This is a genomic window from Streptococcus sp. 20925_1_44, from assembly GCF_041432435.1.
Classification (GTDB): domain Bacteria; phylum Bacillota; class Bacilli; order Lactobacillales; family Streptococcaceae; genus Streptococcus; species Streptococcus infantis.
In genome coordinates, this window is the sequence record NZ_JAPVZQ010000001.1 from 173,014 (window position 1) to 230,684 (window position 57,671).

Annotated in this window: 50 protein-coding genes and 1 other annotated feature (2 of these 51 only partly in view); of the genes, 37 read left to right on the plus strand and 13 right to left on the minus strand. The window is 38.9% G+C overall.

Annotated features, from left to right (window positions below):
* The 6 genes from csm5 to O3643_RS00855 all read left to right on the plus strand — a co-directional run.
* Positions 1 to 315, plus strand: partial view of a type III-A CRISPR-associated RAMP protein Csm5 gene (csm5, locus tag O3643_RS00830; protein ID WP_371499153.1) — the end only. The gene continues 765 nt to the left of window position 1, outside the view; the window shows 315 of its 1,080 coding nt (coding positions 766-1,080); the start codon falls outside the window, past its left edge; it ends in the stop codon at positions 313 to 315.
* The gene (locus O3643_RS00835; protein ID WP_371499155.1) at positions 312 to 1,472 is read left to right on the plus strand and encodes a type III-A CRISPR-associated protein Csm6; all 1,161 of its coding nucleotides are present in this window, start codon (positions 312 to 314) and stop codon (positions 1,470 to 1,472) included. Before csm5 ends, O3643_RS00835 begins: the two co-directional genes overlap by 4 nt.
* 16 nt (positions 1,473 to 1,488) lie before the next feature.
* The gene (gene csm6, locus O3643_RS00840; protein WP_371499157.1) at positions 1,489 to 2,778 is read left to right on the plus strand and encodes a type III-A CRISPR-associated CARF protein Csm6; all 1,290 of its coding nucleotides are present in this window, start codon (positions 1,489 to 1,491) and stop codon (positions 2,776 to 2,778) included.
* Between the two features lie 297 nt (positions 2,779 to 3,075).
* The gene (locus tag O3643_RS00845; protein ID WP_371499159.1) at positions 3,076 to 3,561 is read left to right on the plus strand and encodes an LURP-one-related/scramblase family protein; all 486 of its coding nucleotides are present in this window, start codon (positions 3,076 to 3,078) and stop codon (positions 3,559 to 3,561) included.
* A 16-nt stretch (positions 3,562 to 3,577) separates the two neighbouring features.
* On the plus strand, positions 3,578 to 6,196 hold the full coding sequence (alaS, locus tag O3643_RS00850; protein WP_371499161.1) for an alanine--tRNA ligase: 2,619 nt from the start codon (positions 3,578 to 3,580) through the stop codon (positions 6,194 to 6,196).
* Positions 6,197 to 6,482: 286 nt separating this feature from the next.
* On the plus strand, positions 6,483 to 11,816 hold the full coding sequence (locus O3643_RS00855; RefSeq protein WP_371499163.1) for a Cna B-type domain-containing protein: 5,334 nt from the start codon (positions 6,483 to 6,485) through the stop codon (positions 11,814 to 11,816).
* A gap of 139 nt (positions 11,817 to 11,955) precedes the next feature.
* Here O3643_RS00855 and gdhA read toward each other — a convergent pair whose 3' ends face one another.
* Positions 11,956 to 13,302 (minus strand): NADP-specific glutamate dehydrogenase, encoded by a 1,347-nt coding sequence (gene gdhA, locus O3643_RS00860; protein WP_004252585.1) that lies wholly within the window; start codon positions 13,300 to 13,302, stop codon positions 11,956 to 11,958.
* Between the two features lie 228 nt (positions 13,303 to 13,530).
* Between gdhA and O3643_RS00865 the strand changes: the two genes are divergently transcribed.
* From O3643_RS00865 to O3643_RS00890, 6 genes are all read left to right on the plus strand, one after another.
* The gene (locus O3643_RS00865) at positions 13,531 to 14,466 is read left to right on the plus strand and encodes a dihydroorotate oxidase (RefSeq protein WP_371499165.1); all 936 of its coding nucleotides are present in this window, start codon (positions 13,531 to 13,533) and stop codon (positions 14,464 to 14,466) included.
* 32 nt (positions 14,467 to 14,498) lie between these two features.
* Entirely contained in the window at positions 14,499 to 15,536 is a 1,038-nt protein-coding gene (gene holA, locus O3643_RS00870) for a DNA polymerase III subunit delta (RefSeq protein ID WP_371499167.1), read from the plus strand.
* A 69-nt stretch (positions 15,537 to 15,605) separates the two neighbouring features.
* The gene (gene sodA / locus O3643_RS00875; protein ID WP_000974725.1) at positions 15,606 to 16,211 is read left to right on the plus strand and encodes a superoxide dismutase SodA; all 606 of its coding nucleotides are present in this window, start codon (positions 15,606 to 15,608) and stop codon (positions 16,209 to 16,211) included.
* Positions 16,212 to 16,367: 156 nt separating this feature from the next.
* A complete protein-coding gene (locus O3643_RS00880; RefSeq protein WP_247912149.1) occupies positions 16,368 to 17,276 on the plus strand; it encodes a LysR family transcriptional regulator in 909 nt (302 codons plus the stop codon).
* Positions 17,273 to 17,734 (plus strand): signal peptidase II, encoded by a 462-nt coding sequence (gene lspA, locus O3643_RS00885; RefSeq protein ID WP_247912151.1) that lies wholly within the window; start codon positions 17,273 to 17,275, stop codon positions 17,732 to 17,734. The genes O3643_RS00880 and lspA overlap by 4 nt, the downstream gene beginning before the upstream one ends.
* Complete coding sequence (locus O3643_RS00890) at positions 17,724 to 18,617, plus strand: RluA family pseudouridine synthase (RefSeq protein ID WP_371499170.1); 894 nt, start codon at positions 17,724 to 17,726, stop codon at positions 18,615 to 18,617. Before lspA ends, O3643_RS00890 begins: the two co-directional genes overlap by 11 nt.
* Positions 18,618 to 18,640: 23 nt before the next feature.
* Here the strand turns inward: O3643_RS00890 and ffh are convergent, their stop codons facing one another.
* Together ffh and O3643_RS00900 are read right to left on the minus strand one after the other, a co-directional pair.
* Positions 18,641 to 20,206, minus strand: coding sequence for a signal recognition particle protein (gene ffh, locus O3643_RS00895; RefSeq protein ID WP_371499172.1), 1,566 nt, complete (start codon positions 20,204 to 20,206; stop codon positions 18,641 to 18,643).
* Between the two features lie 11 nt (positions 20,207 to 20,217).
* A complete protein-coding gene (locus tag O3643_RS00900) occupies positions 20,218 to 20,550 on the minus strand; it encodes a putative DNA-binding protein (RefSeq protein ID WP_004252600.1) in 333 nt (110 codons plus the stop codon).
* 153 nt (positions 20,551 to 20,703) lie between these two features.
* Here O3643_RS00900 and rnc point away from each other — a divergent pair, with 153 nt between their 5' ends.
* The 6 genes from rnc (at position 20,704) to ftsY (ending at position 28,803) form a co-directional block, all read left to right on the plus strand.
* On the plus strand, positions 20,704 to 21,402 hold the full coding sequence (gene rnc / locus O3643_RS00905) for a ribonuclease III (protein WP_371499174.1): 699 nt from the start codon (positions 20,704 to 20,706) through the stop codon (positions 21,400 to 21,402).
* A complete protein-coding gene (gene smc / locus O3643_RS00910; RefSeq protein ID WP_371499176.1) occupies positions 21,393 to 24,932 on the plus strand; it encodes a chromosome segregation protein SMC in 3,540 nt (1,179 codons plus the stop codon). Before rnc ends, smc begins: the two co-directional genes overlap by 10 nt.
* Positions 24,933 to 25,021: 89 nt before the next feature.
* The gene (locus tag O3643_RS00915; protein WP_371499178.1) at positions 25,022 to 25,681 is read left to right on the plus strand and encodes a trimeric intracellular cation channel family protein; all 660 of its coding nucleotides are present in this window, start codon (positions 25,022 to 25,024) and stop codon (positions 25,679 to 25,681) included.
* Positions 25,682 to 25,831: 150 nt separating this feature from the next.
* Positions 25,832 to 26,623 carry a Cof-type HAD-IIB family hydrolase gene (locus tag O3643_RS00920; protein WP_004252609.1) on the plus strand — a complete coding sequence of 264 codons (792 nt, stop codon included), beginning with the start codon at positions 25,832 to 25,834 and terminating at the stop codon, positions 26,621 to 26,623.
* Positions 26,623 to 27,441 carry a Cof-type HAD-IIB family hydrolase gene (locus O3643_RS00925; RefSeq protein WP_371499180.1) on the plus strand — a complete coding sequence of 273 codons (819 nt, stop codon included), beginning with the start codon at positions 26,623 to 26,625 and terminating at the stop codon, positions 27,439 to 27,441. Before O3643_RS00920 ends, O3643_RS00925 begins: the two co-directional genes overlap by 1 nt.
* Positions 27,442 to 27,444: 3 nt before the next feature.
* Positions 27,445 to 28,803, plus strand: coding sequence for a signal recognition particle-docking protein FtsY (gene ftsY / locus O3643_RS00930; protein ID WP_371499182.1), 1,359 nt, complete (start codon positions 27,445 to 27,447; stop codon positions 28,801 to 28,803).
* 38 nt (positions 28,804 to 28,841) lie between these two features.
* On the opposite strand, the gene zwf is transcribed toward ftsY, so the two are convergent.
* From zwf to O3643_RS00945, 3 genes are all read right to left on the minus strand, one after another.
* A complete protein-coding gene (gene zwf / locus O3643_RS00935; RefSeq protein WP_371499184.1) occupies positions 28,842 to 30,329 on the minus strand; it encodes a glucose-6-phosphate dehydrogenase in 1,488 nt (495 codons plus the stop codon).
* A gap of 149 nt (positions 30,330 to 30,478) precedes the next feature.
* The gene (locus O3643_RS00940) at positions 30,479 to 31,219 is read right to left on the minus strand and encodes an amino acid ABC transporter ATP-binding protein (protein ID WP_049494477.1); all 741 of its coding nucleotides are present in this window, start codon (positions 31,217 to 31,219) and stop codon (positions 30,479 to 30,481) included.
* Positions 31,219 to 32,664: an amino acid ABC transporter substrate-binding protein/permease gene (locus O3643_RS00945; RefSeq protein ID WP_371499186.1), complete on the minus strand. Its 1,446-nt coding sequence runs from the start codon at positions 32,662 to 32,664 to the stop codon at positions 31,219 to 31,221. The genes O3643_RS00940 and O3643_RS00945 overlap by 1 nt, the downstream gene beginning before the upstream one ends.
* 179 nt (positions 32,665 to 32,843) lie before the next feature.
* Here O3643_RS00945 and uvrB point away from each other — a divergent pair, with 179 nt between their 5' ends.
* The 5 genes from uvrB to O3643_RS00970 are packed head-to-tail and all read left to right on the plus strand — an operon-like array spanning position 32,844 to position 38,135.
* Complete coding sequence (gene uvrB / locus O3643_RS00950) at positions 32,844 to 34,832, plus strand: excinuclease ABC subunit UvrB (protein ID WP_371499188.1); 1,989 nt, start codon at positions 32,844 to 32,846, stop codon at positions 34,830 to 34,832.
* 18 nt (positions 34,833 to 34,850) lie between these two features.
* Positions 34,851 to 36,662, plus strand: coding sequence for a DUF2971 domain-containing protein (locus O3643_RS00955; protein ID WP_371499190.1), 1,812 nt, complete (start codon positions 34,851 to 34,853; stop codon positions 36,660 to 36,662).
* Between the two features lie 48 nt (positions 36,663 to 36,710).
* Positions 36,711 to 37,211 carry a hypothetical protein gene (locus O3643_RS00960; RefSeq protein ID WP_371499192.1) on the plus strand — a complete coding sequence of 167 codons (501 nt, stop codon included), beginning with the start codon at positions 36,711 to 36,713 and terminating at the stop codon, positions 37,209 to 37,211.
* A gap of 2 nt (positions 37,212 to 37,213) precedes the next feature.
* The gene (locus tag O3643_RS00965) at positions 37,214 to 37,648 is read left to right on the plus strand and encodes a hypothetical protein (RefSeq protein WP_371499194.1); all 435 of its coding nucleotides are present in this window, start codon (positions 37,214 to 37,216) and stop codon (positions 37,646 to 37,648) included.
* A gap of 19 nt (positions 37,649 to 37,667) precedes the next feature.
* Positions 37,668 to 38,135, plus strand: a complete 468-nt coding sequence (locus O3643_RS00970) for an 8-oxo-dGTP diphosphatase (protein ID WP_371499196.1) — start codon at positions 37,668 to 37,670, stop codon at positions 38,133 to 38,135.
* Here O3643_RS00970 and O3643_RS00975 read toward each other — a convergent pair.
* Positions 38,132 to 38,647 carry a transcription repressor NadR gene (locus O3643_RS00975; protein WP_371499198.1) on the minus strand — a complete coding sequence of 172 codons (516 nt, stop codon included), beginning with the start codon at positions 38,645 to 38,647 and terminating at the stop codon, positions 38,132 to 38,134. The two genes, O3643_RS00970 and O3643_RS00975, sit on opposite strands and share 4 nt — an antisense overlap.
* Positions 38,648 to 38,665: 18 nt before the next feature.
* Positions 38,666 to 39,193, minus strand: coding sequence for an ECF transporter S component (locus O3643_RS00980; RefSeq protein WP_371499200.1), 528 nt, complete (start codon positions 39,191 to 39,193; stop codon positions 38,666 to 38,668).
* 645 nt (positions 39,194 to 39,838) lie between these two features.
* Positions 39,839 to 39,974 (plus strand) — a sequence feature (ribosomal protein L10 leader region).
* Positions 39,975 to 40,012: 38 nt separating this feature from the next.
* On the opposite strand from O3643_RS00980, the gene rplJ reads away from it, so the two are divergent.
* The 5 genes from rplJ (at position 40,013) to O3643_RS01005 (ending at position 44,999) form a co-directional block, all read left to right on the plus strand.
* A complete protein-coding gene (gene rplJ, locus O3643_RS00985) occupies positions 40,013 to 40,513 on the plus strand; it encodes a 50S ribosomal protein L10 (protein WP_006152070.1) in 501 nt (166 codons plus the stop codon).
* Positions 40,514 to 40,588: 75 nt separating this feature from the next.
* Positions 40,589 to 40,957, plus strand: coding sequence for a 50S ribosomal protein L7/L12 (gene rplL, locus O3643_RS00990; RefSeq protein ID WP_001196964.1), 369 nt, complete (start codon positions 40,589 to 40,591; stop codon positions 40,955 to 40,957).
* Positions 40,958 to 41,545: 588 nt separating this feature from the next.
* Positions 41,546 to 42,463: a glycine--tRNA ligase subunit alpha gene (gene glyQ / locus O3643_RS00995; RefSeq protein WP_371499202.1), complete on the plus strand. Its 918-nt coding sequence runs from the start codon at positions 41,546 to 41,548 to the stop codon at positions 42,461 to 42,463.
* 212 nt (positions 42,464 to 42,675) lie between these two features.
* Positions 42,676 to 44,712, plus strand: coding sequence for a glycine--tRNA ligase subunit beta (gene glyS / locus O3643_RS01000; RefSeq protein ID WP_371499204.1), 2,037 nt, complete (start codon positions 42,676 to 42,678; stop codon positions 44,710 to 44,712).
* Between the two features lie 29 nt (positions 44,713 to 44,741).
* Positions 44,742 to 44,999 carry a DUF896 family protein gene (locus tag O3643_RS01005; protein ID WP_000187071.1) on the plus strand — a complete coding sequence of 86 codons (258 nt, stop codon included), beginning with the start codon at positions 44,742 to 44,744 and terminating at the stop codon, positions 44,997 to 44,999.
* Positions 45,000 to 45,079: 80 nt separating this feature from the next.
* On the opposite strand, the gene O3643_RS01010 is transcribed toward O3643_RS01005, so the two are convergent.
* Genes O3643_RS01010 through O3643_RS01020 form a run of 3 tightly spaced genes read right to left on the minus strand, consistent with a single transcriptional unit; the run spans position 45,080 to position 47,905 of the window.
* A complete protein-coding gene (locus O3643_RS01010; RefSeq protein WP_004252639.1) occupies positions 45,080 to 46,327 on the minus strand; it encodes an NAD(P)H-dependent oxidoreductase in 1,248 nt (415 codons plus the stop codon).
* Between the two features lie 17 nt (positions 46,328 to 46,344).
* A complete protein-coding gene (locus tag O3643_RS01015) occupies positions 46,345 to 46,950 on the minus strand; it encodes an NADPH-dependent FMN reductase (RefSeq protein ID WP_004252640.1) in 606 nt (201 codons plus the stop codon).
* Between the two features lie 34 nt (positions 46,951 to 46,984).
* Positions 46,985 to 47,905 (minus strand): FAD:protein FMN transferase, encoded by a 921-nt coding sequence (locus O3643_RS01020; protein WP_371499207.1) that lies wholly within the window; start codon positions 47,903 to 47,905, stop codon positions 46,985 to 46,987.
* Positions 47,906 to 48,223: 318 nt separating this feature from the next.
* On the opposite strand from O3643_RS01020, the gene nox reads away from it, so the two are divergent.
* The gene (gene nox / locus O3643_RS01025; RefSeq protein ID WP_371499209.1) at positions 48,224 to 49,603 is read left to right on the plus strand and encodes a H2O-forming NADH oxidase; all 1,380 of its coding nucleotides are present in this window, start codon (positions 48,224 to 48,226) and stop codon (positions 49,601 to 49,603) included.
* 58 nt (positions 49,604 to 49,661) lie between these two features.
* On the opposite strand, the gene O3643_RS01030 is transcribed toward nox, so the two are convergent.
* On the minus strand, positions 49,662 to 50,522 hold the full coding sequence (locus O3643_RS01030) for a YitT family protein (RefSeq protein WP_371499211.1): 861 nt from the start codon (positions 50,520 to 50,522) through the stop codon (positions 49,662 to 49,664).
* Positions 50,523 to 50,584: 62 nt separating this feature from the next.
* A complete protein-coding gene (locus tag O3643_RS01035; protein WP_371499213.1) occupies positions 50,585 to 52,237 on the minus strand; it encodes an NFACT family protein in 1,653 nt (550 codons plus the stop codon).
* A gap of 104 nt (positions 52,238 to 52,341) precedes the next feature.
* Between O3643_RS01035 and ybeY the strand changes: the two genes are divergently transcribed.
* From ybeY to rnr, 8 genes are all read left to right on the plus strand, one after another.
* Positions 52,342 to 52,839, plus strand: coding sequence for an rRNA maturation RNase YbeY (gene ybeY, locus O3643_RS01040; protein WP_247912231.1), 498 nt, complete (start codon positions 52,342 to 52,344; stop codon positions 52,837 to 52,839).
* A complete protein-coding gene (locus O3643_RS01045; RefSeq protein ID WP_004252647.1) occupies positions 52,820 to 53,215 on the plus strand; it encodes a diacylglycerol kinase family protein in 396 nt (131 codons plus the stop codon). Before ybeY ends, O3643_RS01045 begins: the two co-directional genes overlap by 20 nt.
* A gap of 17 nt (positions 53,216 to 53,232) precedes the next feature.
* Complete coding sequence (gene era, locus O3643_RS01050; protein ID WP_371499216.1) at positions 53,233 to 54,132, plus strand: GTPase Era; 900 nt, start codon at positions 53,233 to 53,235, stop codon at positions 54,130 to 54,132.
* A gap of 48 nt (positions 54,133 to 54,180) precedes the next feature.
* A complete protein-coding gene (gene mutM / locus O3643_RS01055) occupies positions 54,181 to 55,005 on the plus strand; it encodes a DNA-formamidopyrimidine glycosylase (RefSeq protein ID WP_371499218.1) in 825 nt (274 codons plus the stop codon).
* Positions 55,005 to 55,598 carry a dephospho-CoA kinase gene (gene coaE, locus O3643_RS01060; protein WP_371499220.1) on the plus strand — a complete coding sequence of 198 codons (594 nt, stop codon included), beginning with the start codon at positions 55,005 to 55,007 and terminating at the stop codon, positions 55,596 to 55,598. Before mutM ends, coaE begins: the two co-directional genes overlap by 1 nt.
* 83 nt (positions 55,599 to 55,681) lie before the next feature.
* A complete protein-coding gene (gene rpmG, locus O3643_RS01065) occupies positions 55,682 to 55,831 on the plus strand; it encodes a 50S ribosomal protein L33 (protein WP_007519517.1) in 150 nt (49 codons plus the stop codon).
* A gap of 39 nt (positions 55,832 to 55,870) precedes the next feature.
* A complete protein-coding gene (secG, locus tag O3643_RS01070) occupies positions 55,871 to 56,104 on the plus strand; it encodes a preprotein translocase subunit SecG (protein ID WP_000282517.1) in 234 nt (77 codons plus the stop codon).
* A 94-nt stretch (positions 56,105 to 56,198) separates the two neighbouring features.
* Positions 56,199 to 57,671: the 5' portion of a ribonuclease R gene (rnr, locus tag O3643_RS01075; protein ID WP_371499223.1), read on the plus strand. Its footprint extends 870 nt past the window's final position; only the first 1,473 of its 2,343 coding nucleotides appear in the window; it begins with the start codon at positions 56,199 to 56,201; its stop codon lies off the right edge, out of view.

A 57,671-nucleotide genomic window follows, 5' to 3' on the forward strand; every position in this document is an offset into this window, starting at 1 on the left:
TACAAAGAATATAAAAACTTTTTCTTATCAGATTTTCCTGAAAATAAGATTCAGCCAAATCTTCAATATCCTATCTATTTGGGAGCTGGAAGTGGAGCCTGGACAAAGACCTTGTTTCAACAAGCGGATGGAATCTTACAAAAACGGTATAGTCGAATGAAGACAAAGATGGTTGGTAAGGGAGTGTTGAAATTAACAAAAGCACCAATGAAAAGTGTTAAAACAACACAAGCAACTCGAAAACTGATCATGAATGATGAGTCTTTCTATGAAATGGGCAAAGCTAATTTCATAATTAAGGAGATTACTAAATGAAGGTTTTGGTTTCAGCAGTGGGTGATACAGATCCAATCCGTAATTTTCACGATGGAGCTTTAGTTCATATTGCGAGAAAATACCGTCCAGAAAAGATTATTATTGTTTTTTCAGAGAGAACAATTAGTAAGAAAAATGATATTGAGAAAGTAATTCACTCTATCGATACTGAATACCTCCCAGAAATTGTATGTCATGAACCAATTATCTTGAATGAAGATGTATTTGTTTTTGATACCATGTATGAACAATTTGATGCTATTATACAAAAGTATTATACAAAAGACGACGAATTTATTCTCAATCTTTCAAGTGCAACTCCTCAAGTAAAATCGGCTTTGTTTGTGATTAATAGACTTAGTGAAATCAATGTCAAGGCAGTACAAGTTTCAAGTCCTGAAAATGATTCAAATGCAGGAGTTGGACATGATGATTCAGAAGATATTGACGCACTAATTGATACGAACTTAGATAACAAACAGGACTATATCGACCGAACCATTGAAGATACTTCAGAGAAGTTTAAACAAGGCTTAATGAAGAAAACTTTACGTGATTTTATTACGAAATATGATTACAAAGCAAGTTTAGAGGTTGCTAATCAGTTATCAGACTTTCCTGGTTTGAAAGAATGTCGCAAGAAGTTGCAAGATATTGTGGATTCATTAGATAGGCAAGCTGTACCTCAAGTCCTCCAAAAGAAAAAATGGAGCGAAGAACAGAAAAAAGTATTAAATGCTTATTTGACTATTGATTTGCAAAAAGAACGTGGTAATTTTAGTGAAGGTTTGATAAGAATTAAAAACCTTACAGAGTTTATCTTAGATGACTATATCGAAAATCGTTATCCAGGATTTCTGGATAATTACGCGAGTGAATCAGAGAAATATTATATCGGGATTTGGGATTATGGCAAGATCCTTAAAGAAAAAAGAGAGAAGATATTGTCTGATAAAATCAAACCGATTTTGAAAATGAACAAAACACGAAATACGATAGCTCATAAATTGGATTCACTAGATTCTGAGGAACTTAAACAGTTAGGTCCCGTTCTAAAAGCCTTAAAAGGGCTAATCAAGGAACAATATCAACTTACTGAAAAGGATTTTAATTTTTACAAGGATTTTAATAAAGAATTATTAGAATTACTGAAATAATGAGAGGTAGAATATCTTGGAAATTTTAATTTCAGCAGTTGGAACGACAGATCCGATAAGCAATAATCGAGATGCAGCTTTATTACATATTGCTCGAACATACAGACCTGAACAAATTGTTTTGGTTTATAGTGAAGAAATGTTAGTAAAAAAAGATCTTGTTGAGAAAGCACTATGTTCAATAGAGGGTTATCATCCTAAAGTGGTTATTGAATCAATCATATTGAAAAATGATGAAGTCTATCTGTTTGATAAAATGTATGAAGTGATGGGACAGATTATCGAAAAATATTCTGGAACAGATCATCAATTAATCTTAAATCTCTCCTCAGGGACACCTCAGATTATTTCTGCTTTATTTGCCTTGAATCGAATTAATGATTATAATACGCAGGCCATACAGGTTGCAACACCTAACAAATCAGCAAACAGAAAGTATGTGCCACTGTCAAGTGAAGGCGAACAGAAGCTTTTTGACGAGAACGAGGATAACCAAAAGAATTATGAAGATCGTACAATCAAAGATGAAGCTGAAAAATTTAATCAGTCTCTTATCAAGCGCCACTTAAGAAATTTAATCTCTTCTTATGATTATCTTGCTGCGGAAGAATTAGTTACTAGAAAAGAATACAATAAATTACTTTCTAAAAAGAAGTTATCGCGTCTAAGAGATCTATTAAATGATTTTGTAAAAGTATTTAAAACCCAAGCTATTTTAAAAGATATTCAGGGATATTCACTTACAGAGGTTGAGAAAAAAGCTCTTAATTACTTTTTAATGATTGAAGTTTTGAAAGAGAGAGGGCAGGTTGCTGATGTCTTAATCAAATCAAAGTCTTATGTTGAATTTATCATCGAGGAAAAGATAAAGAAAGATTATCCAGAATTGATCAAATATGACGGAACTTTTCCAAAGTTAAATGAAGAATACAAGGATTTTGAAGCTATTTTAGATTTCATTGATCTAGAATTTAAGAAAGCCAAGGGTATAAAAGATGAGAAGGAAAGAATCTATTCACCTCAGTCAACCTTAAATCTCTTGTCTTATGAAAATATTCTATCTTATTATCAAGTTTCTCCTGAATTACTTAAGTCCATAAAGCTAATAAATAGCTTAAATGGTGAGAGAAATAAGGTGGCACATGGCTTGTCAGAGATTGATAATAAACTAGTTAATTCTAGAAAATTGCAACAGACAATAGATACTTTGCGCTTTATTTTACAAGATACATTTGAGATTGATGATAGCTATTTATCTTGTTATCAAACACTTAATAATGAAATGCTTGATTTACTTCGTCAATAATATAGTTTATCAATAAATCTATTTTGCTTATGATACATATTATGAGATTGCAAGTGCTTGGTTTTTCCAGTTGACGCAAGCTTTAAAAAACGGTATAATACTAGAGTTGAGAATTGATTTTCAGTTGTCTTAGTTCAGAGAATTGGCGGTGCTGCGAGCCATCTAAGATAGAAAATCATGCTACTCGATTGTAACAATTGCATAAGAATCAAGAATGACAAGTTCATTGAATGAAGGTGGTACCGCGGTTTTTCGCCCTTCGTGATATGAATTTGTCTTTTATTTTTGGAGGTACTTATGAGAAGATTTCTTGTCAAACAAAAATTTCGCCTAGGTGGTGAACGCTTTGATATCAAAGATGAAATGGGAAATGTCGCCTATCAGGTTGAAGGTTCATTTTTTAAGATTCCTAAGACCTTTACCATTTTTGATAATTCTGGTGAACAGGTTAGTGAGATTAGTAAAGAAATATTGACCTTCATGCCACGCTTTGAGATTCAACTCAGTAATGGAGATAGTTTTTATATCCGAAAGAAGTTGACTTTCTTTAGAGATAAGTATGAATTTGACAACCTCGGTCTGCGCATTGAGGGAAATATCTGGGATTTAAACTTTAAACTTATGGATGACAGTGATCAAGTGATTGCGGAAATCACCAAGGAACTCTTCCATTTAACCTCTACCTATACCGTAACCGTCTACGACGAATCTTATGCAGACCTAGTCATTTCTCTCTGTGTCGCTATCGACTATGTGGAAATGCTAGAAAGAGACTCAAATTAGTAAAAAGGAGATACAAATGAAACAATTATCTAGTGCACAAGTCCGCCAAATGTGGCTTGATTTCTGGGCTACAAAAGGCCACTCAGTAGAACCATCAGTAAGTTTGGTTCCAGTAAACGACCCAACCCTTTTGTGGATTAACTCAGGGGTTGCCACTCTTAAAAAATACTTTGACGGGACTATCATCCCTGAAAATCCACGAATTACCAATGCGCAAAAGGCTATCCGTACCAACGATATCGAAAACGTAGGGAAGACGGCGCGTCACCATACCATGTTTGAAATGTTGGGAAACTTCTCAATTGGGGATTACTTCCGTGACGAAGCCATTACTTGGGCTTATGAACTTTTGACAAGTCCTGAATGGTTTGACTTCCCTAAAGACAAACTCTACATGACTTACTACCCAGCTGACACAGATTCATACAACCGCTGGATTGAAGTGGGCGTGGACCCAAGTCACTTGATTCCAATCGAAGACAACTTCTGGGAAATTGGTGCTGGACCTTCTGGACCTGATACAGAAATCTTCTTTGACCGTGGGGAAGCTTTTGACCCAGAAAATATCGGTATTCGCCTTCTCGCAGAAGATATTGAAAACGACCGTTACATCGAGATTTGGAACATCGTCTTGTCACAATTTAACGCTGACCCTGCTGTACCTCGTAGCGAGTACAAGGAATTGCCACACAAGAACATTGATACGGGTGCTGGTTTGGAGCGTTTGGTAGCTGTTATCCAAGGTGCTAAGACCAACTTTGAAACAGACCTATTTATGCCGATCATTCGCGAAGTGGAGAAATTGTCTGGTAAGGTTTATGACCAAGATGGCGACAACATGAGCTTCAAGGTTATTGCTGACCACATCCGTTCTCTTTCATTTGCTATTGGCGACGGTGCTCTCCCTGGAAATGAAGGTCGTGGTTATGTCCTTCGTCGTTTGCTCCGTCGTGCCTCTATGCATGGTCAAAAATTGGGTATCAACGAGCCTTTCCTTTACAAACTCGTTCCAACTGTTGGAAAAATCATGGAAAGCTACTACCCAGAAGTGCTCGAAAAACGTGACTTTATCGAAAAAATTGTCAAGAGCGAGGAAGAGTCATTTGCCCGCACTCTTCACTCAGGTCAACACTTTGCAGAAACTATCGTAGCAGACTTGAAAGAAAAAGGCCAAACGGTTATCGCTGGACGAGATGTTTTCAAACTCTACGATACATACGGATTCCCAGTAGAGTTGACAGAAGAGATTGCTGAAGAAGCAGGAATGACTGTAGATCGTGAAGGCTTTGAAGCAGCCATGAAGGAACAACAAGAACGTGCGCGTGCATCTGCTGTCAAAGGCGGATCAATGGGGATGCAAAATGAAACCCTTCAAAACATCACTGTGGAAAGTGTCTTCAACTACAATGCTAGCCAATTGCCTTCTAAATTGGTGGCTATCGTAGCGGATAATGCAGAAGTAGAAGCTGTAGCAGAAGGAACTGCATCACTGATCTTTGCAGAAACACCATTCTATGCTGAAATGGGTGGACAGGTAGCTGACCACGGTCAAATCTTGGATGCTGCGGGAAACCTTGTAGCGACTGTAACGGATGTTCAAAAAGCACCAAACGGACAACCACTCCATACTGTTGAAGTTATTGCACCGCTTGCTTTGAACCAAGAATACACTTTGGCCATCGATAGCAATCGTCGTCACCGTGTCATGAAGAACCATACAGCCACTCACTTGCTCCATGCAGCTCTTCACAATATCCTTGGCCACCATGCAACTCAAGCAGGTTCACTTAATGAAGTAGAATTCCTTCGCTTTGACTTCACCCATTTCCAAGCCGTAACTCCAGAAGAATTGCGTGCTATTGAACAGCAAGTCAATGAAAAAATCTGGGAAGCCATTGCAGTCAAGACTGTTGAGACAGACATTGACACAGCCAAAGAAATGGGAGCTATGGCTCTCTTTGGTGAGAAATACGGTAAGGAAGTCCGTGTTGTGACCATCTGTGACTACTCAGTTGAACTGTGTGGTGGTACTCACGTAGGTAACACTTCTGAAATCGGTCTCTTCAAGATTGTCAAGGAAGAAGGTATCGGATCAGGAACTCGTCGTATCTTGGCAGTGACTGGTAAGGAAGCCTTTGAAGCTTATCGTGATCAAGAAGATGCACTGAAAGCAGTCGCAGCAACCTTGAAAGCTCCTCAACTCAAAGAAGTACCTCACAAGGTTGAAGGACTTCAAGAGCAACTCCGTCAATTGCAAAAAGAAAATGCAGAATTGAAGGAAAAAGCGGCAGCAGCGGCAGCCGGCGATGTCTTCAAGAATGTTCAAGAAGCAAACGGCCACCGTTACATTGCTAGTCAAGTTTCTGTATCAGATGCAGGTGCTCTTCGTACCTTTGCAGATAACTGGAAGCAAAAAGACTACTCTGATGTGCTTGTTCTTGTCGCAGCCATCGGTGACAAGGTCAACCTTCTTGTAGCCAGCAAGACAAAAGACATCCACGCAGGTAACTTGGTTAAAGAATTAGCTCCAATCGTTGATGGACGTGGTGGTGGTAAACCAGACATGGCCATGGCAGGAGGAAGCAACCAAGCCAAGATCCAAGAATTATTGGATGCAGTAGCAGGTAAATTGTAATATAAAGAATCTACCAATTTTGGTAGATTCTTTTATTTGTTAGAGGTTATTAGAAATATTCTCTTCATAACTAGTTAGAAAATAACGGTCATTTCTTTAGTAGTAAATGAATCCAATCTATCCTATGGTGAAACAATTACTAAAAATATGATGATTTCAAAACACAGAAATATAAAAAAAATGTACATAGGGAGAAAAAATGTATAATTTTTGTAGATTATTTTTCTCAATTGTGATAAAATTAATTTGAGCCATTGTGTTTCAATTAATATAAAGGAGAAGAAAAATGAAAAGGAGAAAGTCCTTATGGAAAACCTTTTTGAGGAAAGGTTTTGCCCTATTCACCATATTGATGATGCTAGGACAAATGAGCCAAGGAACTGTATCGGTTCTGGCTAAAGAGCTAGCAGTAGGAGATAATGGTGCTTTAGATGTTAGCCTCTTGTATGGTGATAAACAAGACCATCCGGGTGGGATGGCCTATAGTACAGGTGACACTATGTCTGGGTACATCCAGATTACACCTAAAAATTTGACAACAGACCTTGATGATGTGGCTGTGAATCTAGTGTTACCAGGGAAATACTTGGATGAGGTTAATATTCCCGATTTCAATAGTAGTTCGCAGCATGATGCACCAGTTGTGACCAAGGTAGGAGATGACTACCATGTAACTCTGCATTTTACGAACTACCAAAAATCTGAAGTCTTGACCCTACCATTCATCGCTAAGTTTAAGAGAGGATTTCCTCCGACTAACTACTCGATGGATATTACAGGGACGCTCAATATCAACGGTGCTGAGACTGCTTTAAATAGCATCACTTGGAAACCTCAATACAAGGATTATATCTTAACTAAGTTTGTCAATCAGAACTATGATGCGACCATGTCTAGAGACTATGCGGAAGCATCTCCAGGGATTGTAACTGGAGCAGATGGCAAAAAGTACATCGAAAAAACTACTTCGGTTCCTTTCGCCTTCTTGTTGGATGGTATGCGTGCCCAGTACAATGGTGACTATCGTCAGTTGGAATCCGCAACAATCACAGACAAATTGCCAACTTATACTGACAAAGATGGAAAAACTCGTACAGCCGTTCTAGATACAGAAAAATCAGAAGGCTGGGTCGACAATGGAGATGGTACGGTTTCAAAAACGTTTGTAGCTGATGAAAATAAAAATGTTCAAAGTTACCACTCAGATTTGATGCAAAAGATTCAAGACAAGAGTTTCTTGTACTTGAAATTCCCTGATTTGGTCATGGAAAAAGACCAAACTTTAGAGGATGTCTTGGTTAAAGATTTGACCAACACTGCGTCTGTCGTGGGGATTCCTGCAGAACGTGGGGAGGGAGAACCGGATGTAAGGGCTGAAGATTCTCTCATCTTCCGACTCACTTCACGTGATTTGGAAGGTAAAGGAGCTTTTGCCAAACAAGCAGATGGTAATGTCTACGATTCGACAGACTACAAGTCAGCCAACTATAAGTGGCTCTTGAAATACAATAACATTACACCATTTGCTCAAAAGAATGTTGTCTTTTATGATGAGCAAGTAGACTCTCGCTTGAAGTTTACTAAGATTGAATATGCTCGTATGATGATTGGGAACTATGGAAATGGACCTCTGATCAATCAATACGTGAAACGCATCATCCTTACAATGGAAGATGGCTCGACTAAAGAAATCCAACCAGAGGCAGACAAGGATGGATTTGGAAGCACTGATTTGACCAAATATGGTACTGTTGTCGGCTGGAGACTGGAGATGAAAGACGACTTCGAGCTTCCATCGGGTCAAGGGATTTATATTTCTACCTATACAGCCTTCAAGGATCCAGAAAAGACTCATATTGATCAGAATGATGATACCAAGAATGCCTATGAAAATACCGGACGGATTACTTACAAAACCCAGTCAGGGGCAGAAAGAGACCAATCTGCTAAATGGCAGTTCAAACTGCTTCCATTGACAGAAAATGTTAATCTGACCAAGAATACAGATTACAACAATGTCCAATTCACAGATGGAAAAACCATTCGTTTTGCCCTATCTGCCGATAATGTTCGCTTGGATCCAGGTAAGGACTACAAGGATTTGCGGGTCATTGACCTCTTTGATCCAAATACCTTGGACATTGACTTCAATTACCTAGATCAATATTTTGATAAGAATAACACTCGTCTTTATGCCCCTTGGTACAAATCCTATGAGGTCATCGAAAACTACCACAACTCTGGACGTTCTGCCTTGATTATCCACTTGGATCAAAAGGAATTCATCAAACGCTCTCTAGAGACTGGTGGTCAAGTTCGTTTGCCATTTATCTATACCAAACTAAAAGGGAAGGCAGATGGCGGAACCTTTACCAACCATATCTATATGGCAGGAGAGGGTCTCTGGGATCTAGAAACGGCTAACCCTAATAAAGTTGCAGTAGATAGCTATGATTTAAATAACAATGGTTCTACAACGGATAAAATCCCACATGCAGAATCAAACTATACCATTGTTGCAGCTGAAGGTGTTTATTCTCGTAAGTTTATTGCCAAGAATGACGACTTATCTGATGCATCAACAGTGACTCGTACCTTTAAACCAGGGGAAACCTTTAATTATAAATTAACAATCAAAAATAATACAGATACTCCTGTTGAAAATACTGTTATTTTTGATGCCCTTCCAAAAGTAGGTGATGTCAATACACTTGATGCTTCAGCCCGTAAGACAGAATACACTGTAAGTCTTCGCGGTCCTATCACTGCGCCAGAAGGATGGACAGCATACTACACAACAGATACCACAGTTACATCTAGTACCATGGCACAAGCTGCAGATAAAGATATTTGGTCAGCAGATATCACAGACTTTAGTAAAGTAACAGGAATTAAGATTGTTGCTAACGAAGGAACGACTATCGGTGCGCGTAGCCAAGTTGATATTGCTGTCCCAGTAGTCAATCCAAGTGAATTGACAGACCAAGTTAAGCAATTGATGCTAGACCGTACAGAAGATAACAAGGATAATGGTGGTCGTTCAGGTGTCGTACAAGCTCATAACCAATTTGGTTACAAGGCTAAAGGCCATGAAGGAAACCGTGAGTCTAATACAGTAACTTCTCAAATCTTCGGAGCTAGCTTCCATGTGAAGAAAGTTGATAAAGACGATACTAGCAAGGGATTAGCTGGTGCTGAGTTCAATTTATTGGATGCTAGTGGTGCAGTCCTTGCGACCCAAGTTTCTGATAAGGATGGAAATGTTGCTTTTACAACCTTAACAGAAGGAACTTATACTCTTAAAGAAACTAAAGCACCAACTAATTATAAGTTGGATGAGACTGAACATGCAGTCGTGGTGACCTACGATGCAGATCAACAAATCTATCATGTCACAATTGACGGAGAAGCTATTGGTTCAAAAGCTTCACCAAAACTAATCACAAATGAGAATGATATCAAATATCTCAATCTAGAAGCGACTAAAGTTTGGGATGACCAAGACAACGTAGAAGGTCTTCATCCTGAATCCATCGAGTTCCAATTGTACAAAAATGGAACAGCAGAAGGCAATCCAGTAGCACTTTCAGCAGGAAGTGACTGGAAAGTAACCTTTAGCAATCTTCCAGATAAAGATAGTAATGGCAACCTCATCAGCTATACAGTAAAAGAAGTTAAAGTACCAACTTATTACACAGTTGATAAAGAAGAAGCTCAGTTTGTAGATGGAAAAGCAACAATTACCAATAAGCGTACTCCTGAAACAACAGAAGTAACTGTGAAAAAAGTTTGGGATGATGCTAAAAATCAAGACGGTCTCCGTCCTACCAGCATTACAGTTCATCTCTTAGCTAATGGTGAGAAAGTCCAAACAGCAACAGTTTCTGGTGAGGGTGAAACATGGAGTCATACCTTCACAAACCTACCAGTCTATAAAAACGGTCAGAAAATCATCTACACTGTGACAGAAGATACTGTAGCAAACTACTCAACAGCTATCGACGGTACAACTATCACAAACACTTACAAACCAGGTAAAACTAGTTTAACAGTGACTAAGAAATGGGATGATGCAGAAAACCAAGACGGCCTTCGTCCAAAGACTATCAAGGTTCAACTCTATGCCGATGGTCAAGAAATAGGTAAAGTAGTAGAGCTTTCTGAAGATAACAAATGGACTTACACCTTCTCTGAATTGGATGAGAAAAAAGATGGCAAAGCTGTTCAATATACAGTGAAAGAAACAGAAGTGCCAGAAGGTTATACTCAAACGGTTGAAGCAACCAATCCAGGTCAGGTAGTGATTACGAATAGCCACACTCCTTCTAAGACTAAAGTTCAAGTAACTAAGAAATGGGATGATGCTAACAACCAAGATGGTATTCGTCCAGCATCAATTACGGTTAGACTCTATAAGGATGGTGCACCTACAGACCAAACTCTGGAATTGTCAGAAGCGAATCAATGGTATGGAACCTTTGAAAACCTTGATGCAAATGCAGCTGGTAAGGCACTTAACTACACTGTAAAAGAAGAGAATGTCCCAGAAGGCTATACTCTTTCGATTGATGACAAGGATCCAGCTCATCCTGTCTTGACCAATAAGCATGAGCCAACTGTCACTCAGGTCAAGGTCACCAAGAAATGGGATGACGCTAATAACCAAGATGGCCTACGTCCAAAAGAAATTCGTGTCCAATTGTATGCGGGTGATCAAAAGCTAGGCAAGGAAGTTGTCTTGTCTGCAGACAATAAATGGAGTCATACCTTTGAGAAACTTGCTGAAAAAGCAAACGGACAAGCTATTCACTATTCTGTGAAAGAAGTGGACGTTCCGGAAGGTTACACCGTAACAGAAGAGAGCAAGGAGAAGGGCGATGTCGTCTTGACCAACACGCACACTCCAAGTACGGTGGATATTCCAGTCACTAAGATCTGGGTGGACAATGACAACCAAGATGGTCTTCGTCCAGCTAAAATCACTGTGAAGCTTCTGGCCAATGGTGAAGAAGTGGCTCGCAAAGATATTACAAGCGAGACCGATTGGAAAGAAACCTTTGCTGGTCTTCCTAAGTTTAAGGATGGCAAGGAAATCGTCTACACCCTTCAAGAAGAAAAGGTTGAAAATTATTCACCAAGCATTGACCAAGAAAGCTATACTATTACCAATACGCACACTCCAGGTAAGACCACTCTCTCTGTAACCAAACAGTGGGATGACCAAGAGGACAAAGATGGCCTTCGTCCGAAGAGTGTGAAAGTACAACTTTATGCGGATGGTAAGAAATCTGGTGAAGTCATTGAGTTGTCAGCTGAGAACAAGTGGACTCATACCTTTGCGGATTTGGACAAAAATATCAAGGGCAAAGCTATCACCTACACGGTGGAAGAAGTCGATGTTCCAATAGCTTACCAAGTGACGAAAACCGATGACGGTCAAGGTAATGTTGTCCTGACAAATAAACATGAACCAAGTATTCCTCCAACTACAACAACTGAAGAACCGAAAAAGAAAGTTGAGTTGCCAAATACTGGTTCAACTGAATCTATTCTTTGCCTAATCTTAGCTCTTACTGGAGTTAGCCTTGCAGCTTATCTGTTTAAAAAGAAGAAACATTAAGAGTAAGCTTCAATAAAATCTTGTTTAAGAATCCAAAAAAATAAGAGGTCCATAGGGCCTCTTATTTTTATTATGTAAAGCTCTTAAATGCGAAACTAAAAACCCCAGTCGGAATGATTGGGGTTTTCATATATTCATTTTAAACGATACCTTGGGCAATCATAGCATTTGCTACGTTTTCAAAGGCTGCAATATTTGCACCTGCAAGGTAGTCAGTACCAAGACCGTATGTTTCTGCAGTTGTTTTAGCTGTGTTGAAGATGTTAGTCATAATATCTTTCAAGCGTCCGTCAACTTCTTCACGTGTCCATGAAAGGCGAAGGCTGTTTTGGCTCATTTCAAGCGCTGATACAGCTACACCACCAGCATTGGCAGCTTTGGCAGGTCCATAAAGGATTCCGTTTTCCTTGTAGACTTTGATAGCTTCAAGGTCGCTAGGCATGTTGGCTCCTTCAGAGACACAGATAACGCCTTGAGCAACCAAGCGTTTCGCAGCTTCACCGTTGATCTCGTTTTGAGTCGCACATGGAAGAGCGATATCGTAGTTACCAGTGTAAGTCCATACAGAACCTTCGTAGTAAGTAGCAGTTGGTTTTTCTGCAGCATACTCAGTCAAGCGAGCACGACGGTTGTTTTTAACATCTGACAAAAGGTCGAAGTCGATACCATTTTCATCAATGACATAACCATTTGAGTCAGATACAGAAATAACTGTAGCACCAAGTTCAGTTGCTTTTTGAAGCGCGTATTGAGCTACGTTACCAGAACCTGAAATCACCACTTTCTTACCAGCAAAGCTGTTTCCGTTAGCTTTGAGCATTTCTTCAGTGTAGTAAACCAAACCGTAACCAGTTGCTTCTGGACGAATCAGGCTACCACCAAATCCAAGAGGTTTACCAGTCAAGACACCAGCATCAAATTGGTTGAGGCGTTTGTATTGTCCGTAAAGGTAACCAATTTCACGTCCACCGACACCGATATCACCAGCAGGTACGTCAAGAGATGGTCCGATGTATTTTTGCAATTCAGTCATGAAGCTTTGGCAGAAGCGCATCACTTCAGCATCAGTTTTGCCTTTAGGATCGAAGTCTGATCCACCTTTACCACCACCGATTGGAAGTCCAGTCAAAACGTTTTTAAAGATTTGTTCGAAGCCGAGGAATTTCAAGATCCCTTGATTTACAGTTGGGTGGAAACGAAGTCCGCCTTTATATGGTCCAACAGCAGAGTTAAATTGAACACGGTAACCACGGTTAACTTGAACTTTTCCATCACGGTCAACCCAAGGAACACGGAAAGAAATTACGCGCTCAGGTTCAGTGATACGTGCCAAGATGTTTTCTTCAATATACTCGGGGTGTTTTTCAAAGACAGGTTCCAAAGTACTGAAGAATTCTTCAACCGCCTGGAGAAATTCAGCCTCATGCCCGTTACGAGCTTTTACAGTTTCAAACACGCTTTGGATATATTCTTTAGCAGATGTCATATCGTTCTCCTTTTTTTGTTGTTATATTTTATTACATGAGACATTATAGCAGAAAAAATTTTCAGTGTAAAGAAAAAAACATAAATTTTCTAAAAATTCTTTCAATTTGAATAAGCTAGTTTTATTAGTTGAATTAGAAACCTTTTTATAGGGTTAGTTTTATTAAAAGGCTCCTGCCAAAGTATGGTATAATAATAAAGAAATAATGGATTTTGGAGGAATAGAATCATGGTATCAACGAAAACACAGATTGCTGGTTTTGAGTTTGATAATTGCTTGATGAATGCAGCAGGTGTTGCTTGTATGACAATTGAGGAATTGGAAGGTGTCAAAAATTCAGCAGCAGGAACCTTTGTCACTAAGACTGCAACCTTGGAATTTCGTCAGGGAAATCCTGAACCACGCTATCAAGATGTTCCACTTGGTTCTATTAACTCTATGGGGTTGCCAAATAATGGTTTAGACTATTACTTGAACTACCTTTTGGAATTGCAAGAAAAGGAACCAAATCGTACCTTCTTCCTATCTTTAGTTGGAATGTCTCCAGAGGAAACTCATACTATCTTAAAAAAGGTGCAAGAAAGTGATTTCCGTGGTTTAACTGAACTCAATCTCTCATGCCCAAATGTTCCAGGTAAGCCTCAGATTGCCTATGATTTTGAAACAACAGACCGTATCTTGTCAGAAGTTTTTGCCTACTTTACAAAACCTCTTGGAATTAAGCTTCCACCTTATTTTGATATTGTTCACTTTGACCAGTCAGCAGAAATTTTCAACAAATATCCACTCAAATTCGTCAACTGTGTCAACTCTATTGGAAATGGTCTTTATATAGAAGATGAGTCTGTCGTGATTCGACCTAAGAACGGCTTTGGTGGAATTGGTGGAGAATACATTAAACCAACTGCCCTTGCCAATGTCCATGCCTTTTATCAACGCTTAAATCCTCAAATTCAAATCATCGGAACTGGTGGAGTGCTCACAGGGCGTGATGCCTTTGAACATATCCTATGTGGTGCCAGCATGGTACAAGTAGGAACTACTCTTCATAAAGAAGGTGTAGGTGCTTTTGATCGTATTACAAAGGAACTCAAAGAAATTATGACGGAAAAAGGATACCAAAGCCTAGAGGATTTCCGTGGAAAATTGAATTATATGGATTAAACAGAAGCTAAATTAAAAAGAAAGGAGAATAAATGCTAGCCATAGAAGAAAGTCGAAAGCTATCCTTAGCGAACCTTCCTAGTTTGACCCTGTTTACAGGGGCTGATCAAGGACAGTACGACATCATGAAAACTCAGGTTCTAAAGCAAATCGGATACGATCCTGCAGATTTGAATTTTGCTTATTTTGATATGAAAGAAGTAGACTACCAAAGCTTGGAGCTAGAGTTGGTCAGTCTTCCTTTCTTTGCGGATGAAAAAATTGTTATTTTAGATCATTTTCTCGATATTACAACTGCTAAAAAACGCTATCTAACTGATGATGAGCTCAAGGCATTTGAAGACTATCTGGAAAATCCTGTACCCTCAAGTAAATTAGTAATCTTTGCTGAAGGCAAGTTAGACAGCAAGAGACGTTTGGTCAAATTACTCAAGAGAGATGCAACTGTGTTTGAGGCTCTTGAACCTAAAGAGGAAGAGTTGCGAGCCTATTTTCAAAAGTGGGCTCAGGAACAAGGACTTACTTTTGGTGGAAATTCCTTTGAACAGTTGCTTATCAAATCTAGTTTTCAATTCAGTGAAATTCAGAAAAACCTGTTCTTCTTACAGTCTTATAAGGATAGTGGTCTGATAACAGAAGAAGATATTGTTGAAGCAATACCAAAGACTTTGCAGGATAATATTTTTGATTTGACCCAATTAATATTAACTAAGAAAATTGATCAAGCACGAGACTTAGTTAAAGATTTGACCCTACAGGGTGAAGATGAGATTAAACTGATTGCCATCATGTTGGGACAGTTCAGACTCTATACACAGGTAAAAATTTTGCAAGAGTCTGGTCAGACAGAATCTCAGATGGTCAGCAGTTTAGGTCACTATCTTGGTCGCAATCCGAATCCCTATCAAATCAAATTTGCCCTTCGTGACACGCGAGGATTGTCCCTGAATTTCCTACAAGATTCTATTCGTTATCTCATCCAAGCAGATTACCAAATTAAGACTGGTGTTTACGAAAAAGGGTACTTGTTTGAGAAGGCTTTATTGCAAATTGCCAGCCAGTCAAATTGAGCAAATAACTTGAAAAAAAAGGTTGTTTGCGTTATCATTTTTATATAGAAAGAAAAAGAGGTATTACAGATGGCTATTATCTTACCAGATCTTCCATACGCTTACGACGCCTTGGAACCATATATTGATGCTGAAACAATGCATTTACACCATGACAAACATCACCAAGCATATGTAAATAACGCAAATGCAGCTCTTGAAAAACACCCTGAAATCGGTGAAGATCTTGAAGCATTGCTTGCAGATGTTGAATCTATCCCTGCAGATATTCGTCAAGCTCTTATCAATAATGGTGGTGGCCACTTGAACCATGCTCTTTTCTGGGAATTGATGACCCCTGAAAAGACTGCTCCTTCAGCAGAACTTGCAGCAGCAATTGATGCAACATTTGGTTCATTCGAAGAATTCCAAGCAGCATTTACTGCAGCAGCAACTACTCGTTTCGGTTCTGGATGGGCATGGTTGGTTGTTAACAAAGAAGGGAAACTTGAAGTGACTTCAACAGCAAACCAAGATACACCAATCTCAGAAGGTAAAAAACCAATCTTGGGCTTGGACGTTTGGGAACATGCCTACTACGTGAAATACCGCAACGTTCGTCCTGACTACATCAAAGCTTTCTTCTCAGTGATTAACTGGAATAAAGTAGACGAGCTTTACGCAGCAGCTAAATAATCGCATTTGATAACACCCCTTTTTAGTTGGATTTTGGGTCTAGCTTTAAAGGTGTTTTTTTGTTTCCTTTTTTAGAAGTAACTGTCTCATGATTTTCCTTTGTTGGATAGGCTTTATTTATGGTATAATGATAAGATAGAAAACGAAGGAGAAATCATGAATATTCAACAATTACGCTACGTTGTTGCTATTGCAAATAGTGGTACTTTTCGTGAAGCGGCTGAGAAAATGTACGTTAGCCAACCCAGTCTATCTATTTCTGTAAGAGATCTGGAGAAAGAGCTAGGATTCAAGATTTTCCGCAGAACTAGTTCGGGTACCTTTCTTACTCGCCGAGGAATGGAATTTTATGAAAAGGCACAAGAGTTAGTAAAAGGGTTTGATGTATTTCAAAATCAGTATGCTAATCCTGAAGAGGAGAAGGATGAGTTTTCAATAGCCAGCCAGCACTATGATTTCTTGCCACCGACTATCACAACTTTTTCTCAAAGGTATCCAGACTATAAAAATTTCCGTATTTTTGAATCTACAACTGTTCAGATTTTGGATGAAGTAGCCCAAGGTCATAGTGAGATTGGGATTATTTACCTTAACAATCAAAACCAAAAGGGTATCATGCAACGGGTTGAAAAATTAGGCCTTGAAGTGATTGAGTTGATCTCTTTCCAGACGCATATCTATCTGCGTGAAGGACATCCTTTAGCCAAGAAAAAAGAGTTGGTTATGGAGGATTTGGCAGATTTACCAACAGTTCGATTCACACAGGAGAAGGATGAATATCTCTATTACTCAGAAAACTTTGTGGATACCAGTGCTAGCTCTCAAATGTTTAATGTAACTGACCGTGCTACCTTAAATGGGATTCTTGAAAGAACAAATGCTTATGCGACTGGTTCTGGGTTCTTAGATAGCGATAGCGTCAACGGAATCACCGTTATTCCACTAAATGATAATCTCAATAATCGCATGGTTTATGTGAAACGTGAAGAAGTAGACTTGAGTCAAGCAGGGACTTTATTTGTAGAGGTCATGCAAGAGTATTTTGATCAGAAGAGGAAAGCATGAAAAAAAGAGGAATAGTAGCAGGGATTATAGCAGCCTTGATTGTATTAGATCAATTGGTAAAGGCTTATGTCGTTCAGAATATTGCTCTTGGTGAAATCAAATCATGGATCCCAAATCTAGTTAGTTTAACCTATCTGCAAAATAGGGGGGCAGCTTTTTCTATGCTTCAAGATCAACAGTGGTTTTTTGCGGTGATTACTTTAGTGGTCATGGTAGGAGCTATCTGGTATTTACATAAGCATATAGAGGATTCCATCTGGACAGTCTTTGGATTGGTTCTGATTATTGCAGGTGGTCTGGGAAACTTCATTGATCGCATTAGCCAAGGATTTGTCGTGGATATGTTTCACTTAGACTTTATCAATTTTGCCATTTTTAATGTGGCTGATAGTTATCTGACAGTAGGGGTCGTTGTGTTATTGCTTGCAATGCTAAAAGAGGAAATGAATGGAAATTAAAATTGAAAGAGGCGGGGTACGTTTAGATAAGGCTTTGTCAGATTTGACAGAATTGTCTCGTAGTCTCGCCAATGAACAAATCAAGTCAGGTCAAGTCTTAGTCAACGGCCAGGTCAAGAAAGCCAAGTATACGGTCCAAGATGGGGATGTCATCACCTATCAAGTTCCCGAACCAGAGGTTTTGGAGTATGTAGCTGAAGACATTCCTTTAGAAATTATTTATCAAGATGAGGATGTAGCAGTAGTCAATAAACCTCAAGGGATGGTCGTTCATCCAAGTGCTGGGCACACATCTGGTACCTTGGTTAATGCCCTTATGTATCATATCAAGGACCTATCAGGCATTAATGGTGTATTGCGTCCAGGGATTGTCCATCGTATTGATAAGGATACTTCAGGTCTCTTGATGATTGCTAAAAATGATGAAGCGCACATCGCACTAGCTCAAGAATTGAAGGATAAGAAATCACTTCGTAAGTATTGGGCTATTGTTCACGGTAATCTCCCAAATGACCGTGGTGTCATTGAGGCGCCGATTGGTCGTAGCGAGAAAGACCGTAAGAAACAGGCCGTGACTGCTAAAGGAAAACCAGCAGTGACACGTTTCCAAGTATTAGAACGCTTTGGTGATTATACCTTACTGGAATTACAACTGGAAACAGGACGGACCCATCAGATCCGTGTACACATGGCTTATATCGGCCATCCTGTAGCTGGTGATGAGGTCTATGGCCCCCGTAAAACCCTAAAGGGACATGGGCAATTTCTCCATGCCAAAACGCTAGGATTTACCCATCCAAGAACGGGTGAAACGCTGGAATTTACTTCAGATATTCCAGAAATATTCAAGCAAACCTTGGAGAAACTTAGAAAAGAACAATAAAAAAGGACTCAAACGAGTCCCTTTTATTTGCGTTTTTTCTTAGCTTTTTTCATTTTATTGGCCATACGTTTCATGGATTGTTTCATGGCAAATTCACCGATTTTACCCTTGAGACCTCCACCGAGCATCTGGCTCATATCAGGCATTCCGGCTCCTCCAAGAGCAGACATATCCGGCATACCACCTTGCCCCATCATACCTTCAAGGGCTGACATATCCATGCCACCAGGCATGTTTTTAGGAAGGTTGTTAGGGTTAATACCCATTTGCTTCATCATCTTGTTCATATCACCTGACATGACACCTTGCATGAGTTGTTTGGCTTGGTTAAAGTCTTTGATGAACTTGTTGACATCGATAAAGGTATTACCAGAACCAGCTGCAATACGACGACGACGGCCTGGAGTGAGCAAATCTGGATTTTCACGTTCTTCAGGAGTCATAGATGAGACGATGGCACGTTTGCGAGCAATTTGTTTTTCATCCACCTTCATATTTTGAAGGGCAGGATTGTTGGCCATACCAGGAATCATCTTGAGCAAATCTTCCATTGGCCCCATATTTTGCACCTGATCCAACTGATCGATGAAATCGTTGAAATCAAAGGTGTTTTCCCGCATCTTTTCAGCCATTTCAAGGGCTTTTTGCTCATCGTATTCTTGGGAAGCTTTCTCAATCAGAGTCAGCATATCTCCCATACCGAGAATACGGCTGGCCATACGGTCAGGGTGGAAGGTTTCAATATCAGTAATCTTTTCACCAGTACCAGTGAATTTGATTGGTTTTCCTGTGATATGACGAACAGAAAGGGCCGCACCACCACGAGTATCCCCGTCAATCTTGGTAAGGATGACACCGGTAACTTCTAATTGAGCGTTAAATTCTCGCGCAACGTTAGCAGCTTCTTGACCAATCATGGCATCGATGACGAGAAGGATTTCATTTGGTTGAGCAAGAGCTTTAACATCACGAAGCTCATTCATGAGAAGCTCGTCAATTTGCAAACGACCAGCAGTATCGATCAAGACATAGTCGTTATGGTTGGCTTTAGCTTGCTCCAAACCTTGGCGAACAATCTCCACTGCAGGAACTTCAGTTCCAAGAGCAAAGACAGGAACATCAATTTGTTGTCCAAGAGTTTTGAGCTGGTCGATAGCCGCAGGACGATAGATGTCGGCCGCAATCATCAGAGGACGAGCATCCTCTTCCTTTTTAAGTTTGTTAGCTAATTTTCCAGCAAAGGTTGTTTTACCAGCACCTTGCAAACCTACCATCATGATAATGGTCGGGATTTTTGGGGACTTGATAATCTCAGCTGTGTCTGAACCAAGAACTTCCGTCAACTCCTCATTAACAATCTTGATGATTTGTTGAGCTGGATTGAGGGTATCAATGACTTCATGCCCGACCGCGCGTTCACGAATTTTTTTGATAAAATCCTTAACTACAGGCAAAGCAACGTCGGCTTCTAAAAGAGCCAGACGAATTTCCTTGGTTGCTTCTTGGATATCACTCTCTGTGATTTTTCCTTTTTTACGTAGATTTTTAAAGACGTTCTGCAAACGTTCTGTTAAATTTTCAAATGCCATATTTATTCCTCTTATTCTCTATTGTCAATACTTGTTAAAATCTCAACTTGCTCTTGGAGAAAAGCATCTTCTGGATAGCGCTCAATGATTTGATCAAAAATTTGACTGCGGACAATGTAGTCAGAGTACATATGAAGCTTCATCTCATAGTCTTCCAGTATCTTTTCTGTTCGTTTGATATTATCATAAACAGCCTGACGACTAACACCAAATTCTTCAGCAATTTCAGCTAAACTATAGTCATCTGCATAATAGAGTTCGATATAGTTCATTTGTTTATCAGTCAAAAGGGCTGCATAAAATTCAAACAGAGCATTCATTCGATTGGTTTTTTCAATTTCCATAAGATTTATTATACCAAAAAATAGCTTGAACTGCTAGTAATGGATTGATTTTAAACACAAGTCAGAAAAAGGACTTTTAACTGTTATTTTCTGACTAAGATTCTATTTTTTGGTATAATGGAGTGTATTATAATGTTTTAGAAAGAGGTTCTTATGAAAGAATTAGAAACCGTGTTAGAGCAACGTTTTGGGCTTGTTTTTTCAGATAAACAGTTACTTGAAACAGCTTTTACTCACACTAGTTACGCCAATGAGCACCGCCTCTTAAAAATTTCACACAATGAACGCTTGGAATTTTTAGGAGACGCTGTTCTGCAATTATTGATTTCAGAATATCTGTACAAAAAATATCCTAAAAAACCAGAAGGTGACCTGTCTAAACTCCGTGCCATGATTGTACGTGAAGAGAGTTTGGCTGGTTTTGCCCGTGACTGCCAGTTTGACCAGTTTATCAAGCTAGGAAAGGGAGAGGAAAAATCTGGTGGCCGTAATCGAGATACCATCTTGGGAGATGCTTTCGAAGCCTTTTTGGGTGCCCTGCTTTTAGATAAGGATCTACTTACGGTAAAAGAGTTTATCTACCAGGTCATGATACCGAAGGTTGAGGCTGGTGATTTTGAGATGATTAAAGACTACAAGACTCACCTCCAAGAATTACTCCAAGTCAATGGCGATGTTGATATTCGTTATCAGGTCATTTCAGAGATCGGACCTGCCCACGATAAGATGTTTGAGGTTGAAGTCCTTGTCGAGGGTCAAAGTTTAGGTAAGGGTCAAGGACGATCTAAAAAATTGGCCGAACAAGAAGCCGCTAAAAATGCAGTTGAGGAAGGACTGGATTCATGTATTTAAAAGAAATTGAGATTCAGGGGTTTAAGTCCTTTGCTGATAAGACCAAGGTTGTTTTTGACCAAGGAGTAACAGCAGTTGTAGGACCTAATGGTTCTGGAAAATCTAACATCACAGAAAGTTTACGCTGGGCTCTTGGGGAATCCAGTGTCAAAAGTCTTCGTGGTGGGAAGATGCCTGATGTTATCTTTGCAGGAACAGAAAGTAGAAAGCCATTAAACTATGCTTCTGTAGTCGTTACTCTAGATAATCAGGACGGTTTCATCAAGGATGCAGGACAGGAAATCAAGGTGGAGCGTCATATCTATCGTACTGGGGATAGTGAATACAAGATTGATGGGAAAAAAGTCCGTCTTCGTGATATTCATGATCTTTTCTTAGATACCGGACTTGGGCGCGATTCCTTCTCCATCATTTCCCAAGGGAAGGTCGAAGAAATCTTTAACTCCAAACCTGAGGAACGTCGTGCTATCTTTGAAGAAGCGGCGGGAGTTTTAAAATATAAAACTCGTCGTAAAGAGACGGAAAGTAAACTGCAACAAACTCAAGATAATTTAGACCGCTTGGAAGATATCATCTATGAGTTAGACAATCAAATCAAGCCCTTAGAAAAGCAAGCAGCAACAGCTCGTAAATTTATAGACTTGGACAGTCAGCGTAAAGGCATCTACTTAGATGTTTTAGTTGCACAAATTCAAGCCAATAAGGCTGAATTGGATCTAACAGAAGAAGAATTAAACCAAGTTCAAGAACTGTTGACTAGTTATTATCAAAAACGCGAGTCACTAGAACTTGAAAATCAATCTCTCAAGAAGCAGAGACAAGATTTACAAGCAGAGATGGCTAAAGATCAAACGAGTTTGATGGATTTGACTGCTCTAATCAGTGATTTAGAACGGAAATTGGCCTTGTCTAAACTGGAGACAGAGCAGGTTGCTCTCAATCAACAAGAGGCTCAAGCTCGTTTAGCTAGTTTGGATGAAAAGAGAAATGCTCTTCTTCAAGAGAAGGAAGGAAAAGAAGCGAATCTCAGCCAGTTAGAAGAAAATCTAGCAGTCAATACTAAGGAGCTCAATCGTTTAGAAGCTGAGTTAGTAGCATTTTCTGATGATCCTGATCAGATGATTGAGCAACTGCGTGAGCGCTTTGTTGCTTTCTTGCAGGAAGAAGCGGATGTCTCTAACCAGTTGACACGGATTGAAAATGATCTTGAAAATAGTCGCCAACAGACTCAAAAGCAAGAAGAACAATTGGAGTCCTTGAAGGAACAATTAGCTTCTGCTAAATCTAAGGCTAGTGAGCAGGAAACTGCTCTTAAATCAGCAAAAGAAAAAGTACAGACCTTGCTTGCTGACTATCAGACGCATGCTAAACAGGAAGAAGAACAAAAGCAGACTTATCAAAGTCAGCAAAGTCAACTTTTTGACCGTTTGGATAGTCTGAAGAACAAGCAGGCTAAGGCGCAAAGTTTGGAAAATATTCTTAAAAACCATAGTAATTTCTATGCGGGTGTTAAGAGTGTTCTACAAGAAAAAAATCGCCTGGGCGGTATTGTCGGAGCGGTCAGTGAACATTTAACTTTTGATGTTCGTTATCAAACAGCTCTTGAAATTGCCCTCGGGGCAAGTAGCCAACATATCATCGTTGAAGATGAAGAGGCTGCGACTAAGGCTATCGATTTCCTTAAGCGAAACCGAGCTGGTCGTGCGACTTTCCTACCTTTGACAACCATTAAGGCTCGTAGCATTTCTAGTCAGAACCAAGATGTGATTGCCTCAAGTCCAGGTTTTCTTGGAATGGCAGATGAATTGGTTACCTTTGATGCCAAGCATGAAGCTATTTTTAAAAACTTGCTAGCTACAACAGCAATTTTTGATACGGTAGAGCATGCGCGTGATGCAGCTCGTAAAGTGCGCTATCAAGTTCGGATGGTAACTCTTGATGGTACAGAATTGCGAACAGGTGGTTCTTATGCTGGTGGTGCTAATCGTCAAAATAACAGTATTTTCATCAAGCCTGAATTGGAGCAGTTACAAAAGGAAATTGCTCAAGAAGAAAAACTTCTTCGTCAAGAGGAAGAAAATCTGAAATCTGTTCAAGAAGGCTTGACAGTCCTCAGTCAAACTTTGGAGACCATTAAATCCCAAGGAGAGCAAGCTCGTATTCAGGAACAAGGTTTGTACCTAGCTTATCAACAAACTTGCCAACAAGTCGAAGAACTCGAAACGCTTTTAGAACTTCAGAAAAAAGAATTAAACAATCTCAGAGGTGGAGATTGGCAAACTGAAAAAGAAAAATGCCAAGAACGTCTTGCAGATATTTCAACTGAAAAGCAAAAGCTGGAGTCTGAGATTGAAGAAATCAAGTCCAATAAAAATGTGATTCAGGAACGTTATCAAAGCTTGCAGGAAAAACTGTCCCAAGAACGTCTGATCAAAACAGAAATGATAGGGCGAAAACGTTACGAAGTTGCGGATATTGAACGGATTAACAAAGAGCTTGAATACCTTGATATGGAGCAAGAAGAGATTGAACGTCTTTTGCAAGAAAAGGTAGACAATCTTGAAAAGGTTGATACAGAACTTTTGGCCAAGCAGGAAGCAGAAGCCAAGAGTCAGAAGGAAGAAATTCAACAAGGACTCATTCGTAAGCAGTTTGAACTGGATGATATTGAAGGTCAATTGGATGATATTGCTAGTCATTTAGAACAAGCTCGTCAGCAAAATGAGGAATGGATTCGTAAACAAACACGAGCGGAAGCGACTAAAGAGAAGATTACGGACCGCCTTCGCTATCTTCAAGGTCAACTGACTGAAGAATACCAGATTAGTTATACGGAAGCTTTAGAACAAGCCAATCCGTTAGAAGATTTGGCTGTCGCTGAACAAGAGGTCAAGGACTTAGAAAAATCTATTCGTTCACTTGGTCCAGTCAATTTGGATGCTATTGAACAATTTGACGAAGTTCACGAACGCTTGGAATTCTTAAATAGTCAACGTGATGACATTCTTTCTGCCAAAAATCTTCTTCTTGAAACTATTACAGAGATGAACGATGAAGTGAAGGAACGATTTAAATCAACCTTTGAAGCTATTCGTGAATCCTTCAAAGTGACCTTTAAGCAGATGTTTGGTGGTGGTCAAGCGGACCTAATCCTGACCGAGGGAGATTTATTGACAGCGGGTGTTGAAATCTCTGTTCAACCGCCAGGTAAGAAAATCCAATCTCTCAACCTCATGAGTGGTGGAGAGAAGGCCTTGTCAGCTCTTGCTTTGCTCTTCTCAATCATTCGTGTCAAGACCATTCCATTTGTTATTTTGGATGAAGTAGAGGCTGCACTTGATGAAGCTAATGTTAAACGCTTTGGAGATTATCTTAACCGATTTGACAAGGATAGCCAGTTTATCGTTGTTACCCACCGTAAGGGAACTATGGCAGCAGCAGACTCTATTTATGGAGTAACTATGCAAGAATCTGGTGTTTCTAAGATTGTCTCTGTTAAACTAAAAGATTTAGAAAATATGGATGCTTAGTTTGTTTTCAATATAACATTTCAAGCTAGAGCAGGTAGAATGACCTTCAAGAAGTCAGAAAGGTTACAAAAATAAATTGAGGAGCTTACATGGATTTTGACCTATTCCTAATGATTTGTAATTATATTGGGACTATAGCCTTTGCGGCGTCAGGAGCCATCAAAGGATTTGGTAAACGTTTAGATATTTTTGGAATTAGTTTATTGGCAATTGTAACAGCAGTAGGCGGAGGTATTTTAAGAGATTCTATTATCAGTCGATTTCCTGCTTCTCTAGCAGATCCTAGCCCGATTTATGTCTCTATTCTAGTAGCTGTAATTATGTATGCCTTTGTGACATCTAAACAAGCCAATGCTAGTCAAGAAAAAAAATTCTATAAGTGGCTGAGAGAAACCTATCTCATCTTTGATTCGATTGGATTGATTATCTTCTCTCTAATCGGGGCTACAGCTTTAGCTGATAGTAAATTGAACTTGATGTCTGCAGGGATTTTGGCCTGTTTAACAGGTGCTGGCGGAGGTATCATCCGAGATCTCTTGATTAATGAAGTCCCAAGTGTTCTAAAAGAGGACATCTATGCCCTTTTATCTTTTGTAATTGGCGTTATTTATTACTGGTTGGCCTTTGTCCTTCACTTTCCAAGAATCACTGCTTTTATCATTCTCTCAATTGTCGGTTTTGTGATTCGACTCTGTATTATTAAGTTTAAGCTCTCTTTGCCAAATATGGACAAAAAGACTTGGAATTGATTGATGGTAGGAAAGTTCAATCACTCGATTGATAAATATTTTATAAATTACAAGTTTAATCAAGCGTCTAATCTCGTATGGATTAGGCGCTATTTACTTTTTCTATGGTATAATAGAAGATAGATTTACAACTGGAGAATAGAAGTATTTATGATTAAACTAGTCGCAACTGATATGGACGGGACTTTTTTGGATGAAGCTGGCCAATTTGATATGGAGCGGTTAAAAAAGCTTCTCCATTCTTATAAAGAAAAAGGGATTTACTTTGCTGTAGCATCTGGCCGCGGTCTTTTGTCGCTTGAAAAGCATTTTTCGGATGTCAAAGATGAGATTATTTTTATTGCCGAAAATGGGAGTCTGGTTCGTTTTCATGGACAAGACCTCTATGAAGCGACCATGCCTAGAGATTTTTACCTATCAACTTTTGAAAAGCTAAAGACTTCACCTTATTTCGATGAAAAGAAGATGCTCTTGACTGGTAAGAAAGCTTGTTATGTTTTAGATACTGTAGATGAAACTTATCTCATGTTTAGTCATCATTACAATGAGAATATTCAAAAAGTAGCTAGTCTTGAAGATATCACCGATGAGATTTTCAAATTCACAACGAACTTTACAGAGGAGACAGTTGAAGCTGGCGAAGCTTGGGTTAATGAACATGTTCCTGGTGTTAAGGCTATGACGACAGGATTTGAATCTATCGACATTGTCCTTGATTATGTGGACAAGGGAGTTGCGATTGTCGAATTGGCTAAGAAGTTAAATCTGAATATGGATCAAGTGATGGCCTTCGGTGACAATCTCAATGATCTTCACATGATGCAAGTTGTAGGGCACCCGGTCGCACCTGAAAATGCTCGCCCAGAGATTTTGGAACTTGCCGAAACAGTTATCGGTCACCATAAGGACCAATCAGTTATCGCTTATATGGAGGGGTTATAATGGCAGATATTAAATTAATTGCCCTAGACTTGGATGGAACCTTGCTGACGACAGACAAGAAATTAACTGATCGTACCAAGGCAACTTTAAAGGCTGCGCGTGAACAAGGGGTCAAGGTAGTCCTAACAACTGGACGTCCTCTCAAGGCCATGGATTTCTTCCTTAAAGAGCTTGGAACAGATGGTCACGATGACGAATATACTATCACATTCAACGGTGGATTGGTTCAGAAAAATACAGGTGAGATTCTTGATAAGACAGTCTTTTCAATTGATGATGTGACACGTATTTATGAAGAAACTGAAAAACTAGGAATCCCCTTAGATGCAATTTCAGAAGGAATAGTTTACCAGATTCAGTCTGACCAAGAAAGTTTATATGCTCAGTTTAACCCGGCTCTAACTTTTGTTCCAACTGCTTTTGAAGATTTGTCTAGTCAGCTAACATACAATAAATGTGTGACTGCCTTTCCTCAGGAACCTTTGGATGCGGCTATTCAAAAGATTTCACCAGAATTATACGATCAATATGAAATTTTTAAATCACGTGAACTCTTGCTAGAATGGTCACCAAAGAATGTTCATAAGGCGACAGGATTATCTAAACTAATTGAACACCTGGGAATTGACCAAAGTCAGGTTATGGCCTGCGGAGATGAGGCTAATGACCTTTCTATGATTGAGTGGGCCGGTCTCGGTGTCGCTATGCAAAATGCTGTGCCAGCAGTTAAGGCTGTGGCAAATGTGGTAACACCAATGACTAATGACGAAGAAGCTGTCGCCTGGGCAATCGAAAAATATGTACTGAAGGAGAACTAAAGAATGGGATTATTTGACCGTTTATTTGGAAAAATAGAAGAACCTAAAATTGAAGATGTTGTCAAAGAGGCTCTAGAAAATATTGATTTATCGGATGATAGCGAGCAAACTGAGACGCTAGAATCCGAAAATATCGAAGTCAAAGAGCAAGATGGGACTGTCGTAGCCGAAGAAAATGATGAAGGATTAATTGAAGCAGAGGTTGACGAAGAAACTATTGTCGAATCAGTTGACGAAGTTGAGGTTTCTCAAGAAGAGTTAAATCAAGTCCAAGAGGCAGATAGTCTTCAAGAGGAATCTACTCATGTTGAAGAAGCAACTTCAAATGATAGTGACGAGGAAGAAATTGTTCAGCCTCAATCAGACGAAGCAGAAACAGAGTTTTTTGAAGAAGAGGAAGCAAACCAAGCAATCGAAGAGGCTCCTCAAGTCCAAGAGACTGAACAAGAAAAATATGACCGTAGTCTTAAGAAAACTCGTACAGGATTCGGTGCCCGTTTGAATGCTTTCTTTGCAAATTTCCGATCAGTCGATGAAGATTTTTTTGAAGAACTTGAAGAACTGCTCATCATGAGTGACGTTGGTGTGCAGGTGGCTTCAAATCTTACGGAAGAATTGCGTTATGAAGCCAAGCTTGAGAATGCTAAGAAACCAGATGCCCTTCGTCGTGTTATCATCGAAAAATTGGTGGAGCTATATGAAAAGGACGGCATTTATAATGAAAATATTAACTTCCAAGATGGATTAACGGTTATGCTTTTTGTTGGAGTTAATGGGGTCGGGAAAACAACTTCAATTGGTAAATTAGCTAATCGATACAAACAAGCTGGTAAAAAAGTTATGCTAGTTGCTGCTGATACCTTCCGTGCTGGTGCAGTTGCCCAGTTAGCTGAGTGGGGTCGCCGTGTAGATGTTCCTGTCGTAACAGGTCCTGAAAAAGCTGATCCAGCCAGCGTTGTCTTTGATGGGATGGAACGAGCAGTAGCAGAAGGTATTGACATTCTTATGATTGATACAGCTGGCCGTCTGCAAAATAAAGAAAACTTAATGGCAGAATTGGAAAAGATTGGTCGTATCATCAAACGCGTAGTGCCAGAAGCGCCTCATGAAACGTTCCTAGCTCTTGATGCGTCAACTGGGCAAAATGCTCTTGTACAAGCTAAAGAATTCTCAAAAATTACTCCAGTTACAGGGATTGTCTTAACCAAGATTGATGGAACTGCTCGAGGTGGGGTTGTTCTTGCTATCCGTGAGGAACTCAATATCCCTGTTAAGCTAATTGGTTTTGGTGAAAAAATCGATGATATCGGTGAGTTTAACTCTGAAAACTTTATGAAGGGCCTTCTAGAAGGTTTGATATAAAAGAAAATCCTGCAAGAATTCTTGCAGGATGTTTTTGATTATTCTAAACGACCATCTTTACGATAGGCGGTATCTGGTTGCCATGTCCATTTGGCTCCGTATTTTTCAAGTAGATCAAAGCTGGCTTGTGGTCCCATGCTACCAGCCTTGTAGTCATGAAGTGGAGCACCGTTTTCAGCCCACAACTTTTCGATACGGTCAATCAATTTCCATGATGCACTCACTTCATCCCAGTGGCTAAAGTTAGTTGAGTTATTGTTTAAAACATCATAAATCAGTTTTTCATATGGGTCTGGTGAAGCACCTGTAGCTGTAGCATCAGTTCTGTAGTCAAGCGAATTATGTGCAAGTTTGAACTCTTCTCCAACTTCTTTACCGTTAAGGCTGAGAGAGAAACCTTCTGTTGGTTGGATATAGATGGTCAAAATATTTGGTGCTAGAGGCTCTCCAAAAATTGAATCCATTTGCTTAAAGACGATATTGACATGCGTTCCCTTTTCAGTCATTCGTTTACCTGTACGGAAGAAGAAAGGTACATCACGGAAACGGTCACTCTCAACAAAGAAGGCACCTGAAGCAAAGGTTTCTGTCATTGATTCTGGGTTGACATTTGGTTCGCTACGGTAAGAAATGTACTTCATTCCATCAACTTTACCAGAACGGTATTGGCCACGGATGAAGTGCTCTTTAAGTTCCTCATCTGTAGGGTGGTAAAGGTTCTTGAAGACCTTGATTTTCTCTGCGCGAATGTCATCCTTTGTAAAGCTTGCAGGCTTGTCCATAGCAAGGAGTGACAGAAGCTGAAGTGTGTGGTTTTGTACCATGTCTCGAAGGGCACCAGACTCATCATAGTAGCCACCACGCTCTTCAACACCTAGACGTTCTGCAAAGGTAATTTGCACATTATCAATATGTTCCCGATTCCAAACATTTTCAAAGATCATATTGGCAAAACGAATGGCAAAGATACTCTGAATCATCTCTTTACCAAGATAATGGTCGATACGATAGATTTGCTCTTCGTTAAAAGTAGCTAGAAGCTCTTCGTTTAGTTTGCTTGCAGTTTCATAATCCGTACCGAAAGGTTTCTCAACAATCAAACGTTCAAAGCCCTTACCGTCAACGATTTGCTCAGACTTGAGGTGTTTGGCGATGGTACCGAAGAATTGTGGTGCCATTGAGAGGAAGAAGAGCTTGTTGTGTTCAGTTTGATACTTTTCATTTAACTCAGCCTGAAGCTTGCGCAATTCGATATAGTGCTCAGTGTCATTAACATCGTGACTTTGATAGTAAAAATGACTAGCAAAAGCTTGAGCCTCTTCTGCGCTATCTGCCAAGTCTAAAATTGATTCGACAACAACAGATTCGAAATATTCCTTACTCCAAGGTCTACGAGCAGTTCCAATAACAGCAAAATGATCAGAAAGATTACCTGATTTATAAAGTCTAAAGAGTGAAGGGTAGAGTTTGCGTTTAGCCAAATCTCCACTAGCACCAAAAATTGTAACAATAACTTTAGATGACATCCAGCTACCTAATTTCTATTTACTTTCCTAGATATCCTAGGCATGAGGAATCCCCATTTTCATACCCTTTATTTTATCATAATTTTCTAAAAAATCCAAAATTCCAATACAAGTGAGAAAAAAACTGCAAGGTTTACCTTGCAGTTTTTTTAAGCGTTGAGGACCTTGTCCAAAAATTCTTTTAGACGAGGGTGTTGTGGGTTGTCAAAGATTTGATCAGGTGTACCATCTTCTAGGAATTCACCGTCTGCTGTAAAGATAACTCGATTGGCAACCTTACGGGCAAATCCCATTTCATGGGTTACGATGATCATGGTCATGCCTTGTTCAGCCAACTCTTTCATAACATTCAGAACGTCGCCGACCATCTCAGGGTCAAGGGCAGAAGTTGGTTCGTCAAAGAGCATGATATCTGGATTCATAGCCAAACCGCGAGCGATAGCCACACGTTGTTTTTGACCACCGGATAGACTTTCAGGATTGGCATTGGCCTTGTCAGCAAGCCCAACTTTTTCGAGGAGTTCCATACCCAATTTTTCAGCTTCAGCCTTAGTCATTAACTTATGTTCTACAGGAGCGAAAGTGATATTTTCCAATACGGTCATATGTGGAAAGAGATTGAAGTGCTGGAACACCATTCCAATATTTTCACGAACATGGTCTACGTTGGTAGATTTATCCGTCAAATCATAGCCATTAACTGTGATGCTTCCTTTTGTTCCTTCTTCGAGGAGGTTTAAGCTACGCAAGAAAGTTGACTTACCTGAACCAGAAGGTCCAATGATACAAACAACATCTCCTTCATAGAATTTCGCTGAAATTCCTTTAAGGACTTTGTTTTTACCATATTGTTTATGTAAGTTATGAACGTCAATTTTTAATTTTGCCATTATTGAATCCTCTTTTCTAAGCGTTTCGCTAATCTAGTTAGAAGAGTGATAATCACAAGGTAGAAGACTGCGAGAATTGCATACATTTTGAAACTTTGATAGTTACGAGCAATGATAATCTTACCAGTCTGGAAGAGTTCTACCAAACCGATTGCAGATACGATTGTTGTATCTTTAAGAGCGATAACAAATTGGTTGACAAAGTTTGGAAGCATGAGCTTGGTTGCTTGTGGCAAGACAATCTTACGCATGGTTTTTCCATATGAAATACCAAGGCTTCGACTGGCTTCCATTTGTCCAACAGGAACTGCCTGGATACCACCACGAACAATTTCAGCAATGTAGGCAGCTGAGTTTAGGGAAAGAGCGATAGTACCAGCGACAAAGTCGTTGATTGGACTTTGTTGACCTGTGAGGGATTCGATAAAGTTAGGAATTCCCCAGAAAATGAAGGCTGCGAGAATCATGAGTGGAATACCACGGATAACGTCAACGAAAATCTCTGAAATCAAACGGAGTGATTTATAAGGGCTGACACTAAAAATACCAAAGATAATTCCGATGAAAATCGCAATTACAAATGAAATCAGTGCTAATGAGAGGGTAATTCCAAGTCCGCTGAGAAGTTGTTTGTAGTTGTTTTTCAACAAGCCCCAGATAGTTGTTTCATCAGCGGTTGAACTTGTAGTAGTAGAATCGCTAGCTAGATACTTATCAAGGATTTTTTGGAATTCTCCATTTGCCTTAAGGTTTGCAAGCCCTTTGTTGAATTTCTCTAGCAATTCTGGATTGCTTCCTTTTTTAACAGCAAAGGCAGTTTCACCGATTGGTGTACCTGCGATTGGTGTTTTTAACTTTTGTCCTTGACTAATAGAGTATTTAATAACAGGTTCGTCGTCCATAACAGCATCAATTGAACCAGTGTTTAAGCTATCATACATAGATGCAGCATCTGAAAAAGTTTTGATCTTGTAACCGTACTTGCTTTGATTCTCTGTTAGGAAGGTTTGTGAAGCAGTACCATTTTTCACACCTACAGTCTTACCGTTCAAATCTTCATAAGAAGAAATGGTACTTGATTCTTTAACACCAAGAATAGTATTTGCTGTATAGTAAGAATCAGAGAAATCAAAAGTTTCTTTACGAGCATCAGTTACTGACATACCTGCAATGATACCGTCTGCTTGTCCAGATTGGACTGCGTTAATAGCAGCATCAAAACCTGGATTGGTAATCTCGATTTCAAAACCTTGGTCTTCAGCGATTGCCTTGATTAGATCCATATCGATACCAGTGTATTGATTGCTTGAGTCCTGGAAAACAAATGGCGCAAAAGATGAGTCACTGGCGATAACATACTTGGTTTTTTCTGTGTCAGCTTTTACTAGTCCTAATGAAAAAATAGGAAATAAAATAAGCAAACAGGCTAGAATTTTTTTCTTCATGTGATGTCTCCTTTCAGGGTATTTTCAAATTATAGCAGAAAAAATTGAATCCGGCAAATATTTTATATTTTGATGTTAGAATATATAACATATAATAAGGCGAGGTGGTCTGTTGAGAAACAGAAACTATTACCTTTTTATGGTAAAATAGAAGGATAGAAAATGTGTATGAGGCCATTATGATAAATCGAATTACAGACAACAAATTTAAACTGGTATCTAAATACCAACCTTCTGGGGATCAACCGCAAGCTATTGAACAGTTAGTAGATAATATCGAGGGTGGAGAAAAGGCTCAAATCTTGATGGGGGCCACTGGTACAGGTAAGACCTACACTATGAGTCAAGTCATTGCCCAAGTCAATAAACCAACGCTAGTCATCGCCCACAATAAAACTCTGGCAGGACAGCTCTATGGGGAGTTTAAGGAATTTTTACCTGAAAATGCTGTTGAGTATTTTGTATCTTACTATGATTATTACCAGCCAGAAGCCTATGTGCCTTCAAGCGATACTTATATAGAAAAAGACAGTTCGGTCAATGATGAGATTGACAAACTTCGTCACTCAGCAACTTCAGCTCTCTTGGAGCGTAATGATGTTATCATTGTAGCATCTGTTTCTTGTATCTATGGATTGGGTTCTCCGAAGGAATACGCTGACAGTGTGGTAAGTTTGCGTCCGGGTCTTGAGATATCTCGCGATAAACTGCTCAATGATTTGGTGGATATACAGTTTGAACGCAATGACATTGATTTTCAGCGTGGAAGATTTCGTGTACGTGGGGATGTGGTGGAGATTTTTCCAGCCTCTCGTGACGAGCATGCCTTTCGTGTAGAGTTTTTCGGGGATGAGATTGACCGTATCCGTGAAGTCGAAGCTCTAACTGGTCAAGTTCTGGGCGAAGTGGATCATTTGGCGATTTTCCCAGCGACTCACTTTGTGACTAATGATGACCATATGGAAGTAGCTATTGCTAAGATTGAGGCTGAGTTGGAGGAGCAGTTAGCTATCTTTGAGAAGGAAGGTAAACTCCTTGAAGCTCAACGTTTGAAACAGCGAACAGAATACGATATCGAGATGCTGCGTGAGATGGGTTATACAAACGGGGTTGAAAACTACTCACGCCACATGGATGGACGAAGCGAAGGAGAGCCACCGTACACCCTTCTTGATTTCTTCCCAGATGATTTTTTGATTATGATTGATGAGAGCCACATGACTATGGGACAGATCAAGGGCATGTATAATGGAGATCGTTCACGTAAGGAAATGTTGGTTAATTACGGTTTCCGTTTGCCATCTGCCTTGGATAATCGTCCTCTTCGTCGTGAAGAGTTTGAAAGTCATGTTCACCAAATTGTCTATGTGTCAGCGACACCTGGTGATTATGAACACGAACAGACTGATACCGTGATTGAACAAATCATTCGTCCGACTGGTCTTTTGGATCCAGAAGTGGAAGTCCGTCCAACTATGGGACAGATTGATGACCTCCTAGGTGAGATCAATGCCCGTGTTGAAAAGAACGAACGGACCTTTATTACAACCTTGACCAAGAAAATGGCTGAAGACTTGACTGACTACTTCAAAGAAATGGGCATCAAGGTCAAATACATGCACTCAGATATCAAGACTCTGGAGCGAACAGAGATTATCCGTGACCTGCGTTTAGGAGTCTTTGATGTCTTGGTAGGGATTAACCTCCTTCGTGAAGGGATTGACGTTCCAGAGGTAAGTCTAGTTGCTATTCTCGATGCGGATAAGGAAGGTTTCCTTCGTAACGAACGTGGCCTGATCCAGACCATTGGTCGTGCTGCCCGTAATAGCGAGGGGCATGTCATCATGTATGCGGACACGATGACGCAGTCTATGCAAAAAGCCATCGATGAAACGGCTCGCCGTCGTAAAATCCAGATGGCTTATAATGAAGAACACGGTATCGTGCCACAAACGATTAAGAAAGAAATCCGTGACTTAATCTCTGTAACCAAGGCAGTTGCCAAGGAAGAAGACAAGGAAGTCGATATCAATAGCCTCAATAAACAAGAACGTAAAGAACTGGTAAAGAAACTGGAAAAACAAATGCAAGAAGCCGTCGAAGTGCTTGACTTTGAACTCGCAGCTCAAATCCGTGATATGATGTTGGAAGTCAAGGCGCTTGGATAGGTTTTTGAAGGAGATATAATGGAAAAGTTAAATTATTTTACAGGTGAATTTAGTGAATCTGAATTAAAGAATCATTTTGACTCGTTGGACGAAAATAAACTGAAATACGAACTTGAAAACTTTACTAATCAATATTTAGAGTTATCCAAAGAAGAACAATTGAAATATGTTGAACCTGTTCTTTATATTTTTAGAGATTTTGAAGAGAATATTGATAAAATTATCCAAAAGAAGATTTTAGAATCCATAAATAAAATACTATCAAATAATTCACAAGTATATAGTTGGCGTGTATGCTCTAGGTATTTAGATTCTCTTTATTATTATTTATTTGAAATCGAAAGATATGAAGAATATTCTAAACTGTTTGAAAATGATAGTTATTTCTTTAAAATCCTTGATTTAATATTAAAAGAAAATCTAGAGCATGTAGAATACAGTATTTCGGACATATTTTCAGTTTTTGTTCAACTATTTAGACAAAATAGTTTACCAGAAGAAAGAAGAATCTATTTTAAGAGGGAATTAGAATCATTTATAAGTTTTATATTCCAAGATATTGATTTTGAGAGAATTGACTATTGGTATTTTGAATTAGATGAGATGGTATCTGTTTTTAAAAATGAACATCTCGAAAAAATTAATAAATATTATTTCAATAACCCTCAATCTAATTATGTTGAGAAATACTTGGATTTTGTATCAAGACACTTTGATGACGTAATTAAAAATTCGATTGATGTTGTTCGAAAGATAGAAGAAGAAAATGATTCGGATATCATCCGAAATCAAGCTATTAAGATAATTGAGAAATATGATAACGATTATTTAAATGAGAAAAGTGATCCAGAATCTATCTCAGCATTTGATGCTGAACAACTTTTAGAACAAGCGGACAAGATTATATACTATATTCGTTCTAAATTGACTGTTGATGCAAAAGAGTTGAAAGAAATAGGTTCCTTTGGACATTATACTAAGATTGATACTTTAACAAATTTTCTTATAAAAGCAGACTGGAAAAATGAAAATAATTCTGAAATTCACCCTCCATTTTTACGACTTACTAATCTAAAACAGTTAAATGACCCGATGGAAGGAAGAGTAATATATGATTATTTGGGTATAGATAATACGTTTTTCAAACAATATCAAACTTCCAATGTTTTTATATCTTCTCTAACCACGGTATCTGATAGTTTACCAATGTGGAAGGAATATGCAGATTCATCTCAGGGAGCATTTCTTGAATATGATCTGTCTTATCTTGAAGATATAGTTGCTCATAAATCGATAGAGTTTGTTAAAGTTCATTATTTAGATTTATTGTCAGAGAATAAAGATGAAACAGATGTTGGTAAATCTCTTGATGATTTAAAACAGCTATTTGAAAAATTGCAAGACCTGGAAGCTGAAAAAGAATTGATAAGTTTTGCTGAGAAATTGAAGAAGATTTCTTACCTTTTCAAAGTTAAAGACTATGAGTATGAAATGGAGTATCGTATTTTAATTAATTTAGATGATACAGCTATACAAAATATTATTAAAAGAGATGCTAATGATTCATCAAATGAGAAGTACTTTAAGAAAGAAGAAATTGGGTTAGAAGTTTTTGATAAAGTTAACTATAAAGATTTTAGAAAGTATATTGTGTTAAGCTCGAAAGACAATGGCAGATATGATTTATTTGTATACATCAATCTGGCTCCTTTAAAATATTCGAAGGTTATCCTAGGTCCAAAGGTTACGGATGCAGACTATATTGCTCCTTATCTCAAACTTGCTAATCCTGATATAAAGATAGAAAGTTCGAAGATTCCTTATCGTTAATTAAAAAATATTTATGAAAGACGAGTGATTCTACTTTTTGGTATAACAATGAACAAGAGTAAAATAAAAACTAGTAGAAAAAAAGATTTATCCAGTTTAGAAAAGATCAATTCTTGGCTAGATTCTCATAAATTTTTAGGATTCTTCTTGATCCTCGGTCTTATCCTAGCGATAGGACTAAGTTTGAATCTAATTTTTGAATGTCTCCCTATTCCTTCGCCATACAGAGATATCAACTATAGTTTTCCGCTATATATAAATCTTTTTTGTCTGGTATATCGATTATTTGACTATTGGTTCCTAGACTTGTCTGGGGCAAGGATGACAATAAAAAGATTTGCAGATTTATTTATTTATCTTAATAGTATCGGTTTAATAGTCCATCTCTTTATTGGAATTAGCGGAAAAAACAGTAAAGGGATTTTACCTTCTCTCTTATGCCTAGATCACCGCTATATTTGGTTTCCTATAGCAACCTATCTAGTCTTTTTTACTGTAGCTGCTTTAACGATTTTGTTTATGAAATTTATTGAAAATAAGAGGAGTTAATTATGAGAAAACATCTAACTATATTTAGGATTCTTTACCTACTGTTCTTGGTATTTGCCCTAATTCATTTTGTCCTAGGTTTATTTGGTATAGCTTTTACGCCAGTCTTGTGGAATATCTGGTTCTTTGGTCTTTGTTTAACCTTATTTATCCATCCATGGACCATCTTTTATAAAACAAGAATCTTTCAATGGCATCATTTGATTTTTCAAGCTCTCAGCGGATTCTTTGCTCTCATAATCTGGTTCGTAATATTTTTCTTTTTCTCCATGGTTCCAGATTCATCTATGCCTATCAATTTAGATTACTACGTTAATAAAGAAAATAATGAAATCAGAATCATCAGAGGTTCCTTACTCCATGAAATTCATGAATATCATGAATTAGTTAATCCTTTGATTATGAAATCTAAAGTTAAGTATAAGATAGAAAATTAAAGATTAGAAAGTGAGTCCTATGTCTCGAGCACAATTAACCATTCTTACCAATATTTGTATGATTGAAGATTTAGAAAAGCAGCGCGTGGTTATGCAGTATCGATCACCCGAAAGCAACCATTGGTCTGGCTATGCCTTTCCAGGAGGACATGTCGAAGACGGAGAGGCTTTTGCAGAGTCAGTTATTCGCGAAATATACGAGGAAACAGGTCTGACGATTCAAAATCCTCAACTTGTCGGCATTAAAAATTGGCCCTTAGATACAGGTGAGCGTTATATTGTCTTTTGTTACAAGGCGACTGAGTTTACTGGTGCTCTACAATCATCTGAAGAAGGAGAAGTGTCCTGGGTACAAAAATACCAGATTCCAAATTTGGATCTGGCTTATGATATGTTACCTTTGATGGAGATGATGGAAGCTCCAGATAAGTCTGAATTTTTCTACCGTCACCGTACAGAGGACGGGTGGGAAAAGAAAATCTTTTAATCTTTTACTAAATAACCAAGCTGGTCCAAGGCCTTCTCAATATAGAGGAGGTCTTGTTCGTTTTCAGCTTCGATTAGGTGATAATGGACGCCATCTGTTAATTCAGAAAGTGGTCTAAAGTCAGACCGTTCAACTTGCTCTAAAAAATGCTGAACGTCACGGCGACAAGAGAGTTTGAGCAAGGTTTCAATTTCTCCGTAGACAGGATGATCAATTAAGGTATTCTGAACACGTCCCCCATTATCGACGATAGCTAGAAGTTCTTGACCGATTTCTTCCATCTCGTGCTTTACTTTAAACAGCTTGTGAACATACGGATTGGTTTTGCTTTCTTTATAAATATAGCCACGATTGGTTGATAAGATAGGAGCACCGTCTGCACGAAGAACTGCAATGTCCTGAACGATAATCTGGCGAGTGACATGAAAATGTTCTGCTAAGCTTTTTCCGTTTTGAGGTTTTTGAGCTTCTTTTAAGAGTTGTAGAAGTGCTTCTTTTCGATTTTTTGTCATATTCTTCTTTCTTAACGCTTAACGGCGTTTTTTCAATGCTTTATAAACAGCTAATGCTAAGTAATAGTCTACCATACTATGAATAATTGTACCAATACCAACCAGTACAAATAAGACATAAAACATATTTTCTACATTGGTTCCAGTTCCTGCATAAAAGATAATACAAGCAAAAACTTCTGCGATGGCATGAACCAAACCTAGTATAAAGTTAAAAATCAAAGAAGATTTTGGATTATCTAAGGTTTGAGGATGTTTTTGCAAATAGAAGGCTCCCAAAGTGCCGAAAAAGATATGGGAGAAAGCTCGAAGTACAATGACAATTGGATAACCAGCCATGAGGAATCCTAGGCTAGAAGCTATAATGACAAAGATTGCCATCCAAGGAGAAAGGAACATAGCAATAAAGATTGCAATGTGGCTTCCTAGAGTGTAAGAAGCGGGCGGAATAACAATCTTGAAGGGCATCACCAAGGGAATCAAAATAGCGATAGCGGTTAGCAATGCGGTTAAAGTCATGAATTGGGTTTTCTTTTGTGTATTCATAATAACTCCTTTTATATGTATATACAGTTGTATAGTACACTAAATAATATTATCCGTCAAGATAGAAATTGAATTTTGAAGGAAAAATAGTTAAAATAAAGTAAAGTATCTTAGTAAGAATAGAGAGTCAAGATGGTAGATATTCTTTATCCAATTTTTATCATTCATTACATATCTAAGCAGAAAAAATTAGGATTCCAAGTATCTAAATTTACTACATTTACAGCCTATAGTTTCTTAATGATTTCGATAATAAGAATCGCATTTGGTTCCTTAGCTCTGATTGTTTTCTCGATACCCATATTCGGTTTCCTCTATTTCAGTATCATAGGGCTCATTCTTTATCACATTAGCATTATTTATGGCGTAATCCTACTTTTCTTGTCATTAACTTTTTTCTTAGATAATCAAAAATCTAATCAGGATATTCAAACCATGGAAAATACTCCATTCATATTTCATGTGTTAATGTTGATCTTTCATGCGCTCTTAATCTATAATACCTTGGTACCGATCTTTTCTATTTACTGATAAAATTTTCTTCTCTAAATCGCAGTAAAAAAATGGCAGTAAAAATGAGAAATAAAAAATTCAAATTTTTTTAAAAAATACTTGCTTTGATAGAATTCTTGTGATATACTTATAAACGGTTTGAAAAAACTGCCTAAGACAGTAGGGGAGCAAGACTCATAAATATCCTACCGAGGACAAAACGTATCATGTAAAAAGAAGCGTATTGTACTTTCGTGTCTAGGTTTGGGCGCGTTTTTCTTTTGGAAAAATTCCCCAAGCAAAATAATTACGGAGGTGAACACACTAATGAGTGAAGCAATTATTGCTAAGAAAGCGGAACTAGTTGACGTAGTAGCTGAGAAAATGAAAGCTGCTGCATCAATCGTCGTTGTAGACGCTCGTGGTTTGACAGTTGAACAAGATACAGTTCTTCGTCGTGAGCTTCGTGGAAGCGAAGTTGAGTATAAAGTTATCAAAAACTCAATCTTGCGTCGTGCAGCTGAAAAAGCTGGTCTTGAAGATCTTGCATCTGTTTTTGTTGGACCATCTGCAGTAGCATTTTCTAACGAAGATGTTATCGCACCAGCGAAAATCTTGAACGACTTTTCTAAAAACGCTGAAGCACTTGAAATCAAAGGTGGTGCAATCGAAGGCGCTGTCGCATCAAAAGAAGAGATCGTTGCTCTTGCAACTCTTCCAAGTCGCGAAGGACTTCTTTCTATGCTCCTTTCTGTACTTCAAGCGCCAGTGCGCAACGTTGCTCTTGCAGTCAAAGCGGTTGCAGACAACAAAGAAGACGCAGCTTAATCATAAGCTACGCATCGTAGCCTAGCTACAAAAAAATAACAAAATTAAATTTAAACTTATTTGGAGGAAATAACAATGGCATTGAACATTGAAAACATTATTGCTGAAATTAAAGAAGCTTCAATCCTTGAATTGAACGACCTTGTAAAAGCTATCGAAGAAGAATTTGGTGTAACTGCAGCTGCTCCTGTAGCTGTTGCTGCAGCTGGTGCTGCTGACGCTGGTGCTGCTAAAGACTCATTTGACGTTGAATTGACAGCTGCTGGTGACAAAAAAGTTGGCGTTATCAAAGTTGTACGTGAAATCACTGGTCTTGGACTTAAAGAAGCTAAAGAACTTGTTGATGGTGCACCAGGTGTTATCAAAGAAGGCGTTCCAACTGCAGAAGCTGAAGAAATCAAAGCTAAATTGGAAGAAGCTGGAGCTTCAGTTACTCTTAAATAATAGAGCGACTACATTTGTAGCTTAAAAACATGATTAAACCGCTATTCTTAGGAGTAGCGGTTTTTCTTTTTGTTCAAAAAGGGGCATGAAAGGGGATGACGTTAGATTAGTATTTCTATTTTAGGTGAATTATTGGAGATTCCTTATGAAATAATTTTACTTTTTAATTGCATTTTGTTATAATAGACGCAAGAAAGAATATCTTATCGGTAAATCCTAAGCGAGCCTGAGATAGTGAGAGTCAGGTGATTGAGAGATAGGTGTGGCACTTTTGGTTTTTTAATAAAGATAATGAAGTAATAAATTAGGGTGGAACCGCGTTTTTAACGCCCCTAGGTCACTTGACTTAGGAGCAAAGATACGGTTTTTTTTGTTTTCTGAGTTGAGCGCAAAAAAAATATAAAGGAGTAAAATATGTCCAATAAACTAACCTTTCACTGCGTGAGTGGCAGATACCTCCTTACAGTCGGACTGCCCCACGCTCAGCACTAAGGTACCTGAGCTAGACGCAGTACTAACTCGTCTTGCCTCGTATAATCGACGAGGCAGACTCGTGTCGCAAGAAATTATAGAAAAAAGGAGAAAACAATGTCTAAAAAATTGACTTTCCAGGAAATCATCCTTACTTTGCAACAATACTGGAATGACCAGGGTTGTATGCTTATGCAGGCTTATGATAACGAAAAAGGTGCGGGAACCATGAGTCCTTATACTTTCCTTCGTGCCATTGGTCCTGAGCCATGGAATGCAGCTTATGTAGAGCCATCACGTCGTCCTGCTGACGGTCGTTACGGAGAAAACCCAAATCGTCTCTACCAACACCACCAATTCCAAGTGGTTATGAAGCCATCTCCATCAAATATCCAAGAGCTCTACCTAGAGTCTTTGGAAAAATTGGGCATCAACCCATTGGAACACGATATTCGTTTCGTTGAAGACAACTGGGAAAACCCATCAACTGGTTCAGCTGGTCTTGGATGGGAAGTGTGGCTTGATGGTATGGAAATCACTCAGTTCACTTACTTCCAACAAGTCGGTGGTTTAGCAACTGGTCCTGTTACTGCTGAGGTTACCTACGGATTGGAACGCTTAGCTTCCTATATCCAGGAAGTAGATTCTGTTTATGATATCGAATGGGCTCCAGGTGTTAAATACGGAGAAATCTTCCTTCAACCAGAATATGAGCATTCAAAATACAGCTTTGAAGTTTCTGACCAAGACATGCTTCTTGAGAACTTTGAAAAATTTGAAAAAGAAGCTGGACGTGCCTTGGAAGAAGGCTTGGTTCACCCTGCCTATGACTATGTTCTCAAATGTTCACATACCTTTAACCTGCTTGATGCGCGCGGTGCCGTATCTGTAACTGAGCGCGCAGGCTATATCGCTCGTATCCGTAACTTGGCCCGTGTCGTAGCTAAAACCTTCGTCGCAGAACGTAAGAAACTTGGCTACCCACTTCTTGACGAAGCCACACGCGCGAAACTCCTAGCAGAAGAGGAAGAATAGACAGAATTACAGGAATAAATGACTGAAAGTCGACCGTAGGTCGCTAAATAAAACAAGACCGCTGTAGTGAAAGTCGGATAAGAAGTTTCTTATCCGACTGGGGAACTGACGAGACTTAAGGCTTGACAGTTAGCAATGAAACCGAAGGTTTGCTTGCGTCCCCCACTACTAAAGGTCTTGTTGAAGAACATTAATTGTGTAAAGGAAAAAACATGACAAAAAACTTATTAGTAGAACTAGGACTCGAAGAGTTACCAGCCTACGTAGTAACTCCAAGTGAAAAACAACTCGGCGAAAAAATGGCAGCCTTCTTGGATGACAACCGCCTTTCATATGAAGGGATTCAAACATTTTCAACTCCACGTCGTTTAGCTGTTCGTGTACTTGGTTTAGCAGACCAACAAACAGATTTGACTGAAGATTTTAAAGGACCTTCTAAGAAAATTGCTTTAGATGCAGAAGGAAATTTTTCTAAAGCTGCACAAGGTTTTGTCCGTGGAAAAGGCTTGACTGTAGATGACATTGAATTCCGTGAAATCAAAGGTGAAGAATATGTCTACGTAACAAAACATGAAGCTGGAAAACCAGCAGAAGAAGTTCTGACTGGAATTCCAGAAGTCTTGGCTAGCTTAAGTTTCCCTGTTAGCATGCGTTGGGCAAACAATACCTTTGAATACATCCGTCCAGTCCACACTTTGACAGTGCTTTTGGATGATGAAGCTCTTGAACTAGATTTCTTAGATATTCATTCAGGCAGAGTCAGCCGCGGACACCGTTTCCTTGGTCATGAAGTAGAAATTCGTCATGCTGATAGTTACGAAGAAGACTTACGCAAAGTCTATGTCATTGCTGATAGTATTGAACGTGAAAATATGATTCGTGAACAAATCAAGGAAATTGAAACAGAACAAGGCGTTCAAGTACAGATTGATGAAGGACTTTTAAACGAAGTCTTAAACTTGGTCGAATATCCAACCGCTTTTATGGGTAATTTTGATCCTAAATACCTAGAAGTTCCAGAAGAAGTTTTGGTTACTTCAATGGAAACTCATCAACGTTATTTTGTTGTCCGTGATCTTGATGGAAACCTAAGACCAAACTTCATTTCAGTTCGTAACGGAAATGCTGAACACTTGGAAAATGTCATTCGAGGAAATGAGAAAGTTTTGGTTGCTCGTTTGGAAGACGGAGAATTCTTCTGGCGTGAAGACCAAAAACTCAAGATTGAAGATTTAGTTGCTAAACTTTCACACGTTACCTTCCATGAAAAGATTGGTTCACTTCGTGAACACATGATTCGTACAGGGCAAATTGCTATCCTGCTAGCAGAAAAAGCTGGTCTATCAGTTGATGAATCTATTGATCTTGCTCGTGCTGCAGCCATTTATAAATTTGACCTCTTAACTGGTATGGTTAGTGAATTTGATGAGCTTCAAGGGATCATGGGTGAGAAGTATGCACTTCTTGCAGGTGAAAATGCTGCAGTGGCGCAAGCTATTCGAGAGCACTACCTTCCTGATTCAGCAGACGGGGCTCTTCCTGAATCTAAAGTTGGAGCAATACTTGCACTAGCCGATAAATTAGATACTCTCTTATCTTTCTTCTCTGTTGGTTTGATTCCATCTGGTTCTAACGACCCTTATGCCCTTCGTCGTGCAACACAAGGGATTGTTCGAATCTTAGAAGACTTTGGATGGAATATTCCGATGGACGAGTTGATTGCCAGTCTTTATGCTTTATCGTTTGATAGTTTAACTTACGATAACCAAGAAGAAGTGCTTAACTTCATCAAAGCTCGTGTTGATAAGATGATGGGTTCTACAGCAAAAGATATTAAAGAAGCTGTTCTCGCAAGTTCAAATTTTGTTGTTTCTGATATGATTGAAGTAGCAGAAGCTCTTTCAGAAGCTGCGAAAACTGAAGATTACAAATCATCAGTTGAGTCATTATCTCGTGCCTTTAACCTAGCAGAAAAGGCAGAAGGTTCAGTCAAAGTTGATTCAAGTCTCTTTGAAAATGAGCAGGAAAAAGAACTAGCTCAAGCGGTAGATAACCTAGAATTGAAAGGTTCAGCAAGCGATAAATTAACACAACTATTTGCTCTTAGTCCAGTTATTGATGCGTTCTTTGACAATACTATGGTTATGGCAGAGGATATTGATGTTAAGAATAATCGTTTGGCTATTCTAGCTGCACTTGTCAATAAAGCAAAAACAGTGGCTGCTTTTAACCTTCTTAATACAAAATAGTAATTGAAAAATAGATTGGAGGTCCAAATATGACACCAGAAAAAATCGCTCGTATTAATGAACTTGCTAAAAAGAAAAAAACAGAAGGCTTGACTGCGGAAGAAAAAGTAGAACAAGCCAAACTTCGTGAGGAATATATCGAAGGCTATCGTCGTTCAGTACGTCATCACATTGAAGGAATCAAAATCGTCGATGAAGATGGTAATGATGTGACTCCTGAAAAGCTTCGTCAAGTGCAACGAGAAAAAGGTTTACACGGCCGTAGTCTTGATGATCCGAATTCATAAATAAAAAAATTCTCGGTTTGTGTGTGAACCGAGATTTTTTTATTGAAAAAAGGAACCGAGTGGTTCCTTTAGGTTATTTTTTAGTTACTTGCACCAGAAGTAGCATCAGCAGCTCCGTGGCCACCATCACCATGTCCTCCAGCGTCAGATGCACCAGAAGTAGCATCGGCATCTCCGTGACCTCCTGCAGCAGGAGCAAAAGGTCCGCTACCGCCTACCAAACGTTGACCAGTTTCTTTCAAGTACCAGTCAAGCCATGGTTGGAAGTTAAAGACAATTTCATTGATACCAGCATATGATCCATCAGGATAGTACATAGCTTGGTAGTTGTGAGTATTGATAACACCTGCAGGTGAACCAGGAACAATTGTACGTACGTATTCTTGGTTGCCATTGCGAAGCGTACCAATAACCCACTCAACGTTTTTCATACGTGCAGGTGGAAGTGATCCGTGAACTGTTGACATACGGCTACCAGATTGAGGTGGTACACGTTTCGCAAACATTGTTTCTGGATCTTGGTGAGCGTTGTTGTAGTATAGGAATTGGTTGTTGTCATCAGCATATGTCAACTCAAAAGGCATAGCTTTCAAGAACATATCGATTTGGTTAACTGTAAGGATACCATGGTCAAGTTTAACGTATGTATCACCTGAAACAGCACCTGTAATTTCTGCAACTTTTTCTACCCATTCTGGATCATCAGGGTCAACTTCTGTAATAGTTGTGGCAATTGGTTTTCCACAATCCAAGTCTTCTGGTTCAATTGGTTTTGGTTTTTTCAAATTAGATACGACTCCTACGTATTTGACAAAGTTATCTAAGCAAGTTTCAAGGAATTTAACAGTTCCTTCGTTAATAATATTTCCTTTTGCATCAAAAGCTTCTTTGGCTTTTCCAAGAAGGAACTCATTACCTGGTAATGTGTAGGCATTTACTCCTGGTGCATCAAGAATTTTACGAAGGTGAACTTGAGCACGTGATGTTCCTTGATCGTAGTATGAAGCACCCACAATCATAACTGGTTTGTTTTCAAATGGATGAACTTCGTATGAAAGCCATTCAAGGACTGACTTAAGTGAAGCAGAAATAGTGTGGTTGTGCTCTGGAGTAGCAATAATCACACCATCAGCTCGAGTAATTTTGTTGTAAAGAAGGCGTAACTGGAAGCTCTCGTCCCATTTTTCGTCTTGGTTAAACATTGGAACTTCATCGATTTCCAAAACTTCTAGTTCAAATTTAAATTTAAACTGACGGCGGATGAACTCCAAGAGTTTGCGGTTATATGATTGATCGTAGTTTGATCCAACAAGTCCAACAAATTTCATTCTTTCGATCTCCTATCTTACAAATTTTCCCAATCAAAATCTTCAGCATCTTTGCGAAGAAGCTCTTGTGCATTACGCAATTTCTCAGTAACTTTAACAAAGATACGGAAGTCATCAAAGATGGCATCCAATTTCTTGATGACATCAAGATCTACCAAGTCACCATTTTGATCAAATGCTTGAAGAGAATGTGAAAGCAAGAATTCATCTGGGAGAACATTTGCTTTGATTTCAGGAGCATTAAGAATTTGACGAAGTTGCAATTGAGCACGTGATGAACCGAGTGTACCATATGAAGCACCAGTAATCATGACAGGTTTGTTCAAAAGCGGGAATACACCATATGAAATCCAAGCAAGAGCGCTCATAAGAACAGCTGGGATTGAGTGGTCGTATTCTGGAGTACCGATAATAACTCCATCAGCAGCTTCGATTTTAGCAGCGATTTCCGTAGCTTCAGCTGGGATTTGTTTGTCAGCTGGTTTGTTAAATACAGGCAGATCTTTAATTTCTACCAATTCGATTTCTGCTTTGTCAGCAAAGTGTTTCTGCATATATTGAAGCAGTTGGCGGTTTGTGGAACGTTTTGAGTTAGTTCCTACAATAGCAATAAGTTTAAGCATGGGCTTTCCTTTCTCTTTTTGCATTATTAATGATTTATCGTTGGATACCAGATGAACAAGCTAGGCGTCCATCTTTGTCAATGAGGATGGCTTCGATACCATCAATATTTTCGACTTGCCACATAATAGAGGCGCTACGTTCGCCAAATAATCGTGTGGTCCATATCTCGCCGTCAACAGAGCGGTCAGATATAATGGTTAAACTAGCTAAATCCGTTTCAATAGGATAGCCTGTTTCACTATCGAAAATGTGGTGGTAATCCTTGCCATTGATTTCAAGATGCCGTTCATAAATCCCAGATGTAACCACTGATTTTCCAGTAATGGATAAGGTCATCAGGTGATTACCGCGTGGATTACTTGGATCTTGAATGCCGATTTGCCACGGACGTCCATCTTTTGATTGGTTGTTCCCAATTGTGAGGATGTTTCCTCCAAGATTGATAAGAGCAGAAGTGACGCCGTTTTCTTTTAAGAAAGCTGCAACCTTATCTGCACTGTACCCCTTTGCTAAACACCCTAAGTCAATTTTCATTCTCTTTTTTTCTAGGAAAACCGTAGAATTGACTGAATCGAGTTTAATAAAATGAGGGTCTATTAGTGGTAAAGCTTGAGTAATTTCTTCAGAGCTTGCAACCTTTGCATCGGAAAAACCAATACGCCAGGTTTGAACCAAAGGCCCTATACTAATATTGAGATGACTTTTAGGCGCTAGACTGTGTTCTAGACCTAATGAAATCAGTTCAAACAAATCAGGGTGGACTTTAACTGGGGCAATACCTGCCTGATAGTTAATTTCCATTAATTCAGATTCAGTACTGTTAGCATTGAAGCGGAATTCAAGTTCCTTGAGCAAATCAAAAGCTTGACGGAGAAGATTATCGGCTTGTTCATGTACTAAGGAAATAGTAATCGTAGTTCCCATTAATCGCTCAGATGATGAACTAAGAGACAAAGAATCAACTCCCTTCGAATCATTGGGAAATAGCTACAAATCTTGAATTAATAAGAAATTTAAAATTTATAATCTATTTCCATATAAATAGAATATCATAAAGTCAGCGTTTTCACAAATCATTTTTTACAAAAAGTCAAGAAATATGCTTAAAAAAATAAAAACAGCTCCAAATCAATGAGGACTCTTTGAAAACAAATTGATATATCTTTCAAAAACTTTCTTAAATAACATCAAACGGGTTAAAAGTCTTGAAAACGTTCACAGATAATGGTATACTTGAGAGGTAAATAAAAAAATAAAGGTAGGATTTATCTTATGAGTAAAATCGTAGTCGTGGGTGCTAACCACGCTGGAACTGCATGTATCAACACAATGTTGGATAACTTTGGAAACGAAAACGAAATCGTTGTATTTGACCAAAACTCAAACATTTCATTCCTTGGATGCGGAATGGCACTTTGGATTGGTGAACAAATTGATGGACCTGAAGGTTTGTTCTACTCTGACAAAGAAAAATTGGAAGCGAAAGGTGCTAAAGTTTACATGAACTCACCAGTTCTTTCAATTGACTACGACAACAAAGTTGTAACTGCAGAAGTAGAAGGTAAAGAACACAAAGAATCTTATGATAAATTGATTTTTGCTACTGGTTCAACTCCAATCTTGCCACCAATCGAAGGCGTTGAAATCGTTAAAGGTAACCGTGAGTTCAAAGCAACTCTTGAAAACGTACAATTTGTTAAGTTGTACCAAAACGCAGAAGAAGTTATCGAAAAACTTGCTGACAAGAGCAAACACCTTGAGCGTATCGCTGTTGTAGGTGGTGGTTACATCGGTGTTGAGCTTGCTGAAGCTTTCGAACGTCTTGGAAAAGAAGTTGTACTTGTTGATATCGTTGACACTGTATTGAACGGATACTATGACAAAGACTTCACACAAATGATGGCTAAAAACTTGGAAGACCACAACATCCGTTTGGCACTTGGTCAAACTGTTAAAGCTATCGAAGGTGAAGGAAAAGTTGAACGCTTGATCACTGACAAAGAAACATTTGATGTGGATATGGTTGTTCTTGCAGTTGGTTTCCGTCCAAACACTGCACTTGCTGATGGTAAGATCGAACTCTTCCGTAACGGTGCTTTCCTTGTTGACAAGAAACAAGAAACATCTATCCCAGGTGTATATGCTGTTGGTGACTGTGCGACTGTTTATGACAACGCTCGTAAAGACACTAGCTACATCGCTCTTGCATCAAACGCTGTTCGTACTGGTATCGTAGGTGCTTACAATGCTTGTGGACATGAGCTTGAAGGAATCGGTGTTCAAGGATCAAACGGTATCTCAATCTATGGTCTTCACATGGTTTCAACTGGTTTGACACTTGAAAAAGCAAAAGCTGCAGGTTACAATGCAACTGAAACTGGATTTAACGACCTTCAAAAACCAGAATTTATGAAGCATGACAACTATGAAGTAGCTATCAAGATCGTCTTTGATAAAGATAGCCGTGAAATCCTTGGTGCTCAAATGGTATCTCGTGATTCAGCAATTAGCATGGGAATTCACATGTTCTCACTTGCAATTCAAGAACACGTTACAATTGACAAATTAGCATTGACAGACCTATTCTTCTTGCCACACTTCAATAAACCATACAACTACATCACAATGGCTGCACTTACAGCAGAAAAATAATTGATGATATGACAAAAAAAGTAACTTCAACTATTGAAGTTACTTTTTTATTTTAAGGTTAAGAAACCTCGTCTCTTGCTGGGAAAGTAAACCCTTCTCCAAGGATTTCGTGAGCTTCCGTGATAGTGATAAAGGCCATCGGATCAACTGTATGAATCATTTCTTTCATCTTCACGATTTCATTTCTTGCGACAATACAGTAAATAATCTTTAAGTCCTTTTGGCTATAGTAGCCTTGTCCTGAGATAAAGGTAACACCACGACCGAGTTCTTCGTTAATTTTCTCGGCTAATTCCATCGGTTTTTGAGTGATAATCATAAATCCTTTTCCAGCATATCCACCCTCACCGATTAAGTCAATAACTCTTGAAACGATGAAGTCAAATAAGAGAGTATAGGTTACAAGACGTAGGTCTTGGAAGATGATTAAAATCAGCATCAGAATCAGAAAATCAAGTCCAAAAAGCAATTTTCCAACAGAGATATTGGTGTATTTATTAAGGATACGAGCGATGATATCAGTACCACCAGTTGTTCCACCCGCGTTGAAAATAACACCGAGTCCAACACCTAGGAGGACACCAGCTACTAAAGCAACCACAACGAGATCTCCTTCAAGGTTAAACTGGAGAGGAATTTTTTCAAAGATAGCTAACCAGACGGAAACGGCAATGGTTCCAAGTAGACTGGAGTATAGTGATCTTAGTCCAAATATTTTCCAAGCTAGTAGGAAGAGAGGGATATTAATTAAGATATTCATCAGCGAAATAGGGATATTAAAGAGATAGTAGGTAATCAAGGTTATCCCTGTTGCTCCACCTTCGAACAAGTGATGTGGAACAACAAAATAAGTAAGTCCGAAGGCGAAGATAGCAGCTCCGAATATAATAGTTATAGTTGGTTTAATATGCCGTAGCATTGAGCTCCCCTCCTATTTTTGTGTAAAAGTGAAGTAATAATATTATTAAAATAAGACTGATATTACAACTTCATGGATTCAATTTTCTCGGAATCAGGTGTAACACGAAGAGTTTTTTGACCGGTATAGGTAACAAAACCAGGTTTTCCACCAGTCGGTTTATTGAGTTTTTTAACCTCAATCATATCAACTTGAACGAGATTAGAAAGACGTCCTTTCGAATAGTAGGCTGCGAGTTCTGCAGCATCCGTCTTGACTTCGTCAGAAGGATTGAGGTTTCCTGAGATGACCACGTGGCTTCCTGGGATATCCTTAGCATGGAACCAAAGTTCCTCTTTGCGTGCAATCTTAAAGGTTAATTCCTCATTTTGAAGATTGTTTCGTCCAACGAGAATAATGGTTTTACCATCGCTAGCCAGATATTTCTCTGGCTTTTTACGCTTTTGAATTTTTTCGCGTTGGCGTCTTCTAATAAAACCAGTTTGAATTAATTCTTCACGAATTTCAGCAATTTCATCTAGCCCAGCTTGGTTGAGGACTGTTTCGACGCTTTCCAGATAGAGTATAGTAGCCTTTGTTTCTTCGATTAATTCAGTCAGATATTTAACAGCCTCTTTTAACTTCTGATAACGTTTGAAGTATTTTTGAGCATTTTGATTTGGTGTTAAAGCTTTATCGAGAGAAATCGTGATAGGCTGATTGGTGTAATAATTGTCTAAGACGACTTGGTCTTGGTCATTTGGAACTTGATGAAGAAAAGTCGTTAGTAACTCGCCTTTTTGACGAAATTCCTCAGCGTTTTCAGTAGCCTGAAGTTCTTTTTCTTGTTTCTTCAGTTTTTGACGATTTTTTTGTAGTTCATTTTCAACACGACGAATGAGTTCACTAGCCTGTTGTTTGACGCGATCACGTTCTGCCTTATCTTTGTAAAAAACATCAAGAAGTTGAGATAAGCTTGAAAAATGTCCTTCAATTTTAGTTGAAAAAGGGACACAAGAAAAAGATTTATCAGTTAAGCATGGGTTGGTTTCTTGCTTAAAAAAGTCACGAAAATTGGAAAGTCTATCATCAGTTAATAAATTCCCTAATTCAATTGCCGTATCACGGCCTAAACCTTGAAAGAGACTTTGAAGGTTTTTAGCTGTCAATTCCTGTGTTTGTAGGATTTCAAAAAGTTTTTCATCCTTAATGGTAAAAGGATTGAGGGCCTCAGTACTTGGTGGGGCTATGTAAGTTGCACCGGGTAGGAGTGTACGGTAACTATTTTGAGAGAAACCAATGTGCTTGATAACCTCAAGAACTTTGTTGCTAGACTTATCTACGAGGAGGATATTACTATGTTTACCCATAATCTCAATGATGAGGGTGGCTTGAATATCGTCCCCAATCTCATTCTTATTAGAAACAGTGATTTCAACGATTCGATCGTTTTCAATCTGCTCGATAGACTCGATAACAGCACCCTGTAAATATTTCCTTAAAACCATGATAAAGGTAGAAGGTTGAGCAGGGTTTTCAAAGGTCGTTTCTGTCAACTGGATGCGTCCAAAAACAGGATGAGCAGAAAGGAGCAGACGATGACTTTGGCGATTGCTACGGATTTGTAAGACCAATTCTTGATCAAAGGGTTGATTAATTTTTTGAATGCGACCGTTTAGTAGTTCAGCTCGCAATTCCTCAACCATGTGGTGTAAAAAAAATCCATCAAATGACATGGTTCTCTCCTTATGAATGTATTCCATAGTATTATATCAAAAAGGTAGAATAAAATCATAGAAATATGGTATAATAAAGCCAAGTAAAGAGAATCGAGAAACACATGTATATTGAAATGGTAGATGAAACTGGTCAGGTTTCTAAAGAAATTCTACAACAAACTCAAGAAATTTTAGAGTTTGCTGCCAAAAAGTTAGGAAAAGAAGACAAGGAGATGGCAGTCACTTTTGTGACCAATGAACGCAGTCATGAACTCAATTTAGAGTTTCGTGCTACTGACCGTCCAACAGATGTTATTAGCCTTGAATACAAACCTGAATTAGAGATTACCTTTGACGAAGAGGATTTGGCAGAAGATCCTGACCTAGCAGAAATGATGTCAGAATTTGATTCTTATATTGGCGAGTTATTCATTTCAATTGATAAAGCGCATGAGCAAGCTGAAGAGTACGGTCATAGTTTCGAACGTGAAATGGGCTTTTTAGCTGTGCACGGTTTTTTACACATAAACGGTTATGATCACTACACTCCGGAAGAAGAAGCGGAGATGTTCGGTTTACAAGAAGAAATTTTAACAGCCTATGGACTCACAAGACAATAAACGAAAATGGAAAAATCGTGACTTGCTCTCAAGTTTAGATTTTGCCCTGACAGGTATTTTTACTGCCATAAAAGAAGAGCGTAATATGAGAAAGCATGCAGTGACTTCTCTCTTGGTTCTACTTGCAGGCATTGTTTTTCAAGTTTCCAGAATTGAATGGCTCTTTCTCCTATTAAGCATTTTTTTAGTAATTGCTTTTGAGATTTTAAATTCTGCTATTGAGAATGTAGTGGATTTGGCTAGCCATTATCACTTCGATATGCTTGCAAAGAAGGCTAAGGACATGGCTGCAGGTGCAGTTCTTGTTGTGTCTTTATTTGCTGCAGTGACTGGACTTATCATTTTCATCCCTAGGATTTGGGATTTGCTATTTTAAACATTATAGAGGTAACTATGACATTTAAATCAGGCTTCGTAGCTATTTTAGGACGTCCCAACGTTGGGAAGTCAACTTTTTTGAATCATGTCATGGGGCAAAAAATTGCCATCATGAGTGATAAGGCGCAGACGACGCGCAACAAGATTATGGGAATCTACACCACGGATAAGGAACAAATCGTCTTTATCGATACCCCAGGGATTCACAAACCAAAGACAGCCCTTGGAGACTTCATGGTGGAGTCTGCTTACAGTACCCTTCGAGAAGTCGATACGGTTCTCTTTATGGTCCCAGCCGACGAGCCACGAGGCAAGGGTGACGATATGATCATCGAGCGTCTCAAGGCTGCTAAAGTACCAGTCATTCTCGTGGTAAACAAGATTGACAAGGTGCACCCAGACCAACTTTTGGCTCAAATCGATGATTTCCGTAATCAGATGGACTTTAAGGAAATTGTACCGATTTCAGCTCTACAAGGAAATAATGTTTCGCGTTTGATTGATATTTTGAGCGATAACTTAGAAGAAGGTTTCCAATATTTCCCGTCAGATCAAATCACCGATCACCCAGAACGTTTCCTAGTATCAGAGATGATTCGTGAAAAAGTGTTACACTTAACGCGTGAGGAAATTCCACACTCAGTTGCAGTAGTGGTTGATTCTATGAAACGAGATGAAGAGACTGACAAGGTTCATATTCGAGCAACCATTATGGTCGAGCGTGACAGCCAAAAAGGGATTATCATCGGTAAAGGCGGTGCTATGCTCAAGAAAATTGGAACCATGGCTCGTAAAGATATCGAACTCATGCTAGGAGACAAGGTCTTCCTAGAAACATGGGTTAAGGTTAAGAAAAATTGGCGCGATAAGAAATTAGATCTTGCCGATTTTGGTTACAACGAAAAAGAATATTAAGAAGAGGTGGGCAGGAGCCTGCTTCTTGTTTTTAAAGAAGGAGGAGCTATGCCTGAATTACCAGAAGTTGAGACTGTCCGACGTGGTCTGGAAAAATTGATCCTAGGGAAGAAAATTTCAAATATTGGGATTCACTATCCTAAGATGATTAAGACAGATTTAGAGCAATTTCAGAAGGAAATGCCTGGTCAAGTCATTCAAACAATGGGACGTCGTGGCAAGTATCTACTTTTCTATTTATCCGACAAAGTTTTAATCTCTCACTTGAGAATGGAAGGCAAGTATTTTTATTACCCAGACCGAGTTCCAGAACGCAAACATGCTCATGTGTTGATTCATTTTGAGGATGGCGGAACTTTAGTCTATGAGGATGTCCGTAAATTTGGTACCTTGGAACTGTTAGCACCCGAACTCTTGGATTCTTACTTTATTTCAAAAAAACTTGGTCCGGAACCGACTGAGAAGGATTTTGATTTAGGGAGTTTTAAACTTGCCTTGAAAAAATCTAAAAAACCAATCAAATCGCATCTTCTCGACCAGACTTTGGTTGCAGGGTTGGGAAATATCTATGTTGATGAAGTTCTTTGGAGAGCGAAAGTCCATCCTTCTAGAACCTCTAATAGTTTAACAGCACAAGAGGCTAGAAAAGTCCATGATGAAACGATCAATGTTTTAGGTCAGGCGGTTGAAAAGGGTGGTTCAACAATTCGCACTTATACCAATGCATTTGGAGAAGATGGCACCATGCAGGAATTCCATCAAGTATACGACAAGGCAGGTCAAGCTTGTTCGCGTTGTGAAACCATCATCGAAAAAATTCAACTAGGTGGTCGTGGAACTCACTTTTGTCCAAAATGTCAAAGGAGAAAGTGATGGGAAAAATAATCGGAATCACCGGTGGTATTGCGTCAGGTAAGTCCACTGTTACAGAATTTTTAAGACAAAAAGGGTTTCAAGTTGTAGATGCGGATGTAGTCGTTCACCAACTACAAAAACCAGATGGACGACTCTATCAGGTTTTAGTGGAGCATTTTGGGGAGAAAATCCTTATTGAAAATGGTGAACTGAATCGCCCCTTGCTTGCTAGCCTCATTTTTTCAAATCCTGAAGAGCAAGAATGGTCTAAGAGAACCCAAGGTGAGATTATTCGTGAGGAGTTAGATGCATTACGAAATCAGTTAGCTCAGACAGAAGCTCTCTTTTTCATGGATATCCCCCTACTTTTTGAGCAAGACTATGCTTCATGGTTTGACGAAACTTGGCTAGTCTATGTAAATCGTGATGTTCAATTGGAGCGATTAATGAAACGGGACCAAATTTCAAAAGAAGCAGCTGAATCCCGTTTAAACTCTCAATGGCCTTTAGAAAGAAAAATTAGTCTGTCTAGTCACAGTCTAGATAATAATGGAAATCAGGAACAGTTGATAGCTCAAGTAGTTCAGTTGCTTGATGAAATGTGTCTATAAATTAACATTGTTAGGAAGGAGAATTTTGGTATTGTTTGTTCAAATTATCTTAGATTGAAATAGTATCAAATACAAAAAATCTAGTGCGTGTAAAAATTAATCTAAAATGCTCCTCTTGTGGCAGCATGAATTATCTAACCAGTAAGAACTCCAAAACACATCCAGATAAAATTGAAGTCTTAAAGTATTGTCCCAAAGAAAGAAAAGTGACTCTACATCTTGAATCTAAGTAGAAATTATGGTAGAATAATAGGGATTTTAAGGAGTTTGATATGTATAACCTATTATTAACCATTTTATTAGTATTATCTGTTGTGATTGTGATTGCAATTTTTATGCAACCAACTAAAAATCAATCTAGCAATGTATTTGATGCCAGCTCAGGTGATTTGTTTGAACGTAGCAAAGCGCGTGGTTTTGAAGCCGTAATGCAACGTTTGACAGGAATCTTAGTCTTTTTCTGGCTAGCCATTGCCTTAGCATTGACGGTATTATCAAGTAGATAAGAAAATAATGGGCGAGACTAGGTCTTTGCCTATTTTTATTTTTGAAAGAAATAAGGTTTTACACCAAAAAAATTTAACAATCTAGAAAGAAAACATGAAAGATAGAATAAAAGAATATTTAAAAGAAAAGGGACGAGTCACTGTAAATGACTTGGCCCAAGCTCTTGGAAAGGATGGTTCCAAGGACTTTCGAGAGCTCATTAAAACCTTGTCCCTGATGGAGAGAAAGCACCAAATTCGCTTTGAAGAAGATGGTAGTCTCACCTTGGACCAAAAGAAGAAACACGAGATTACTCTTAAAGGAACTTTTCATGCCCATAAAAATGGCTTCGGCTTTGTTAGTCTCGAAGGTGAGGAAGACGATCTTTTTGTAGGAAAAAATGATGTGAACTATGCCATTGATGGCGATACTGTTGAAATTGTAATCAAGAAGGTTGCGGATCGCCAAAGAGGAACTGCAGCTGAAGCAAAGATTATCGATATTTTAGAACACAGTTTGACGACGGTTGTTGGTCAAATCATTCTTGATGAGGAAAAACCCAAGTATGCAGGTTACATCCGTTCAAAAAATCAAAAGATTAGTCAACCAATCTACGTTAAGAAGCCAGCTATTCAATTAGACGGTACAGAAGTTCTCAAGGTCTTTATCGATAAGTACCCAAGTAAGAAACACGATTTTTTTGTCGCTAGTGTGCTAGATGTGGTTGGACATTCTACAGATGCAGGGATTGATGTTCTTGAGGTCTTGGAATCAATGGACATTGTATCTGAGTTTCCAGAGACTGTTCTCAAAGAGGCAGAAAATGTGCCAGACGCTCCATCAGAGAAAGATCTGGAAGGTCGTCTAGACTTAAGAGATGAAATTACCTTTACCATTGATGGGGCTGATGCCAAGGACTTGGACGACGCTGTTCACATCAAACCATTGAAAAATGGAAATATCGAACTAGGTGTTCACATTGCCGATGTCTCCTACTATGTGACCGAGGGTTCTGCTCTTGACAAGGAAGCCCTCAATCGTGCGACCTCTGTCTATGTGACAGACCGTGTAGTTCCAATGCTTCCAGAACGCCTCTCAAACGGAATCTGTTCTCTTAACCCTCAAGTGGACCGCTTGACTCAATCTGCTATTATGGAGATTGATAAAAATGGTCGTGTTCGTAATTATACGATTACTCAGACTGTTATCAAGACAAGTTTTCGTATGACTTATAGTGATGTGAACGACATTTTAGCTGGTGACGAGGAGAAGAGACAAGACTATAAGAAAATTGTTCCTAGTATCGAACTTATGGCCAAACTCCATGAGACTTTGGAAAGTATGCGAATCAAGCGTGGTGCTTTAAATTTTAATACCAATGAAGCTAAGATTTTAGTCGATAAAAAAGGCAAGCCAGTTGATATTGTCCTTCGTCATCGTGGTGTTGCTGAACGTATGATTGAGTCCTTTATGTTGATTGCTAACGAAACAGTTGCCGAGCACTTCAGCAAGCTGGACCTACCTTTTATCTATCGTATCCACGAGGAACCTAAAGCTGAAAAAGTTCAGAAATTTATTGATTACGCT

Excerpts from the sequence above, each read along its gene's own strand:
- O3643_RS00835 (WP_371499155.1), top strand. The coding sequence starts at position 312 with ATGAAGGTTTTGGTTTCAGCAGTGGGTGATACAGATCCAATCCGTAAT.
- O3643_RS00845 (WP_371499159.1), top strand. The coding sequence starts at position 3,076 with ATGAGAAGATTTCTTGTCAAACAAAAATTTCGCCTAGGTGGTGAACGC.
- alaS (WP_371499161.1), top strand. The coding sequence starts at position 3,578 with ATGAAACAATTATCTAGTGCACAAGTCCGCCAAATGTGGCTTGATTTC.
- O3643_RS00855 (WP_371499163.1), top strand. The coding sequence starts at position 6,483 with ATGAAAAGGAGAAAGTCCTTATGGAAAACCTTTTTGAGGAAAGGTTTT.
- gdhA (WP_004252585.1), bottom strand. The coding sequence starts at position 13,302 with ATGACATCTGCTAAAGAATATATCCAAAGCGTGTTTGAAACTGTAAAA.
- O3643_RS00865 (WP_371499165.1), top strand. The coding sequence starts at position 13,531 with ATGGTATCAACGAAAACACAGATTGCTGGTTTTGAGTTTGATAATTGC.
- holA (WP_371499167.1), top strand. The coding sequence starts at position 14,499 with ATGCTAGCCATAGAAGAAAGTCGAAAGCTATCCTTAGCGAACCTTCCT.
- sodA (WP_000974725.1), top strand. The coding sequence starts at position 15,606 with ATGGCTATTATCTTACCAGATCTTCCATACGCTTACGACGCCTTGGAA.
- O3643_RS00880 (WP_247912149.1), top strand. The coding sequence starts at position 16,368 with ATGAATATTCAACAATTACGCTACGTTGTTGCTATTGCAAATAGTGGT.
- lspA (WP_247912151.1), top strand. The coding sequence starts at position 17,273 with ATGAAAAAAAGAGGAATAGTAGCAGGGATTATAGCAGCCTTGATTGTA.
- O3643_RS00890 (WP_371499170.1), top strand. The coding sequence starts at position 17,724 with ATGGAAATTAAAATTGAAAGAGGCGGGGTACGTTTAGATAAGGCTTTG.
- ffh (WP_371499172.1), bottom strand. The coding sequence starts at position 20,206 with ATGGCATTTGAAAATTTAACAGAACGTTTGCAGAACGTCTTTAAAAAT.
- O3643_RS00900 (WP_004252600.1), bottom strand. The coding sequence starts at position 20,550 with ATGGAAATTGAAAAAACCAATCGAATGAATGCTCTGTTTGAATTTTAT.
- rnc (WP_371499174.1), top strand. The coding sequence starts at position 20,704 with ATGAAAGAATTAGAAACCGTGTTAGAGCAACGTTTTGGGCTTGTTTTT.
- smc (WP_371499176.1), top strand. The coding sequence starts at position 21,393 with ATGTATTTAAAAGAAATTGAGATTCAGGGGTTTAAGTCCTTTGCTGAT.
- O3643_RS00915 (WP_371499178.1), top strand. The coding sequence starts at position 25,022 with ATGGATTTTGACCTATTCCTAATGATTTGTAATTATATTGGGACTATA.
- O3643_RS00920 (WP_004252609.1), top strand. The coding sequence starts at position 25,832 with ATGATTAAACTAGTCGCAACTGATATGGACGGGACTTTTTTGGATGAA.
- O3643_RS00925 (WP_371499180.1), top strand. The coding sequence starts at position 26,623 with ATGGCAGATATTAAATTAATTGCCCTAGACTTGGATGGAACCTTGCTG.
- ftsY (WP_371499182.1), top strand. The coding sequence starts at position 27,445 with ATGGGATTATTTGACCGTTTATTTGGAAAAATAGAAGAACCTAAAATT.
- zwf (WP_371499184.1), bottom strand. The coding sequence starts at position 30,329 with ATGTCATCTAAAGTTATTGTTACAATTTTTGGTGCTAGTGGAGATTTG.
- O3643_RS00940 (WP_049494477.1), bottom strand. The coding sequence starts at position 31,219 with ATGGCAAAATTAAAAATTGACGTTCATAACTTACATAAACAATATGGT.
- O3643_RS00945 (WP_371499186.1), bottom strand. The coding sequence starts at position 32,664 with ATGAAGAAAAAAATTCTAGCCTGTTTGCTTATTTTATTTCCTATTTTT.
- uvrB (WP_371499188.1), top strand. The coding sequence starts at position 32,844 with ATGATAAATCGAATTACAGACAACAAATTTAAACTGGTATCTAAATAC.
- O3643_RS00955 (WP_371499190.1), top strand. The coding sequence starts at position 34,851 with ATGGAAAAGTTAAATTATTTTACAGGTGAATTTAGTGAATCTGAATTA.
- O3643_RS00960 (WP_371499192.1), top strand. The coding sequence starts at position 36,711 with ATGAACAAGAGTAAAATAAAAACTAGTAGAAAAAAAGATTTATCCAGT.
- O3643_RS00965 (WP_371499194.1), top strand. The coding sequence starts at position 37,214 with ATGAGAAAACATCTAACTATATTTAGGATTCTTTACCTACTGTTCTTG.
- O3643_RS00970 (WP_371499196.1), top strand. The coding sequence starts at position 37,668 with ATGTCTCGAGCACAATTAACCATTCTTACCAATATTTGTATGATTGAA.
- O3643_RS00975 (WP_371499198.1), bottom strand. The coding sequence starts at position 38,647 with ATGACAAAAAATCGAAAAGAAGCACTTCTACAACTCTTAAAAGAAGCT.
- O3643_RS00980 (WP_371499200.1), bottom strand. The coding sequence starts at position 39,193 with ATGAATACACAAAAGAAAACCCAATTCATGACTTTAACCGCATTGCTA.
- rplJ (WP_006152070.1), top strand. The coding sequence starts at position 40,013 with ATGAGTGAAGCAATTATTGCTAAGAAAGCGGAACTAGTTGACGTAGTA.
- rplL (WP_001196964.1), top strand. The coding sequence starts at position 40,589 with ATGGCATTGAACATTGAAAACATTATTGCTGAAATTAAAGAAGCTTCA.
- glyQ (WP_371499202.1), top strand. The coding sequence starts at position 41,546 with ATGTCTAAAAAATTGACTTTCCAGGAAATCATCCTTACTTTGCAACAA.
- glyS (WP_371499204.1), top strand. The coding sequence starts at position 42,676 with ATGACAAAAAACTTATTAGTAGAACTAGGACTCGAAGAGTTACCAGCC.
- O3643_RS01005 (WP_000187071.1), top strand. The coding sequence starts at position 44,742 with ATGACACCAGAAAAAATCGCTCGTATTAATGAACTTGCTAAAAAGAAA.
- O3643_RS01010 (WP_004252639.1), bottom strand. The coding sequence starts at position 46,327 with ATGAAATTTGTTGGACTTGTTGGATCAAACTACGATCAATCATATAAC.
- O3643_RS01015 (WP_004252640.1), bottom strand. The coding sequence starts at position 46,950 with ATGCTTAAACTTATTGCTATTGTAGGAACTAACTCAAAACGTTCCACA.
- nox (WP_371499209.1), top strand. The coding sequence starts at position 48,224 with ATGAGTAAAATCGTAGTCGTGGGTGCTAACCACGCTGGAACTGCATGT.
- O3643_RS01030 (WP_371499211.1), bottom strand. The coding sequence starts at position 50,522 with ATGCTACGGCATATTAAACCAACTATAACTATTATATTCGGAGCTGCT.
- O3643_RS01035 (WP_371499213.1), bottom strand. The coding sequence starts at position 52,237 with ATGTCATTTGATGGATTTTTTTTACACCACATGGTTGAGGAATTGCGA.
- ybeY (WP_247912231.1), top strand. The coding sequence starts at position 52,342 with ATGTATATTGAAATGGTAGATGAAACTGGTCAGGTTTCTAAAGAAATT.
- O3643_RS01045 (WP_004252647.1), top strand. The coding sequence starts at position 52,820 with ATGGACTCACAAGACAATAAACGAAAATGGAAAAATCGTGACTTGCTC.
- era (WP_371499216.1), top strand. The coding sequence starts at position 53,233 with ATGACATTTAAATCAGGCTTCGTAGCTATTTTAGGACGTCCCAACGTT.
- mutM (WP_371499218.1), top strand. The coding sequence starts at position 54,181 with ATGCCTGAATTACCAGAAGTTGAGACTGTCCGACGTGGTCTGGAAAAA.
- coaE (WP_371499220.1), top strand. The coding sequence starts at position 55,005 with ATGGGAAAAATAATCGGAATCACCGGTGGTATTGCGTCAGGTAAGTCC.
- secG (WP_000282517.1), top strand. The coding sequence starts at position 55,871 with ATGTATAACCTATTATTAACCATTTTATTAGTATTATCTGTTGTGATT.